General features: G+C 54.1%; 50 protein-coding genes, 1 rRNA gene and 1 pseudogene (1 of these 52 running past the window's edge). 28 read left to right on the top strand and 24 right to left on the bottom strand.

Annotation, left to right across the window (positions count from 1 at the left end; all coding sequences use genetic code 11):
* The 10 genes from fliG to HY788_12065 all read right to left on the bottom strand — a co-directional run.
* Positions 1-613 carry the 5' portion of a flagellar motor switch protein FliG gene (gene fliG, locus HY788_12110; GenBank protein MBI4774901.1) on the bottom strand. Its footprint begins 431 nt before the window's first position, so 613 of the gene's 1,044 nt are visible here — the first part of the coding sequence; it begins with the start codon at positions 611-613; the stop codon falls past the left edge of the window.
* Positions 610-2,205 carry a flagellar M-ring protein FliF gene (gene fliF / locus HY788_12105; GenBank protein MBI4774900.1) on the bottom strand — a complete coding sequence of 532 codons (1,596 nt, stop codon included), beginning with the start codon at positions 2,203-2,205 and terminating at the stop codon, positions 610-612. Before fliF ends, fliG begins: the two co-directional genes overlap by 4 nt.
* An 80-nt stretch (positions 2,206-2,285) precedes the next feature.
* The gene (fliE, locus tag HY788_12100; GenBank protein ID MBI4774899.1) at positions 2,286-2,597 is read right to left on the bottom strand and encodes a flagellar hook-basal body complex protein FliE; all 312 of its coding nucleotides are present in this window, start codon (positions 2,595-2,597) and stop codon (positions 2,286-2,288) included.
* A 54-nt stretch (positions 2,598-2,651) separates the two neighbouring features.
* A complete protein-coding gene (gene flgC, locus HY788_12095) occupies positions 2,652-3,089 on the bottom strand; it encodes a flagellar basal body rod protein FlgC (protein ID MBI4774898.1) in 438 nt (145 codons plus the stop codon).
* Position 3,090: 1 nt separating this feature from the next.
* On the bottom strand, positions 3,091-3,498 hold the full coding sequence (flgB, locus tag HY788_12090) for a flagellar basal body rod protein FlgB (GenBank protein ID MBI4774897.1): 408 nt from the start codon (positions 3,496-3,498) through the stop codon (positions 3,091-3,093).
* Positions 3,499-3,645: 147 nt separating this feature from the next.
* Positions 3,646-4,809: a sigma-54-dependent Fis family transcriptional regulator gene (locus HY788_12085; GenBank protein MBI4774896.1), complete on the bottom strand. Its 1,164-nt coding sequence runs from the start codon at positions 4,807-4,809 to the stop codon at positions 3,646-3,648.
* 14 nt (positions 4,810-4,823) lie between these two features.
* Complete coding sequence (locus tag HY788_12080; GenBank protein ID MBI4774895.1) at positions 4,824-6,782, bottom strand: tetratricopeptide repeat protein; 1,959 nt, start codon at positions 6,780-6,782, stop codon at positions 4,824-4,826.
* Between the two features lie 113 nt (positions 6,783-6,895).
* Positions 6,896-7,759, bottom strand: a complete 864-nt coding sequence (locus tag HY788_12075; GenBank protein ID MBI4774894.1) for a hypothetical protein — start codon at positions 7,757-7,759, stop codon at positions 6,896-6,898.
* Positions 7,760-8,071: 312 nt separating this feature from the next.
* A complete protein-coding gene (locus HY788_12070; GenBank protein MBI4774893.1) occupies positions 8,072-9,484 on the bottom strand; it encodes a sigma-54-dependent Fis family transcriptional regulator in 1,413 nt (470 codons plus the stop codon).
* Between the two features lie 412 nt (positions 9,485-9,896).
* Complete coding sequence (locus tag HY788_12065; protein ID MBI4774892.1) at positions 9,897-10,550, bottom strand: response regulator; 654 nt, start codon at positions 10,548-10,550, stop codon at positions 9,897-9,899.
* Between the two features lie 306 nt (positions 10,551-10,856).
* On the opposite strand from HY788_12065, the gene HY788_12060 reads away from it, so the two are divergent.
* Genes HY788_12060 through HY788_12040 form a run of 5 tightly spaced genes read left to right on the top strand, consistent with a single transcriptional unit; the run spans position 10,857 to position 16,004 of the window.
* Positions 10,857-12,509: a hypothetical protein gene (locus HY788_12060; GenBank protein MBI4774891.1), complete on the top strand. Its 1,653-nt coding sequence runs from the start codon at positions 10,857-10,859 to the stop codon at positions 12,507-12,509.
* Positions 12,510-12,521: 12 nt separating this feature from the next.
* A complete protein-coding gene (fliD, locus tag HY788_12055; protein ID MBI4774890.1) occupies positions 12,522-14,915 on the top strand; it encodes a flagellar filament capping protein FliD in 2,394 nt (797 codons plus the stop codon).
* 58 nt (positions 14,916-14,973) lie between these two features.
* Positions 14,974-15,447 (top strand): flagellar export chaperone FliS, encoded by a 474-nt coding sequence (gene fliS, locus HY788_12050; protein MBI4774889.1) that lies wholly within the window; start codon positions 14,974-14,976, stop codon positions 15,445-15,447.
* 29 nt (positions 15,448-15,476) lie between these two features.
* Positions 15,477-15,782, top strand: a complete 306-nt coding sequence (locus tag HY788_12045) for a hypothetical protein (protein MBI4774888.1) — start codon at positions 15,477-15,479, stop codon at positions 15,780-15,782.
* A gap of 9 nt (positions 15,783-15,791) precedes the next feature.
* A complete protein-coding gene (locus HY788_12040) occupies positions 15,792-16,004 on the top strand; it encodes a hypothetical protein (GenBank protein ID MBI4774887.1) in 213 nt (70 codons plus the stop codon).
* Positions 16,005-16,061: 57 nt separating this feature from the next.
* Here the strand turns inward: HY788_12040 and HY788_12035 are convergent, their stop codons facing one another.
* Positions 16,062-16,514 carry a hypothetical protein gene (locus HY788_12035; GenBank protein MBI4774886.1) on the bottom strand — a complete coding sequence of 151 codons (453 nt, stop codon included), beginning with the start codon at positions 16,512-16,514 and terminating at the stop codon, positions 16,062-16,064.
* Entirely contained in the window at positions 16,504-17,142 is a 639-nt protein-coding gene (locus HY788_12030) for a hypothetical protein (protein ID MBI4774885.1), read from the bottom strand. The genes HY788_12035 and HY788_12030 overlap by 11 nt, the downstream gene beginning before the upstream one ends.
* A gap of 1,053 nt (positions 17,143-18,195) precedes the next feature.
* Between HY788_12030 and HY788_12025 the strand changes: the two genes are divergently transcribed.
* The 4 genes from HY788_12025 (at position 18,196) to HY788_12010 (ending at position 23,265) form a co-directional block, all read left to right on the top strand.
* The gene (locus tag HY788_12025) at positions 18,196-19,146 is read left to right on the top strand and encodes a helix-turn-helix domain-containing protein (GenBank protein MBI4774884.1); all 951 of its coding nucleotides are present in this window, start codon (positions 18,196-18,198) and stop codon (positions 19,144-19,146) included.
* Between the two features lie 264 nt (positions 19,147-19,410).
* Positions 19,411-20,586: a hypothetical protein gene (locus HY788_12020; protein MBI4774883.1), complete on the top strand. Its 1,176-nt coding sequence runs from the start codon at positions 19,411-19,413 to the stop codon at positions 20,584-20,586.
* Positions 20,587-20,680: 94 nt separating this feature from the next.
* A complete protein-coding gene (locus tag HY788_12015) occupies positions 20,681-22,351 on the top strand; it encodes a hypothetical protein (GenBank protein ID MBI4774882.1) in 1,671 nt (556 codons plus the stop codon).
* 245 nt (positions 22,352-22,596) lie between these two features.
* Positions 22,597-23,265, top strand: a complete 669-nt coding sequence (locus HY788_12010) for a hypothetical protein (protein MBI4774881.1) — start codon at positions 22,597-22,599, stop codon at positions 23,263-23,265.
* Positions 23,266-23,420: 155 nt separating this feature from the next.
* On the opposite strand, the gene HY788_12005 is transcribed toward HY788_12010, so the two are convergent.
* The 5 genes from HY788_12005 to HY788_11985 all read right to left on the bottom strand — a co-directional run bounded on the left by HY788_12005 (position 23,421) and on the right by HY788_11985 (position 30,836).
* Positions 23,421-24,623 (bottom strand): MFS transporter, encoded by a 1,203-nt coding sequence (locus tag HY788_12005; protein MBI4774880.1) that lies wholly within the window; start codon positions 24,621-24,623, stop codon positions 23,421-23,423.
* Positions 24,620-25,981 carry a radical SAM protein gene (locus HY788_12000; GenBank protein MBI4774879.1) on the bottom strand — a complete coding sequence of 454 codons (1,362 nt, stop codon included), beginning with the start codon at positions 25,979-25,981 and terminating at the stop codon, positions 24,620-24,622. Before HY788_12000 ends, HY788_12005 begins: the two co-directional genes overlap by 4 nt.
* A 325-nt stretch (positions 25,982-26,306) precedes the next feature.
* On the bottom strand, positions 26,307-28,031 hold the full coding sequence (locus HY788_11995) for an ABC transporter substrate-binding protein (GenBank protein MBI4774878.1): 1,725 nt from the start codon (positions 28,029-28,031) through the stop codon (positions 26,307-26,309).
* A gap of 4 nt (positions 28,032-28,035) precedes the next feature.
* Complete coding sequence (locus HY788_11990) at positions 28,036-29,865, bottom strand: sigma-54-dependent Fis family transcriptional regulator (protein ID MBI4774877.1); 1,830 nt, start codon at positions 29,863-29,865, stop codon at positions 28,036-28,038.
* Positions 29,866-30,008: 143 nt separating this feature from the next.
* On the bottom strand, positions 30,009-30,836 hold the full coding sequence (locus tag HY788_11985; protein MBI4774876.1) for an NTP transferase domain-containing protein: 828 nt from the start codon (positions 30,834-30,836) through the stop codon (positions 30,009-30,011).
* A gap of 415 nt (positions 30,837-31,251) precedes the next feature.
* On the opposite strand from HY788_11985, the gene HY788_11980 reads away from it, so the two are divergent.
* Positions 31,252-31,629 carry a hypothetical protein gene (locus HY788_11980; protein MBI4774875.1) on the top strand — a complete coding sequence of 126 codons (378 nt, stop codon included), beginning with the start codon at positions 31,252-31,254 and terminating at the stop codon, positions 31,627-31,629.
* A gap of 14 nt (positions 31,630-31,643) precedes the next feature.
* Positions 31,644-32,486: a hypothetical protein gene (locus HY788_11975; GenBank protein MBI4774874.1), complete on the top strand. Its 843-nt coding sequence runs from the start codon at positions 31,644-31,646 to the stop codon at positions 32,484-32,486.
* A gap of 52 nt (positions 32,487-32,538) precedes the next feature.
* Here the strand turns inward: HY788_11975 and HY788_11970 are convergent, their stop codons facing one another.
* The 7 genes and pseudogenes from HY788_11970 to HY788_11940 form a co-directional block, all read right to left on the bottom strand.
* Positions 32,539-33,345 (bottom strand): carotenoid biosynthesis protein, encoded by an 807-nt coding sequence (locus tag HY788_11970; GenBank protein ID MBI4774873.1) that lies wholly within the window; start codon positions 33,343-33,345, stop codon positions 32,539-32,541.
* On the bottom strand, positions 33,338-34,339 hold the full coding sequence (hpnH, locus tag HY788_11965; protein MBI4774872.1) for an adenosyl-hopene transferase HpnH: 1,002 nt from the start codon (positions 34,337-34,339) through the stop codon (positions 33,338-33,340). Before hpnH ends, HY788_11970 begins: the two co-directional genes overlap by 8 nt.
* 8 nt (positions 34,340-34,347) lie before the next feature.
* Entirely contained in the window at positions 34,348-35,181 is an 834-nt protein-coding gene (locus tag HY788_11960; protein MBI4774871.1) for a DUF116 domain-containing protein, read from the bottom strand.
* The gene (locus HY788_11955; protein MBI4774870.1) at positions 35,168-36,196 is read right to left on the bottom strand and encodes an NAD-dependent epimerase/dehydratase family protein; all 1,029 of its coding nucleotides are present in this window, start codon (positions 36,194-36,196) and stop codon (positions 35,168-35,170) included. Before HY788_11955 ends, HY788_11960 begins: the two co-directional genes overlap by 14 nt.
* Before the next feature lie 4 nt (positions 36,197-36,200).
* Positions 36,201-37,933 (bottom strand): annotated as a pseudogene (shc, locus tag HY788_11950) (squalene--hopene cyclase).
* A gap of 184 nt (positions 37,934-38,117) precedes the next feature.
* Positions 38,118-38,684, bottom strand: coding sequence for an ABC transporter substrate-binding protein (locus tag HY788_11945; GenBank protein ID MBI4774869.1), 567 nt, complete (start codon positions 38,682-38,684; stop codon positions 38,118-38,120).
* Positions 38,685-38,895: 211 nt separating this feature from the next.
* Positions 38,896-40,344, bottom strand: a complete 1,449-nt coding sequence (locus HY788_11940) for a TolC family protein (protein ID MBI4774868.1) — start codon at positions 40,342-40,344, stop codon at positions 38,896-38,898.
* A 394-nt stretch (positions 40,345-40,738) separates the two neighbouring features.
* Here HY788_11940 and HY788_11935 point away from each other — a divergent pair, with 394 nt between their 5' ends.
* The 17 genes from HY788_11935 to HY788_11855 form a co-directional block, all read left to right on the top strand.
* Positions 40,739-41,773, top strand: a complete 1,035-nt coding sequence (locus HY788_11935) for a rod shape-determining protein (GenBank protein ID MBI4774867.1) — start codon at positions 40,739-40,741, stop codon at positions 41,771-41,773.
* A gap of 287 nt (positions 41,774-42,060) precedes the next feature.
* Positions 42,061-42,918: a rod shape-determining protein MreC gene (mreC, locus tag HY788_11930; protein ID MBI4774866.1), complete on the top strand. Its 858-nt coding sequence runs from the start codon at positions 42,061-42,063 to the stop codon at positions 42,916-42,918.
* Entirely contained in the window at positions 42,905-43,414 is a 510-nt protein-coding gene (locus HY788_11925; GenBank protein MBI4774865.1) for a hypothetical protein, read from the top strand. The genes mreC and HY788_11925 overlap by 14 nt, the downstream gene beginning before the upstream one ends.
* Positions 43,411-45,297 (top strand): penicillin-binding protein 2, encoded by a 1,887-nt coding sequence (mrdA, locus tag HY788_11920; protein ID MBI4774864.1) that lies wholly within the window; start codon positions 43,411-43,413, stop codon positions 45,295-45,297. Before HY788_11925 ends, mrdA begins: the two co-directional genes overlap by 4 nt.
* Positions 45,298-45,307: 10 nt before the next feature.
* The gene (gene rodA, locus HY788_11915; protein MBI4774863.1) at positions 45,308-46,402 is read left to right on the top strand and encodes a rod shape-determining protein RodA; all 1,095 of its coding nucleotides are present in this window, start codon (positions 45,308-45,310) and stop codon (positions 46,400-46,402) included.
* Between the two features lie 141 nt (positions 46,403-46,543).
* Positions 46,544-46,972: an ATP synthase F0 subunit B gene (locus HY788_11910; protein ID MBI4774862.1), complete on the top strand. Its 429-nt coding sequence runs from the start codon at positions 46,544-46,546 to the stop codon at positions 46,970-46,972.
* Complete coding sequence (gene atpF, locus HY788_11905) at positions 46,969-47,595, top strand: F0F1 ATP synthase subunit B (protein MBI4774861.1); 627 nt, start codon at positions 46,969-46,971, stop codon at positions 47,593-47,595. The genes HY788_11910 and atpF overlap by 4 nt, the downstream gene beginning before the upstream one ends.
* Complete coding sequence (gene atpH, locus HY788_11900) at positions 47,592-48,137, top strand: ATP synthase F1 subunit delta (GenBank protein MBI4774860.1); 546 nt, start codon at positions 47,592-47,594, stop codon at positions 48,135-48,137. The genes atpF and atpH overlap by 4 nt, the downstream gene beginning before the upstream one ends.
* Before the next feature lie 5 nt (positions 48,138-48,142).
* Positions 48,143-49,657, top strand: coding sequence for a F0F1 ATP synthase subunit alpha (locus HY788_11895; GenBank protein ID MBI4774859.1), 1,515 nt, complete (start codon positions 48,143-48,145; stop codon positions 49,655-49,657).
* A gap of 12 nt (positions 49,658-49,669) precedes the next feature.
* On the top strand, positions 49,670-50,548 hold the full coding sequence (atpG, locus tag HY788_11890; GenBank protein ID MBI4774858.1) for an ATP synthase F1 subunit gamma: 879 nt from the start codon (positions 49,670-49,672) through the stop codon (positions 50,546-50,548).
* A 23-nt stretch (positions 50,549-50,571) separates the two neighbouring features.
* Entirely contained in the window at positions 50,572-51,981 is a 1,410-nt protein-coding gene (atpD, locus tag HY788_11885; protein MBI4774857.1) for a F0F1 ATP synthase subunit beta, read from the top strand.
* Positions 51,982-51,991: 10 nt separating this feature from the next.
* Entirely contained in the window at positions 51,992-52,408 is a 417-nt protein-coding gene (locus tag HY788_11880) for a F0F1 ATP synthase subunit epsilon (GenBank protein ID MBI4774856.1), read from the top strand.
* 461 nt (positions 52,409-52,869) lie between these two features.
* Positions 52,870-53,103 (top strand): cell division protein ZapB, encoded by a 234-nt coding sequence (gene zapB / locus HY788_11875; GenBank protein ID MBI4774855.1) that lies wholly within the window; start codon positions 52,870-52,872, stop codon positions 53,101-53,103.
* Between the two features lie 18 nt (positions 53,104-53,121).
* Positions 53,122-53,418: a cell division protein ZapA gene (locus tag HY788_11870; GenBank protein MBI4774854.1), complete on the top strand. Its 297-nt coding sequence runs from the start codon at positions 53,122-53,124 to the stop codon at positions 53,416-53,418.
* Positions 53,419-53,854: 436 nt separating this feature from the next.
* Positions 53,855-55,417, top strand: a complete 1,563-nt coding sequence (gene rny, locus HY788_11865; GenBank protein ID MBI4774853.1) for a ribonuclease Y — start codon at positions 53,855-53,857, stop codon at positions 55,415-55,417.
* 8 nt (positions 55,418-55,425) lie between these two features.
* Complete coding sequence (locus tag HY788_11860) at positions 55,426-56,211, top strand: TIGR00282 family metallophosphoesterase (protein ID MBI4774852.1); 786 nt, start codon at positions 55,426-55,428, stop codon at positions 56,209-56,211.
* Positions 56,212-56,782: 571 nt separating this feature from the next.
* Positions 56,783-57,671 (top strand): 16S ribosomal RNA (locus HY788_11855); the annotation flags it as partial.

The raw sequence follows: 57,671 nt of genomic DNA, 5'->3' as shown, positions 1-57,671 counted from the left end.
TCCCGAGACCTGCCGAAATATGCAGCTCATTCGTTATGACATGAGCCACTTCGGAAAGCACGTCGGACGGGACCTGGTCCAGTTCCGCCACGCGCATGATGATCTCGTTTTTCATTTCCTGGCCCAGATGACCAAGAACTACCGCCGCTTTCTCCGGTTGCATATACGCCACGATGATGGCGATGGTCTGGGGATGTTCGCCTTTGATAAAGTCCGCCAAGATGTCGGGATCCACGTTTCGCAGAGCGTCCATGATCGTCAGTTCCATGGAGGGATCGTCCGACGACAGGTTTTCTATAATGTATTCCGCCTGTTCCTTGTCCATGGCCTGAAGAATCAGGCTTTTGGCGTATTCCAATCCTCCGGCCACAATACCGCCTTGGGATTCCGCCAAATCGAGGAACTCCTTGGCGACCCGGCTCAACGTTGCCGCTGAAACGCCCTCCATTTGGCTCATCCGGTAGGAAATGAGGTGCACTTCCCGGGGGCCCAGATTCCTCAAAACACGAGCGGCCACCTCCGGTTCGAGGCTGAGCAGGAGGATCGCGGCCTTCTCCATTCCGGACAAGCCGCCCCCTCCTTCCTTCTGATCCGGTTTTGCGTCCGTCATCATTCTTTCATCCAACTTCGCATCAGCCGAGCCATGTGCTCCGGGTCTTCCGCAGCAAGCTCGCGCACACGTTCGACAGCCGGTTTTTTCTCAGCTTCCTCCGCCTTCGACAGCTCTTTCGTCATTTCCAGTCTCACCCGATCCTCTTCCGTCAGTAACCGCTCCGCCGGCGGAGCTTTTTCAGGTCTGGCGGTCAGAATCGATTTGAGAACCGGTCTTACGACGAAGAAGATCACCACCATGGCCAACGCCAACATGATTCCATACTTCACATATGGCGCCCAGAACAGACGTCGCTCCGCCTCGACGTACATACGTTCGAAATCTTTGTCCACTTCTACTCGTTCGAATGGAAGATTAACGACTTCCACGCTGTCACCGCGAACTTCGTCGTACCCGATGGCGTTTTGTACGATCGTTTTGTACTTGGCCATTTCTTCCGGAGACCTGGGAACGTACGTTGGTTTTTCAGCTCCTGTTTGGTCCGTTTCCTTCGTATAAGCTCCGTCGACCAACACAGCCAGGCTCAACTTCTGTATGTCTCCTCCCGGTTCAAAGCTATCCTGCACGACTTTCGTAATTTCGTAGTTGATGGTCTCACCGCTCTTTCGATGCACGTTCTGCCCGACCGCACCCGACTCATTCACCTGACCTTCCACATTGGGCTTGACTCCGGGAACACCGGCAGGGCTCATCCCTCCGCCCATCGATTCTTCATTCTGTCGTTGTTCGCTTCTAACCGCGGACTGCTCCGGATCATAGATCTCTTTGGTCTGTTTCGTCTCGGTGAAGTTTACATCGGCATCCACTTGCACAACCACTTTATTCTTACCTATGGTCTGCTCGAGTATCTTTGTGACTTTCCTCTGCAGCGCGCTCTCGATCCTGGATTTTAGCTCATGCTGCGTCTGGGAAAGCATCCCGGCGCCGTCGATTTCCACGCCGCCATAGAGCGTATTTCCGGAATTGTCCACAATGGACACATTCTGAGGGGAGAGCCCCTCTATGCTTCTGGATACCAGATTCACGATTCCTTTTATCTGGCCTTGAGTAAGCACTGCGTTCTTGGCCATTGTCAAGACCACGGAGGCCGTCGCGGGCTGTTGCTCGTCCGCGAACAGGGCTCGTTCAGGGATCACCAGATGAACCCTGGCCAACCGGATCTCCTCGATGTGGCTGATCGTTTTCGCCAGCTCCCCTTCGAGGGCCCGCCGAAGATTAACTTTTTGAAGGAACTCGCTCATTCCCAGCTTGGCTTTGTCAAACAACTCGTACCCAAGACTTCCTCCGGACGGCATGCCCTCTCCCGCCAGGAAAAGCCGGGCGTCACCATACTGCTCGACAGGTACGGAAATCGCCGTCCCGTTGGCGTCGAGGCGATACGGGATCTTTTTGCTTTTCAGAGCTTCAACGATAGCATTGGCGTCCTGGGGATTCAAATCCGCGTACAGAGGCCGATAGTCGATTTTGTTTCCCCAGAGGATAATCGCGATCAATCCAGCCACCACGAGGGCCAGGATCAGAAAAAAGCTGAATTTCCTCGCGGGTGACAGGCCGTCAAAGAACTCTTTAATGACTTGCAAGAACCTCGGCAAGAAAACCTCCTCTGCGTTCCCGGCATCCGAATAGACCACCCGGAAGGACGGGATTCATCAACCCGTCGGACAAATATCTCCTACACTTGCATACGCATGACTTCACGATAGGCTTCCACGACTTTGTTCCTCACCTGCATCATGAGTTGAAAGGACAAAGTTGCTTTTTCCAGGGCGATCATCGTCTGATGAATACTCGCGTTCCCTCCCGTGCTGATCTCGGCTACGGATCGGTTGGCCTCGAATTGCAGCTTGTTGACTTTGTTGAACGCGTCTTCCACCATATCGGAAAAGGAAGGACCTCCTGTCCGGCTTTCTGACGGCGTCTTCGGTTTCGTCGTTTCCGCAAGGCCGCGTTCAATCTGTCCAACGACCGGATTGTCTATTTTCATCATATTCCCTCTCTTACCTCGTCTCAACAGCTTCCGTAATCCGGAACCTTCCGGTTATCGTCCGATCTCGAGGGCTTTCATCGCCATGTTCTTAGCCGTGTCTATGGCTGCCAGGTTGGCCTCGTACGCTCTCGACGCATCCATCATGTTCGCCATTTCGGTAACAAGCTCCACGTTGGGCATGGATACGTATCCTTCCGCATCCGCGTGAGGGTGATGAGGGTTGAATACTTTTCGGAAAGGAGCCTGACTTTTTACGACGTCGGTAACTTCGCACTGCCGGATGCTTCCGTTCATGGCATCCTGAAGTTCGTCTCCGAACGACTTCTTTACCGGAACGGCGGAGAATACCACTTCCCGCTTCTGATAAGGACCCCCCTCGGGAGTCTTGGTCGAATGAATGTTCGCCAGGTTTGACGAAATGACATTCATCCGCATTCTCTGAGCGCCCAGAGCGGAGGCGCTCAGGTCCATGGCCGTAAAAAAATCCATATTAACTCCCCGCTTCTCTGATGGTGTATTCCAGCAGCTGCATTTTTTTGGTCATGGCCTGAATCAGCACCTCGTAAAGCAACCGGTTCCTGCTCATTTGAGACAATTCCGACTCCATGTCCACCGAGTTGAGATCGTTGTTGATTGCCGTTCTCGCAGGCACAACGAGGTCGGGAGCAACGGCAACGAGGTTCCGGCCGGCCCCAAGATGACTTTCGCTCGTTCTCGACACGCTCATGGCGTTCATGTCCATAGCGGATCGGAGCTTATCCTCAAAAGTAATGTCATTTCTGCGATAGCCGGGCGTATTCACGTTGGCGAGATTGCTTGCCAAAAGATTTTGTCTCTGCAATCGAAGATCCATAGCCTTTTCCATGAGCGCCGTAATACGGGCGTCGGATATCTCCATATCACTCACCTCCTGAATACCTTTCTAGGCAATAATCATGCCCGCAACTATTCGAAGGGAGCGAACACATCCGCTGGAAGCCGCGGGGAACTTGGAATCCGAATGCTTTTGAGGCGCCTGGGGTTTCAGGGACATCCTGAACAGGGGCTAGACGTCCGAGATTTCTCCCCGCTCTCTGTATTCATTGATCTTGTTTCGGAGGGTGCGGATGCTGATACCCAGCATTTTGGCCGCATGGGTGCGATTTCCGTCTACCTTGCCCAACGTATGGAGAATCATGTTTTTCTCCACTTCACGAATGGTGTGTCCGGCGTGGAACGTCAGGGTTTCGTCCGGCTGAGAGGGTAACGGCGACGGTAGCTGAGCTTCGCCGGGCAGGAGGAGATGCTCACGATCAATGGGGTCATTCATGGAAATAAGCACGGCGCGTTCGATGGTGTTCTCCAATTCGCGCACATTACCTTTCCAATCATGGTTTTGTAACGTCTCCATGGCGCTCACAGTCAAATCCTTGACCGGTTTGCCGTCCCGTTGGCAGGCTTTTTTCACAAAATGCGAGACCAGGAAAGGAATGTCTTCCCTCCGCTCCCTCAGCGGAGGAATCCTTAAAGGGATTACGTTCAGCCGATAAAACAGGTCTTCTCTGAATCGACCTTCCTGAACATCCTTGTCGAGATCGCGATTGGTGGTAGCTACGACTCGCACATTCAATTTGATGGGGTTTTTTCCACCTAAACGGGTAATTTCGTATTCCTGGAGTACTCTTAGCAGTTTGGCTTGTAGCGTAGGCGCCATTTCACTGATCTCATCCAAGAGCAGCGTCCCGGTGTCGGCCAGCTCGAACTTTCCGACGATCAGGTGCTTCATGGTTGCGTTTCGTGTGATGATTTCAGGAGCGGAGCCGTGCTTTTCCGAAGGCTCTTTATACCCGCTTTTCTCCTGCTCGCGCTTGAGCACACCGGAGACCAGGGCCTTCATCTCATTCAGCGGGAACGGCTTTTGAACGAAATCCGAAGCGCCGCACTTCATGGCCTCCACAGCCGCTTCCACGGTGCCATGCCCGGTCATGAAGATAAAAGGGATATCTCCTCCGGCTCTCCGGACTTTTCGAAGGAAAGTCAGTCCCCCTACCACCGGCATGTCAAGGTCTGTGATAACAAGATCAAATCCATCCTTCTTTAGTAGATCGAGCGCTTCTTGGCCATCCAGGGCGGTTTTTACGTCGAAATCGAGTCTAGTGAGCACCTCGGATAGAATTTCGCACAGTTCCGGATCATCATCGACGACGAGAATACGAGCTTGCGTGGACATGGCGCCCTTTTCTTCTACAGAATCCTCTTCAAGTTCTCTTTCAACTCCGAGATCTGCCTCATGGTTCTACCCACTTGGGGCCACGGTTCAACATCCGTGAAGCTTTCGAGCAATTGAGACGACATGTTGAACCCTTTTTCGTCGCCCGCCCTTTTCTGGAGCAAAGCCAAACGATACGCAGCCCAGGCTCTGTCTTCGTTGCCAACTTTGGATTCTATCACTTCTTCATAAAAAGAACGAGCCGTCTCGAATGATTTCTGAGTGTAAAGTTCATCCGCCAGAATGAGATTGCACTGGGATAGAAACGTCGTTGTGAATTCCGTGTCCACTCCCTCGGGCAGCAGTTTTTTGGCCCTGCTCACATAGTGCACGGCGCTTGAGGGAAGGTCCGTCTGCAAGTACAGCTTTCCTAAAGTCAACGCCGCTTCCGCGGCGATCCGATCAACGGCGTCGTCCTTCGTGGGCAGTAAATCCAACAGCAAGGACGCAGCCTGTGTATACTTGAGCTCCTTCAGGAAGATTTGAGCCAGAGCCAGTTGAAATTCGTCCCGAAGTTTTCCGTTGGGATGTCGTTTCAGGTACTGTTCCAGCAGCTCTCTGAGGCCCGTGGTATTTCCCCTCAGCACATCCCACTTATAGCTGCTGGAATAAATGGTTTGCTCCAAATCGTCATTCTCGCACACGCTCAGCGCCTCCCGAGCGCGTGCCGCCGCCTCATCGAGCAAGTCCAGCGTGGCATAGCTTTCACCAATGGTATACAGTACCAAAGCATCCTTCAATGTTGCATCCATGGGCAGAAACAACCGCTCATAATCTTTCACAATCTGATAGTCGTCCCCGTCTCGTTTCAGAATCATGATCAGGCGCTTAAACGTGGGTAAGGTCTCTTCCTTGGCCCGGCCGGCCAAGGCGCTGTCCGGGTACTCCGTAACGAGACCATGGTAACTCATCACGGCTTCCCTGTATAAGCCTTTCCGGGCTTCCCCGTTCGCCAACTCGTAATAAATCCGGTCCCGAATCTCGTCCGGCGCCTCCTGCAGCATCAGCCTCATGGTCTCAATGGGACGCTTATAGGCGGTCGCTTGATCCGCCGGTAATTCCACCCTTAGCGGTGTGTCGTCGATACCCATTTTGGCAAGTCGCAGCCTGGACTGATACGCAACGTTTTCACCGGGGAAAAGCTGCGCCGTAAGAGCATACGTGGTGGCCGCCTTGTCTGTCTCTCCCGTCTCGTCGTAAGACCTGGCCAGTTCCCATAGGGTCCGGTCCGCCACTTCGCTGTCCGGATATACGTTTACGGCCAGTAAAAAAAGCTCGGCCGCAGTCTTTATGCGGCCTTTATTTCGGAAACTTTCCCCCATGGTGAGCAGCGTTTTTGGAGGTAGGAACGTCAGAAGCTCCGGCCACTCCCTTATGACTCTATCGAAGACCTGTTCCGCCTCCTCGTGCCGCTCCTGCAAGGATAAACACTCTCCCAGTCGCACCAGCGCGTTGCGATATCGGTCGCTGTCAGGGTAGGTTTCGATATACTTCCGATAGCCCTTCTCGGCTTCCTGGTATCTTCTTATCTGGAAATCGGATTCCGCAGTCCAATAAAGGCCGGCTTCCCGTTGCTCGCTTTTCGGGAATTTCTCGAACAAGAGTTGAAACTGGCCCAACGCCTCATAATACAAACCGAGCTTGTAGTACCCGATGCCCGAAGCCAGAATCGCCTCGGGCGCCCACTTGGAATTTGGGAACAGAGAGAAAACCTCTTCGTTGGCGCCGACGACTTCATCATAGGATGCTTTTCCCTCCGCCGCGAGCATTCCGAAACATTGAGCCCTCAAGTAATACGCTTCATCAAGATGTATGTCCTCCGGCTGATCGGCTATGAATTTATCCAAAGACGACAGCGCCGCCGGGACCTTGCCGATCTTCATCAGGAGCTTCTCTTTTCCGAAAAACTCCTTGACGTCTCCTGCATTCCTCACTCCGTCCGCCGCAGGAGGCTCCGTCTCGATTGAAATCCTCCTTCGGAGGACATTCGTTTCCTCCGAACTTTCCGGCTTCGCTTTCGGCTTTCCCTCTTGCGCGAGTGCTTCTTTCAGAGACCAGAACTTGCTCCCCGGTTCCTGGGGCGGAATGAGGGCGGCCCCTTCATCCGACGCAACACTAGTCTCATCGGCTTGGCAAGCAACGTTCGGATCCGACGATTGGGGCTCGGCTTCCCGAACTGCGTCAAGCCCGATATCTCGTTCTTGCTCAACGCATCGGTCGTTTCCAACTGCCCGGCCTTACTCGACATGTCCCGAGGTTCTGACGGACGGTCTTCCATGGGAACGGATTCAGCCGATTTCTTGGTTTTTTTCAGAGGCACGGGTACAACGACGGGCGTCTCCTTGGCCGTGGCTTCGAGAGCTTGTTTTGCTATTTCCTTCTGCTCCCTTTTGGGCGCTTCCGCTTTGGACGGCTTCTCGGGCGGCTTCTCGGGTTTTTCCGTATCTTTGGGTGTTTCCTTACCGGTCAATTCTTGGGGGCTGGAAGTCGTATCTTTGGGCGTCCCGAGATCGATGTAGAGACGATAAGGATCCGAAAGCAGCCCCTGTTTCTCTAGAAATAATCCGGCCTTGGCTGTTATCCGGAATACGAAGGTCCCCTCTCCTTTGTCCTTGAGTTCGACGGTCTCGATTCCCGCAGGAAGATCCCATTCCTTTTTCTTCACATCGGACGAAACGTGGTACAGATCCACCCGAACAACCTGCGATCCGTCGAGGGCCAGAAAGTAATCCGGTTTCCCCGTGAAATCTAAAACGGTTCTGACAGAGTTGCCGTGCTCGCCAAACCGGATGTCGTTCAGAACCGCCGGGACCTCCTCCAGAGCATAAGCCGTGTACGTGGCCACGAGCAAACAAATAGCCGCCACCAGTGTCGGCAAAAAGCCTGTAATTCGCTTTTTCCTTTCACTCATATGGAACGGGCCCGCTCTCAGCACACTCCGGAACCCAGTTATTTCCATTTCAGAGTCCCCTAGCTTCATTAGCCTTACGTGAATTCAAAACGGCTTGATACAGCGAGATTACAGCATGGGGAGCAAAACCTGTGCCAGAAGTCGGGAATGCGTGTTCAACCTTTTTGTCGAACGGAACAGGGAGAGGCGAAAGAGAAGGGCATGCACTCAACAGGCTACGAATCGCTTCGGCGAGGTTTACCATTTCATGGGATCTCAGTCCCATCGATCCAATACCCCGAACGTTTATCCGTCAAGAGTTTGACATGTGGTCTAACGGAGCCTTTCTTTCTCGAGGTTGATGCGTTTCATCTTTTCCACCAGGGTGGTGCGCTTCATGTTGAGCATTTTGGCGGCCCTGTTTTTCACCCAGTTGCTCCGATCCAGGGCCTCCAGAATCAGTTGACGCTCGAAATCGGTCACTGCCGTACTGAAATTCACCTCCCCTTCCTGAAAGAAATTTCGGAAGTCGGAGCTGACATCGGTTTGAATCCGATCCTCGGCCACTACCGCTTCGCATACATTGTCGGGCAGGTCTTCCAACTCGATCAGACCTTCGTCCTTCAAGATGATGGCTCTTTCGATCACGTTTTCGAGCTCTCGAACGTTGCCGGGCCAGTTGTAATCCACAATGGCCATCATGGTTTCTTCGGAGACGCCTGAAATCTTATGGTTCCGGATTCTGCGAAAGCGCTCCAAAATGGCCTCCGTCAGCAAAGGAATGTCCGACTTTCGTCTCCGGAGTGGCGGAAGGACAATGGGAAACACGTTCAACCGGTAATACAGGTCTTCGCGAAAAGTCTTCTCACGAATGGCCGCATTCAGATCTCGATGGGTGGCCGCTATGATCCGAACATCCACGCTAACGGATTCCGATGCGCCGATGCGTTCAAATTTCTTTTCCTGCAATACCCTCAGCATCTTAACCTGGAGGGCCAGAGGCATGTCGCCTATCTCGTCCAGAAAGATCGTACCCTTATGGGCCATTTCGAAGCGTCCGATACGTGTCCGGTGCGCACCGGTGAAAGCCCCCTTCTCAAAACCGAAAAGCTCGCTTTCCAGGAGCTCCTGGGGAATAGCGCCACAGTTGATCGTAACCAGGTTCTGATCGGAACGATGGCTGTTGGAATGAATCGCCTTGGCGATCAGTTCCTTGCCTGTTCCGCTTTCACCTAAAATCAACACGGTACTGTCCGTTGGAGCCACGCGCTCGATCATCTTGAAGACGCGTTGCATCGGCTCCGAATCGCCCACGATGTATCCCGCATCGAATTTCGGAATCGGCGCATTGTCCGGCCCGGCCTCTGTTTCCTGATGCTTCTTCTGCACCGCATGGGCCAGGATCGATCGCAGCAAATCGTAATTGATGGGGCTTTCGATAAAGTCGAGCGCTCCCTGTCGCACCACCTCCACAGCGGTACGGATCGAAGGATCCTCTGAAAAAACAATTACAGGGGGCCGGGAATCCAGCCGACGGACAAATCGCAAAACATCTAGCCCCCCTGTCGGGGGGACATTCAAGTTGCAGAGCACCACGTCGCAGGCATTCTGCGCGAGCGCGTTGAACAGTTCCTCGCCACTGCGAACATGCCTGACATTGTACTCGCTCCCATTGAGATTCCGGGCGATCTCCTCCGCCAGCTTCTCATCCTGTTCGGCTATCAAGAGACGGGCTATTTGAGGCATACGAAACTCTACCCAAGTCTGAGCCTGCAACTCATTGTCATCGGAAAGAAGCCGAGCCTCCCCCTTCAGCCACATGGACTCCGAGGCTCCGGCTCTCCCGCTCATTTGCCGGCAGAACAAGACGGCGCAAGAAAAAAATACAGGAATAGCCTGATGGCAGGATTATAAGAGAGGAAAAGGATCGCTTCAAGCGCTATTATTTGGCGCGTCGTCGCGAGGGACGGGGCGACGGCTCCGAACGCCTCCTCTGCCGGTCCGTCAGGGGCGATTCGGAGCAGCAACGGATCGCGCCATGATTGGCCGCCTCGGGAACGGTTTCGACGGAAACGGCCGGTCCGCGAACTGGAAAACTACCTGAAAGGACGGGAAGATGGGGTGCAGGAAGCCGGTTCGGCAGTGGAAAGTAGATGAATCAGACTTTTGTGATCAATTTCTTCTCGCCCTTGGTGGCGGTCGATCCGCTCCCGGTCTTCGATTCCTCCTCTCCGGGCGATCTCAGCTCCCGGGGAGTGGTCGCGCCCACCAGAAAAGGGAATTGGCTGAGCAAAGAACCCAAGTTGCCTTCGTGCTCGAGCATCTTCGCCCGTGTCTCCTCCAACTCGACCCGCAATCGTTCTTTTTCGCGGCTCAGCGTGTCCACTTGCTCTCTTGATCGATCGAGTTCAACGGCAAGCTTTCGGTTGGCTCTCTCTATTTTGATCTTTTCCATCACGTTGCGAAGCAGCAGCCTGAGTTCGTCCAATTTAAAAGGTTTTGTAAGATAATCGTAAGCACCTTCCCTGATCGCTTCTATAAGGGTCTCCATGCTTCCGAACCCCGTGACGATGACCACGAGAATGTCCCCGCTTTTGGACTTGGCCGCCCGCAGGACATCCATCCCGTTCTTGTTGGGCATGACCAGATCCGAAATCACCACGTCGTAATCGTTCTCCTGGATCATTTCTATGGTTTTGGCGCCGTCGCCTGCTACATCAACGTTCATCCCTGCGTTCTGCATGAGTTCGGCAATTATTTCCCGGTGGAGTTCGTCATCCTCGGCCAACAACGCTTTTATTTCAGAGCTCATAGAGCGTATCCACTTGAAATCGCTGAAATTAATATCTTCCGTCCCTTTGAAGACGGAAAGGTCCGCTTCTTGCAAAACATCCACCTTGAAAATGTAGTTTGTAGGGCGCCGACCGGCTTCAATTTCAACAGGCGAGTCTTTTCCGCCTGTCCCAAGGGCAGACCTGCGCCCCGTGCACGGCTCGTACTATACAATCGGTCTTCCATTCAATTTCTTTAGCATAGATTGTAAAGTTTTCAACTCCCAATCCGATAGATAGAATAGCGGCTGGGATGGTTTAGTTCTATCGGGTCCAAGGAGGGACACATGGCGATCAAACTGGGAGGCTTGGCTTCGGGGCTGGATACTCAAAGCATCATCGATACCCTGATGAAGGCCGCCCGACAACCGTTGACCCGGCTGGAACAGAAGCAAGAGACGGTCTCGCTCAAGAAAACCGTACTCCAGGGTGTGGAAGACAAACTTCTCGAGTTCCGTCGTTCGCTTCTCGAACTGCGTCTCGAGTCGACCTTCAAATCCAAGATCGTCTCCTCCTCCGATGAAAGCCATGTCTCCGCCACAGCCAGTGTCGAGGCGCAGCCCGGAACACACGTTCTCGAGATATCCCAGGTCGCAACCCCTGCCGTGGCGCGAAGCCTTTACACACGCGCGTCTTTGGTGGCAACACCTCCCAATACGCTTGGCTTCACCTCCGTAAGCGGACGTCCCACCGACAACCTGGAAGGCACGCACGACATCAGTATTACGGATGAGGGGGATTATTTCCGCGCCCGGTCCGAATTCAGACCCAATGGCGGCGGCCAAATTCGAACCCTGACGAGCACCGCGGAATTCGAGAGCGGAACGATCGAAGGGACCATCGGAACCTCCATCTCGAGTTCCAACAATAAGCTGAGCCTGGTTATCGCCGGCGAGACCATCGAGGTCACTCTCGAGGACGCCGCCGCCGATGTAACGGCCACCTCGCGAGTGGCCGCCGACATCGAGGACAAGATCAACGAGGCATTGAATACGGCCAAGGACACTCGGGATGTCACCTATGTCGCCGTGCGAACGTCCAGAGACGCCGGTGCGAATACGGACAAGCTGACCTTATATGATTTGTCCGGCGCCTCCAGCTCGCCGGCCGTACAGTCGACCACCGACTCCGCCAACGAGGCGCTGGGGTTCGGAACCTTAGCCTCGCCGACCGGTGTCTCTGCAACATCCACCAAAGTGGTCACGGACGTGGTGGCCTCCAGCCTGGAACTTCTGCAGATCGAAATCGACGAGAACTCGACCGGCTTGGTCCGGGGCGTATCATTCGCTTCCGATGACGGCCTGAGTGTCGGAGAAGCCGTCGTTCACACGAACGCGGACTTGAACACCACCGGCCCTGTTCCATCGGTCATTTACGGAGGCTCTGGCGTGTCGACTTCGGCGCCGTTGAACACCTCCGTTTCCGGACTGAACAGCGCCGGATTCGCCGACGAACCGAGCAGCCTCACCAACGGCGCCTTTACGATCAATGGTGTTCAGATCACGATCAGTAACTATCAATCCCTCAGCGTAAACGACGTGATCGGATTGATTAACGGCAGTGACGCCGGGGTCACGGCTGCGTATGATGCGGAGAATGATCGCTTCTTGCTGACCGGCAACGAAAACAACGGGATTGCCATTTCCCTGGGCTCCGCCACCGACACCAGTAATTTTCTGACCATCGCCAACTTGACGGCAAACGAGGGGGCATCCAACAACCCCGGTAGTTACGGCGGCGGAATCAGCACGGGCTCCACTCTGAGCGACGCCGGATTTTCACTCAAACCCACCAGCGGCACGTTCACCATCAACGGCGTGTCACTCTACGTGAATGCCGGCGCCCACACCCTGGAAGATCTGATCCGAATCATTAATAACTCGAGCGCAAAGGTCACCGCGGCCTACGATTCCGCTACCGACAAATTCACCATCAGTTGAAAAACGGGGACGGTGCTCACGAATGGAGACAAGATCCAATTAGGAGCGCAGGGAGACACCAGCAATATTTTGAAGGCGTTGAATCTGGTGGATGACCTTTACGCCGAGAGCGCCGGCTCATCCGCGGTGAGCGGCGCACGCGCCCTGGACACCGTTACCATTACCCCCACAGGTTCCTCCGTTACCACCAACATATACATACCGGAAACGCAAAGTACGGGCGCGTATCAGGAAGCAGCCGGAGCCGTAAACTGGGTGGATGGGATCGCCGGTAATGCGGTCTTTCAGATTCTGGCCGGTGACGCGGGTTCGACCGCCGCCACCTGGACCAACCCCCTGAGCGGCTCCATCACGAATATCGACACCTTCGTTACTCATTGGAACACGTCCGGCAACTGGAGCACCGGATTCGTTGAAGTGGGAGTGGTTAAAGAGGGACCGGACAGCTTGCGATTTTTTAACCGTTCAGACGGCGGAGGAGGCAGTGGAGCCGGCTTCACCATAACGGCCCCGAGCGCCTTCGACCTGTTTGAATTAGGCCTCTCGGATTCCGCTCCACCGTCGGAATTCGAGGCGGACAGCGACACCATCGGGCTCTGGCGCTTTAACGAAGGGGATGGAACGACCTCCGAAGACGCCTTGGGCAACGGGAGCACGGCCACCCGACACGGAGCGTCATGGGAGTCCGGAAGCTTCATGTATAACGGTCTCAGCTTTGATGGAGCCGATGACTATGTATCCATGTCCGCCAGCGGCAGTACTTCCCTTTACGTTGACGGCAACGCTCAGATGACCTTGGAACTCTGGGTCAATCCCAGTACGGTTGGAACCGCTTCAACCATTGTCAACAAAGGCGGCGACGGGTTCGAACTGGCCGTAGACGCTTCGGGACATCTCGAGTTCTCGATCTGGACGACGGACGGCAAACGCACCTTCACTTCCGACGCCGCCCTTTCCGACGACAACTGGTACAAAGTGACGGCCACCTACAACGGCGACACATCCACCATGGGTCTGGTGGTGGGAACCACGGCTTCCGGAAGCACCAGCACCGGCAGTTACAGTGGAGCCGGGTGGGGCACGGGAGTTATCGTGGACAGTGGAGACGATCTCTATGTGGGCAGCGACTCCGGAACAGGTTCTTTCTTCGGAGGACTGCTGGATGAGCTGAGAATCTCCGACACCGAACGCGCGGCCACCGGAACCGGTTCATGGTCACAATCCGTAACGAACAGCGGCAGTTCCGTGGAAGCCGAATACAATGCCCTTACATTCGCCTACGCGCTCAACAGAGGGGGGACGGTTGCCCGCGCCATGACGGATGGAGCGGGAGGCATTACGCTCTACTCGACCCAGCAAGGATATAGCGGAGGATTTACCATTTCCGATGAATCTTCCCAATCCGTCAACACCGTCTCTGATTATTTCGGTTCTTCCTCCGTAAGCGTGGCCGTGGAGGAAAACATAGAAAGCGGGATTCGCGGGCAGGATGCCGTCTTTACCCTGGACGGAATCGGCTATACCCGCTCCACTAATTCGGTGAGCGATGTGCTGGGCGGAGTCACCCTCAACCTGCACTCACCCACCACATCGTCCGTTACGATCAGTATAGCGAATGATACGGACCGCGCGCTGGATAGCATCACTACTTTCATCGTCCAATACAACGAAATGATCGAGAGACTGAATCCTCCTCAACTCGACCGTGAGCAAAGAGAGTACCTGAATCCCTTAAGTGACGATGAAAAAAATGAGATGACCATTTACGAATATGAAGAGTATCAAGCCTACTACCAACTTTACAATGAATACCAATTCATACGAAAAGACGGCTCGCTCCGATTGCTGTATCAGTCGCTCAGGCGTCAGGCGACCAGCGGCGTCGAGGGTTTGAACCCCGTTTTGAACGATCTCGCGGAGATCGGAATCACACCCGGAAGCATCGGCGGTTTCAATGACGCCAAGGAGGGGTATTTGCTGCTCAAACCCACGGGCGAGGACAATTATGAGGACACTGTACGTGAATATCTCTCCCTGAATTCGGATCTCCTGGACGCATTGACGAACGACGCCGACAAGGTCTACGAGCTGTTCGCGGCGGAAGGTTCCACGGATACGAGCAACGACAGTGGCTTGGCGCGTCAAATGGACGAGTTGGTGGGCAGCTATGTGGACGGCGAAGGCATACTGGACGAACAAACAAAAATTCAGGGGAGTTTGGATCAAAGCCTTCTACGATTGAGCGAACAGATCGAAACCGAGCAAACCCGGCTTGATCGCCTCGAGCAGAGGCTATGGGCCCAGTTCACCGCGATGGAGGAACAGATCGCGAGGTTGAACCAACAGACGAGCAGCATCACTGCGCTCTTAAGCAACTCAGGGGGCGGTGGTTCCGGCACTCAATAAGCGTGCCGGCGCCCACGAAATAACGTTCATCATTATCAGAAAAAGAGCGAGGTTTCCTATGCAGCCAAAACAGCATGTTCAGCAGTACCTCAAACAGAGCATCGAAGGAGTCGGCCAGGGTGATCTGATCGTCCTTCTGTACGATGCGGGCATCACCTTCTTGAATACGGGCAAGCTTAAGATCGGAGAAAACGACATTGAGGGCGCGCACAATGCTCTGGTAAAGGCTGTAAATGTAGTTCGAGAATTGACAGCCAGTCTGAACACGGAAAAAGGAGGGGAAATCGCAAAAAACTTGTTAAGCCTTTACGCTTTCATTAACCGAAGGATCGTGGAAGCCAACGCAAAGAAAGACGCTACGGGCATCGATGAGGCGCTTGTTCTGATGACCCAATTGAGAGAAACCTGGAGTAAAGCGGTGAGGATGCACCAGGCAAACGGCAATGGAGTAAAGAATGGAAAACATTCCGCGCCGGTTCAGGCGGGAGAAAAACAGGAACCTTCGGCCAAGAGCATCAGTATACGCGGCTGATCGAAAGACAGCTGAGAGGAGAACATTCAATGGGAGTTAGTGAACTCGGCAACATCATCTATCTAAAAGACTTTGTACAATCCGGGTCCGCCAACAAGAAACCTGTGGAACGAAAAGGATCGGAACAAGGAAAAGACTCTGAACAGCAACTCGAAAAAGCACGCGCCCGAGCCGCCGCAGTGGAAGAGCAAAACAGGTTGGCTTCATCGCCGTCTATCCAGGACATCCGGGAAGCCATGAGGGTCATGAGCCATCTCAGAAAAACGATTATGGATGGAGACGAGTCCGTTCTTTCGGCGCACTCTGCAAAACCCATAGACACGACGGTCATATAGGGACTTCATATGGATATTAATACCCTCTTGATGAGCATGTCCTCTCAGATGACTTCAAGGGCTATGGCGGCGCAAATGAGCGCCTCGGTCGCATCCAAGGCGTTGTCGACCCAGGAACAGACCGGGCAAGCCGTGATTTCCCTGTTGGAATTTTCACGGCCCGACCCTGCCTACGCCGCCAAGGCGACGGGCAAAGGAAGCCGCGTAAATGTAGTGGCTTAAGCGCGTCACATGGTTCGACCGGGTAGAAGCCATTCCAGATGGTAACCATTCGAGGGATTACACCTTTTTCTTAAACAGCTTGGCCGCCGCGGTTCGCCCTTGGCCGCCTCCTTTGTTGTAAACTTTCATCTTCCGCACGGCACGGACTTGACCCAACCGATCCTTGATTTCATCCCTGTAGCCGCTCGCCAAAGCCATGCATTCGGCCTCCATTTCGTGAACGTTTTGGAGCGTCCTCCGATTGTCTTCCAATACAGCGGCGATTTCCTCGGGCAGTGGGACGCCATCATAAGACGAGTCCAGTTTCCCGGATATGAGTTCCCGCAGGTTGGCCGCACTGTCCAGTATTCCCTGACGCAGATCCAGAGCCTCCGCCGAAGCGTTGAGGTCCTGGGCTGACAGGGCGGCCTTCAAACGCTCCGTGAGCGACAGAAGCTCCCTCACAAGACCGTTCATCTTGCCGGCCAGTTCCAGGGTTTCCTGAATGGCGCCCTCGTTCCTACCCTTCATGGGATACGGTCCGCTGTCCCGAAATTTGGAGTATACGTTCCATAAGCTCCCGCCAACGCTCGAAGTAAGGCACGAAGTCGTTCTCGAGTAGCGCCGCCATTTCACCCCAACGCCGATTTTCCTGCAATCCCGCGAGCGTTTCCAGCAACGGCTGAAGATCTTTATAATGTTCTGAAATCGTGCCCTCGCCAAACCGTTCGGCGCCGAAATCCACAGGTACAAAGGTCTCTACGTTTTCGATCATGGAGCTGAACCATTGGATGCCTTCCAAAGCCAGATTGAGCAGCCGGGATCCTTCTTCCAGCTCATTCTCACGATATAGATGGGCAATGGTTCGCAGTCCGATTATCAGGTTCTCGAGATAAGAAAGGCCTTCCTTGATCCCATCGAAAGCCAGTTCGACCGGATTATGAGTACGTATCTCAATCTTGTTCAAACCCCCAACCTTGGTCTCCGCTAACGTTCGATCTTCCTCCCAGGTGAGTGGTCTGCCGTCCAGAACGATTTCAGTCACCGTCTGGCCCGCTGGAGTGAATCGAGTCGCAACCATATCCAGAACCGACCTGAGATCCGCCGTCGTTTGCAAGGGTCCGGTATCCACCTGCCTCCCATTCACCCACAGTTCCATGCGCTCTCCTTTGCACTGAAATTTACCATATATTAAAGGAACGTTTCAAAAATCGCCTTTTCCCAGGGAAGGATACCCACCTCGAGCTTGCGCAACGGCGGCCGCCTGACAAAGAAGGACGCAACGAACTGGGCTTGTTTGGGAAAACGCTTCATTTGCGATCTCATGTTCGGGTCATTATCACAGCCTCATATTCGCTTCCTCATGCTTACAGCGATTCCACTTGATGTTGACCGACTCCACGTTCCGGACAGTCCGGCCGGCTTTTAATGCATCAATAGAAAAACCGGATTTTCTCAGTTTAGACTTGGCAATTCAATCATTCAAGGATCAATTCGAAATATATGGAGAGGCTCCGACGGAAATGCATTAATGACGGGAGGCTATTGTGAAATAGTAAGATTGCTTTTGAGACGGAACCGTGCCCCGCCAGAATGTTTACTTGACGATTTGGAGGATTAAGGCAACATCGATTATCGATGAATCCCGGTTCTTTTGCCCCCACGATCCCAAATTCGCCGTGAGCGCCCTTCATCCTTGGAAAGGAGTCGGACATTCGACCAGTGAATGCACAAAGCGTACAGACTCCATATGATCAGCCGCCAGGCGATGGAGGTATGCATTCACACGGTTACCCCGTTTGTCATGGCTAAGACACAACAAAAGACTACTCTGAGGGAGAGTTCAACCCCTTTCGAACAGTCGATGGGGAATCTCACTCGAGATCAGCCGGGAACGACTAATGCTCTTCCGTCCGCCTCTTAAATAAGTCCCCCCAAGCCCTGAGGTAAATCGGCAAAAAGGGACGAATTCGTTACCTCAGCTTCACGATTCCGACGCAAGATAAAGATTGGTTGACAATTTGCTTAATTGGAGTTATGCTACTTTCTAAGTAAAGAAGGGTGGGCTTTGTCTTTCGGATACACCAGTTGGGCGGACATCCAAGGAAAGCTGGCAGGCAGGTATAATCGGATGAGTGTCGTAGAAGCCTTTTTCAAAGGGGACAGGAGTTTTCCTGGGGATGATTAGAAATGAAAATGAGGATACAAAAGCATGAAGCCTTATCTAACAACAGGGGAAGCGGCGGTGCTCCTGGGGATTTCCAGATCCACGATTTCACGGAAATTTGACCAGGGCATATTGAAAGGAAAGAAAAACCCGATTACGGGGGAACGATTGGTCAGCCGCAAGAGCGTCGAGGCCTTCATGAAGCAGTATGATCTTCCTCTCCACGCGCTGACGGGGGGCAAGAAAATTGTCGTTGTCGGCACTTCCGATGAGCAGCTCCAGAACGCCATCCAACAATCTCTCAAGGGTATCGATTCCATCGAGTTCGATCACGTCCTTTTCGGCACGGATGCTCTGCTACACTGCTCGAAGCGGCGAGCAGACCTGTTGGTAATCGACGACAGGCTGCCTGATATTTCGGGTGAGGAAGTCATCAAGGCCGTTCGCAGAACTAAGGAACATGGCGAGGTGAAGATCGTTTACTGCACCTTCGATTCAGAAGCAGTGACGCTCTCGGACTCTGAAGTGTATGTAGTTCACGTAGGCAAGAAGCTCAACAAATCGCTTCTTAAAGAGCAAATTCTGGCTGCCTTGGAACTGACCCATCATCCGGAAATCCCGGAGCGAGCGCCGGAATTCGAACGTCGGCTTTGGCCAAGGATCTTTGTGAACATACCCGCCGAAATCGAAACCTATCTGGTAAATAGGCGCGAAACCCGTCAATTGGGAACGGCGGTTGTCAGGAACCTGAGCCAAGGCGGGGCATATCTGGACAAAATAAAGCTGGAAGAAGGCATGATACCGGCCGAGCCTTTTCGTATGGTCTTGCGCTTCGAAGGCCAGCCACTCAAAGAGTGGAGTGCGGACTGTAAGGTACTCCGACTCCAGTCAAATGGCTCGTTGGCCGCCGGACTTCAGTTCATGAATATATCCAGAGACGATCAGAAGAGAGTGGAAGCTCTTATTGCATCTTCTGAATCTCCCGCCGCAGAGTAAAATCGGGCTCTGCATCGAACGGGTCCGGGATCGAAAACATTTCAAGTCCCAAAAAGCGAGGACGCCGAGAAGATCGGCGTCCTCGCTTTTTCGGCGAACCTGTTGTGTTCGCTGCCGGACATCGGGTTTTAAACCTTTATTTCAAATTACGGGGCTTTTCGTTGTTCAGAGAAACTGATAGGATCGGGCCGAAAACGGAATCTCTTGCATAGTACCGCCGGCGGCGGGACGCGACAGTTCAAAAAGCAACTCTCGGGTGATCTTATGAAGTGGCTCAAGATCGTTGGCATCATATTGGCCGTATGCATTGCACTGCTCTTGTGCGCCGCGCTGCTCGCGCCAAAATTAGTGCCCATAAAATCCATCCTGGCTGAGAATATCGAAGCCCGCCTGAACCGACCCGTTACCATAGGGGAAGCTTCGTTCGGTTTTTTGGGCGGCTTCAGCCTTTCCGTTACCGACCTGAAAGTGCTGGATCTCCCGGAATTCGGCGAACGGCCACTCATCAAAGCAAGCTCGCTTCGGGCACGCGTTTCGTTGCTTCCCATGTTGGCTTCCGCCCTGGTGGTCGATGAAATCGAAGTCGACGGCGTAGAACTCTCCGTTGTGCAGAGTCACGAGGGGCTTCTCAATCTTCGGTCCCTTCGATCCCTTTCCCGAATCAATAACACAGGATACTCGGAAGTACGGGAGAGCCTGGAGTCAAACGACCCTCCGTCCTTCTGGACTGATCCAAAAGCCAAACTCATTGTCCGCAGCGCCTCTTTTAAGAATGTGATTCTCCATTTCGAAAATCAGAAAACCGGGTTAACCTCGGAGCTTCCTATTGAACTGCTCCGAATGTCCGGCGACGCACAAAGAAGCAGGGTCGAGCTTTCATGCAGCGCCACAATGCCGGGTTTTTCCATGGAAGCGAAAGGCTCTGCAGAGAACCCGTTCAACGAGGTTACCCTGCAGAACGTAATGCTGGCTTTTCGTTTGGACGCGGCCCAAGTGGGACAGAAATTCAGCCCTTTTGTCGAGGGTCTGGAAACCAAAGGAGTCATCGAATTCAATGCAAGCGCCTCGGGGCCTCCCAACGCCCTCCGAGCGGACGCTTCCCTGCGAATCGAGAATTGTTCTCTGAATGCAAAACCCTTCGGGGGCAGACCCATTTCCTTGGACGATCTCCTCTGGCAATTTGGCGCGACAGCTAATGTCATATCCTCCACTGCAACGGTCCATCGCTTCCACCTCTTCTCCCGCTCCGCCGGTATAGACGCATCGTTTAACGGCGACGTGCAGTGGCCCGCCCGTTTGGACCGTATCGTTTTTGAGGCTTCCTCTACCATTGAATTGGACAAACTGAGCGGCGGCGTCCGGGTCCGTCCGGATTCGAGATCTGAAAATAAGTCGTCCGGATTCGACCCAGCCCTACAGCGATCCCGACGTAAACCTTGATTTCGAGGCGCTCATCAATCCCCAAGAGGACAAGATCGAAGTTTCCGCCATCGAAGTCTCCTCCCTACCGCTCGACTTGAGCGCAAGGGGATATTTGTCCCGCAACGATGCTTCTCTAGGAATAAATGCCAAGACACGTTTCGATTATGTTGACAGCATCCTGGAGGGACTCGGCGCCATACCGAAAAGCGTTCAAATGACGGGCGTGGGGGTTCTCACCGGACGCATCGAGGGTACCTTGCACTCGCCCCGTATAGACGCGAAAATCGCGCTGGCGGACGCGGGTATCCTTGTGGGCAGGACAATAAGAAAACCGAGAGGCGTACCCGCTGAGATACGGTTGGCCGGAAAGAAGATCGATGAAGTCCTCCAGTTGGATAATCTTGAGATTCTGTTTGGGCCGGTGCATCTGCGCGCAGAAGGGAAGGCGGAACAGCCATCCGGCAACACGGATTTGCTCGCGGAGTTGGCCCCCCTGGACTTGGCCAGGTTGGCTGAACTTTCTCCCGAACTGGCTGAACGGGGACCTCACGGGAAATTCAGTTTCAAGCTTTCGGGAAAACGAAACAGGAATGAAGCTCAACCCCATGAGTCACGCCGATTTCCGGAAATTTCCGGAGAAGTCAACTTTGAGAAAGTCAGCCTGGCTCCAATGCCGGAAACTCCCCAAGTACGGCCGGTGCTCACCGGTTCCATCGTCGCAGACCCTGAACAAATTCGATTACAGGGAATGTCTCTTGAAGTGGATCGTCACACAATTAGCCTTGAAGGAGAGTTGAACGCATACCGGGATTGGCCGGCCTCAAATGCGAGGCTTCGGGTCGATGCCGAACTGCTCGACCTGAATATGCTTCTGTCGCTTGTTCCCACCGGGGAGGGTCAGCCAAAGAAAGAACCTTCAGGCTCCGGAGGAGCCGAGGCGCCCACGTCACCGGAAGAGCCGGAGCCTTCGGGCCGTAAAGGACACGGGGATGTATGGAAGAATCTCCGGGCTAGTTTGGATGTGCGATCGGAGCGATTAATGTATAAGACGTTCAGCGTGGAGGATTTCCTACTGAAGGCTTTGCTGCACGACAGCCGCCTTCGGATCGAGAACCTTTCCTTCAATCCTCCCGAAGGCGCCTTCTCCGCACAGGGCGGGTTGGACATGACGGATCCCGAGCCGGCTGTCCAATTGACCGCAGCAGGGCGGCACATCAAAGTGGCGCCCGCCGATTTTGTCTGGCTTAAAGATGAAGCACCCCTATTCGCGCTGCCGCTGACCGGACTCGAGGGCACGCTGGACTTCGCATCGGACTTGACGTCACGCGGCTCCGATTTCGAGGCCATTCAAACAAACCTGACCGGCTCGGGCACACTGGGAGCTCGTGATGGCATAGACGTGACTTTCGGCTTTCTTCAGGACCTTTCCGCATACGGCGATATCCTGAAACGGTTAATGCCCAAGAAGTATACGGCGTTTCATTTCTCCAGCCTGGACGGAACCTACCGGATAGAAAACGGAGCCATCCAGTACGACATGAGTTTTTCGACCAAAGAGAAATCGCCGGTTGCGCACCTGGTGGGCTCCACCCAACTGGCGGACAGGACGGTGGAGGCGCGGCTCAGACTCGACGGACGAATACTCGGCCGGGATTTCGGACCTTTCCTTGGAAAAGACGGGACACTTCCCATAAAGATTACCGGCAAAATCGGCTCGCTGAAACCCGTCCTTCAACCGGGCCCGGAATCGGCCGAAAGCGCCCCTCCCGAACCTAAGCCATAGGAGGCAGGGGGATTTTCGGGCGCCCTGGGACTCGAATGGAGTGGCGCCGGCTCGTTTGAGGTCATTTCGAGCGACCAAACAACACGCAGGCATCAGAAACGGATCGTCAAAGGCGCCTTGGCTCTTCGGCGGAGGAACGGCTTGCCGCGAACCCCTAAACCTTTGTTCCACCCCCCTGTCTTTATAGTATAAGTTGATAAGCTCGCGGTGCGGCCTTAAGTCTCGGCCTCAAAGGAGGGTTTAACATGAAGAAAACGATCGTAAGTTCCGTTTTGGTCGCTGCCTTGTGCTTGGCATTTGCGCAGGCAGGATTCCCGTCCGGCGATACCCAGAGCGAACTCTCCACCATCAGACATGAGATCGAAGCTCTTAAGCAAGAGGTGGAGTCTTTGAAACAAGACGTGGACAATCTAAAGAAGACGCTTCCCGGACGGTTTCAAGTGGCCGTATTCCCTTCCAGCCTCGCCGGCGAGGGCATCAATTACGAAGACGTCGTGGTTTCTGCTCTGAAACGAACGTTCGAGAACACGGGATCGTTTATTCCGGTGTATTCCACATACCCCATGGAACAGCGATTCGGCGCGAAACCGTTACCCACTGACATCCGGCAGGATCAAGTGTGGACCCGAAAAAGCCGGTGGGAGCTTTTCAAACCCAATGTCGAGGAAGTGGCAAAGGCCGGTAAGCGCTTGGGCGTTGACGTTGTTCTGATGGTTTCCGTAAGCATTCCCGGTTCAGAGAACGATCAGATGTCTGCCTATCTAATTGATGTCGCATCCGAGAAGCTGTACGAAAAAACCATCGACACCCGGCTAAAAAACATCCTCTCAGGGGTGCTCCTTATTAAAGGAAACGAATTGAGCACCATTATAGAGAGAGTGTTTTGGGAATATAGGATGGATAAGAAAATGTAGCTCGCAGGCCATTCGCGAATCCGATTCAAACAAGGGGGTTCCGCCGGGAACGCCGAGCCCCAGCTCGGCCCAACACCCGGCCATTCGCGAATCCGATTCAAACAAGGAGGTTCGGCCCTGCAACGAGGCAGCGGGACTTCCTCCTCCCGAAGTGGTTATGGTGAAGGAGCGTTGGATGCGGATTCGCCGGCGTATGGAAGATCAGTGGCCCCAGTACCGATCCTGAACGATATCAGTGCAAACGCCGCCGCGGCAAGCAAGAGCGAAGAAGTCATGCCGAACTGGTGAACCACGAGAGCCCCCAGCATTGCTCCGATCAGTGCCCCAAAGCAACGAAGTCCCGCGCCCAGAGACATGAGTCTTGCCAGGAGATGAGGAGGACAACCGGCCTGAAGGCCGCTTTCCAACATGACCTGCTGGATAGCCGAAGCGGCCCCGATCAGCAGGAGAAGACCGCCTTCAAACGCGACCCCTTGGGAGATCAGCGCCAAACTCAAAATGCACGATGCCTCGACCAGTAGACTTTGACGCAGCACACTTTTGAATCGATCGTTCCCGAGTCTGAATACGACCACGGCGCCTCCGAAGGCGCCCAGATTGAACATGGAGAATGCGACTCCCATCCCAAACGCGTTCGCCGAGGGCTTTTCATTGAACCACAGCGGAAACCCGTATTGAAAGAGACCGGAGGCCGCCATCCAGAACAACATGATCCGGAGTAGCTCTTTGATCTGAGGAGAAGATCGAAAGAATTCCCTGAACCTGTGAAGCGTTCCTTCCCTGAGCCGGACGTTCTGTCGATGCTTCATACTTTCCAGAGGCAGCCATCCGGCGCCCAACGCGGCCACGCCGAAGAGCAGTGCGCTCGCTGCTATGCCCGGTCGGGACCCGAATTCAGTAATCACCAAGCCCATGACGGCCGGTCCCAGGATGTTGGCGCAAACCGACATTTTCTGCCGAACGGCATTGGCTTTCACCAGATCGATCCGGCGCACCAGCAGCGGCAAAGCGGAGGATCTTCCGGAGATTTGAAACAGGTCCAGGCCCATCGCTAAGGCGTATAGGGGGTAGACGGACGAACCGTTCTCCGAAGCCACCGAAAGAATTCCCAGCAGCGCGGCTTTGCCGATCCCGCTATACACGAGGACGTTCACCGGCCCCACTCGTTCCAGGAGAGGCCCTGCTATCGGAACCATCAAGAGCGCGGTCACTTGCACACTGACGAATAGCGCGAGCAGGTTCTGGGCGCTTGTTTCGACGCCCAATACCAGCATGCAGTAAATGGCCAGGCTGAGCAGCTGGTTACCCAAGACAGCCATAAACTCGAGCGAAACGAGCAGCCACAGTCCGCGGTTCATGCGGCTCTGGCCTTCCTCCCGGCCTCCGTTCCCCGAAGACTCGAAAGATACCCTTTTACCTTGTCTTCCATGTACTTACGGACCAACGCCTCGAGATATTCCCGGGTGCAGTGAAGACCGTCGAAATCGCCGTTTTTCACCAGGCTCTGCTGGCGGCATCCGCCGTCGCACAATCCGGCCACGTTGCACTCGAAACAGGAATCCGCCAAAGGTCTCGCTATGACCTGGGATTCTTTCACGAAATCGATGCCCCGGCACACGTTCCCATAGGTCAGTCCGGGGTGCTGCGAGTGGGAGATCGTGGGACAACTGACCAAGTTGCCATCCACGTCTATTACCAGGCAACTCCGGTAGTTGGCCATGCACCCGCTGGACGGCAGCTCGACCGGCGGTTTGAGACCGTACTTCCTGGCTTCATCCTCTAAATAGGCGTATATCTCCGGTTTGGAAACGTTGCTGCAAAGCGTGGATCCCAACCGGCCGAAATCATACTCTCGGGGAAGCAAAGGGCCCATCTCCACATCTTCCACCGCCTCATCGAGTCCCAACTCCTTCAGCCGCTGAAACAGCTTGGGATATTTGAGATAGTCCTCATTCTGTTCGTCGTATTGCATGAGTATTCGAAACCGGACGAACGGGGCGGCCTCAAGCAGGTTTTGTTCGATCAACCGGTAAGAACCGCTGCCGTTTTTGAAAGTGCGTCTCCGATCATGGGTTTCCCGCGTCCCGAAAATGGACACTCGAACCGTTCGAACGCCCAGCCAGTGCAGCTCGCGGACCATCTTCCTGGTAAGCAGGGTCCCATTGGTCGTAAGCGACAGATCGCAGGGTATACCCTTTCCGTTGCAGAACTGGAGCAGCATCCCGAAGCTCCGGATGGCCGTCTGGTTCATCAGGGGCTCTCCCCCCGTTAACATCACACGAACCGCTTCCGGCTTTTCTTTTGCGATGCGATCCCGAAGGAAGGTCACGCACTGTTCGGCAATTTCTCTGGACATGCTGACCGGACGTTTCATGCCCTCCTGTATGCAAAAATCACAAGCGAGATTGCAGTCTTCCGTGACTTTCACCTTCACGGCCAGCTCTTTGTTGGCGTAGTATTGGCTGTTACGCCAGTTTTTCAGCACCTTGACCTCGTCGACGCCTTCGGGCGCCAGAATATCCGACCGGCACAGGTCCTCGAACAGAGGACCGTACGCTTTCGTTATCCGGCCTGTCTTGATCGCGTTCCACGGCTCCTGTTCCAGGAGCTTCAAGCTCCGGTTGACGGTGTGCAGGAGCACGCACCATTGGTTGCCTTCCCATGAAATCCCGTGTTCGACCAGAAAACGGGATGGACGGTGGTTCGGGCTTGTCATACCTTCCCCTTTGGGCAGCGTGGGGGCCTCACGGCCCCCCGCCTACCGGATCATACGGCACGTCGTCGACGTATACTCTCCTCGGGTAAAATCGGATTTACATTGCCGCCATGGGCCCAACCCAACAGCAATAGGGACGAGCCGACTCGAAATGGTACCCGGCTTCCGTAATGGTCATGCACATCATAGGTGTCCGCCTCCTTTCCTGAAATTGCGCGCGTCAATTCAGAAGGGGTTGCAAGGCGTGCCAAAAAGAGGGGCGCCCGGGTTTTCCGGGCAAATAAGAGGAATAGCAATGAAATATCGGTGAGTTGGTCTGTCGGGCCTACTGGGAATCCTTGCGATAGGCGTCCACGGCCTCCAGAAACGTCGGTTTGCCCCAGAACAGGCCCAGTTCCGGAGCACGCTGATGGTTGAGGAGCTGAAACCCTCCCGGTTCGGCGCCCTGCTTCAGGTAGACAAGCTGATACTCCTTGCGGGCGGAGGGCCTGACAGTTACGCTCTCGAGTCCTCCGAAGTAATCGGACATGGTGGACACGATGCGTTTTTGGGCAAGAAATATGACGGGGAGATCGTCCGAAAACCGTCTTCCCAGCTCGCGGTACAGCTCCATCCTCCGATCCCGGTCCGGTTCGTGAAGCACTCCTGCCAGCAGCGCATCCGCATCGGGATTGCCGTATCCGCCGAAGTTCCAACCCCCTGTGCTGTGAAAGAGATTGTGCATGTGTTCCGGCTGATCGATGTGCAGCCTTACGATGTTCAATGCGGCGTCGAATCGACCCGGTTTCAGGCGGCCTTCCTCCATGGCGCGGTACTCCATGATTTCGACGTGCAGGTCGATGCCGAATCGCAGGAGCTGGCCCTGCAAGCGTTCGGCCGCGTCGATCTCCCAGGTGAACTCGGCCGGCACGAGAAGATTCACCTCGAAAGGCTCGGAATCTTTGTTAACGTACAGCCCGTCATCCCCCAGTTTCCAGCCGGCGGACGCCAGGAGGTCCTCGGCTTTCCGAAAATCGAACGGGAGCGGTTTTGCAAACGGCGCCGCTTCTTCCCAAGGCTGCCCTGCATGAACAGGGGCTTCCCCTCCTCCGACAAAATTCTCGCTCAACCGGGACGCGTCGATGGCGTACGCAACAGCGGCCCTAGCCCGGGAATCGTCAAAAGGGGGGCGCCGGTGGTTGATCATGATGACGTAGTAGTACGGAATGGTGGTCAAATAGGCCCGCTGGAAGTATGGGACGCCGTTCAAAAACAGCAGATATCGCGGTTCCGCTTCCAGCACCGCATCCGATCTCTCCTTGAGAAACCGCCACAAGACGCTCTCTTCAGGATCCGGAAACGTGAACTCCAGGTGGTCCAGGCGCGGCCGTCCTTCGTAGTAGCCCGGGAAGGCGTCGAGCACGATGCTCCTGTCGCCGTCCCGGGATCCGAACCGGAACGGGCCCGTGCCCACGGGAGATTCGTACCAGTCGGTTCCGTTTTGCAGTGAGTCCTTCGGAATGATCGGTATCTGGGAAACATACTCCAGGAAATCCGGAAAGGAAACCGACAGCCGGATGCCAACGTGTGCTTCATTCAAGATCTCAATCCCATGGACGCTCTCCTTCATTGAAGGAAACCATTGTCGAAACGCTTCCTGAATGGAATATTTCACGTCCGCGGCAGTCACTTTCCGGCCGTTGTGAAAGGAAACGCCTTGGCGAAGATGGAAGCGCCAGATCCTCGACGTCTCGTCCGAGGTCCACGAGTCGGCCAGATCGGGCGACAACTTCCCTTCCCCAGCCTTGGCGCACAGGAAATTGTACATGGCCTGCATGGCGTACGTGGCCCCGTGATGTCCTCCGCCGTAAGGATTCAGATCTCCCAGGGGAGCGCCCACGTCGATCCGCAGCGTTCCTCCGTACACGGGACTTTCCTCGATGGGGTAAGGCGGCTTTTCGGGCGGGAAAAGGGCCGGAATCAGCATTACGAACATCACCGCCAGGGCGAAAACAGAATAGAACCAGAAGCCCGCCTCCACCAGCAGGAATTTGAGCCTTCCCTTGTCCATCGGCCTATTGCACCCGGTCGGCCGGCTTTTTATACAGTTGAGGCGCCACTCCCCGATGCTGCAACCGGTACAGGAGGGCGTGGGCCTGTCGGATGGAAATCCTCGCGAGATCCGCCAGTGTTTCCGCCGTCAAACCGGCCTCCCGGCACTCCATCAGTACGTCATAGAGCTGAAACGCCTTGCGCCTGGTCAAATGAAATTCGTCGGCGGCCCGGTTGATTTCATCGGCCGCCCCTCTGAACGGTTGATCCAGGAGGGAGCTGCGCACCCGATACCGCACGGCTCGCGCCCTCGATCCATTGTCCTCGATGATCTCATCCTTGATCGGCTCGAGCATACGCCGGGCCATGCGCATGCGGCTTTCGTCCGCGACGTTCCCGCGCCCGGCCGGCAGCGGATGTTTGGACGCCAGATCCGCCGTGCTGAAGCTGGTTCCACGTGAAAGGACCAGGAATTCTTCCAAAAAGCGGTCTTCAACCCCCTGACTCCGCAGACGCGCTCGCAGCAGATACCCGCCGGCATCCGAGGGCTTCCTCGTCTTCGGCCCCAAGCCCGCGATCTCGTCCGGAAGATGCCTGGGTTCAATGTCTCCCGGACGGGACAGCGCCATGGCCCGTTGCAGCACGTTCTCCAACTCGCGCACGTTGCCCGGCCAGGCATACCTTTTCAACAGTTCCATGGTGGCGCTGCTGATGCCGGCCGGTTTCACGCCCTCCCGTTCGCTGATCCTCTCCATGATCCGTTGGGCCAGTCGAGGCAGAACCTCGATGCGATCCCTCAAGGGCGGTAAACCGATCTCAGCTCCTTTAATGCGGTAATACAAGTCCTGTCGGAAACAGCCTTCTTGTACCGCTTTCTCCAGGGGACGATTCGTGCCGGACATGAACCGAACGTCGATGGAAACTTCCTGAAGGCTCCCCAGAGGAAAAAACGATTGTGTTTCCAACACCTGCAATAGCTTTACCTGGTCTTCCGGCGCCAGTTCTCCTATTTCGTCCAAAAAGATGGTACCGCGATCGGCCGCTTTGAACAATCCCATTTTGTCCTGGACCGCGCCGGTGAAAGCCCCCTTTCTGTATCCGAACAGCTCGCTTTGAAACAAAAGAGACGGTATGGAAGCGCAATTGACGATCAGGCAGCGGTATCGCGACCGGCGACTCAATTGGTGAATATGGCGGGCCAAGAAGGTCTTCCCGGTTCCGGTTTCGCCGGTAACAAGGATCGGGATCTCGGACCTGGCCAACCGTTCGAGTTCATCCAGTTTTCGATCCAGGTCATCTAGGTTGCCCCAGATGAGGGCCAAGTCTTCCTTTCCGGACAAATCGGAGGCAATCCGGACATCGCCGGACATGATGTGTCCGGATATGTGATAATAATTAAGAGTGATCCGAGTCAATTCATCCTGGAGGAGATTCAGATCTTCCTTTCTGATCTCCGATGTGGGGAGGTAATAGGCTTTAACGAGCTGATCCAATTTCTCCGAGAATTCTTTCTTTATGGTTTCGAAATCACCGTTGCGCAGCGTCTTCAGATAATCCAGAAACATGCCCGACACAATGAACTGATACAGTTTTCCTCGGACCGCAGGAACGGCGTCGTATGCGGCGGCCAACTCGGCGCTCTGAAACGATCCCGACTCCCTTGGGCGAAAGTATCGGGGGATCCCATCATCCTCGCCGGATTCCGGGCTGCCCATCCCTTCCAACCATTCCGAAAAATGGGCTTCAAACGCAGGCAATTCAGTGGGCGCCAGCAGGTCTAGAAACTTGACGGACAGATGCTTTACGTATTCGAGACGTATTTCGTTCAGAAGCCCTACAGACTTCGAATCCACGGGGTGTTCCTTAGCCATGCGGTTTCACACTCACGTTCGTCATGACCCATTACTGTTCGATGGGGAACCGGCTTGCCCTGAACCAGGATACCGGCACGTTCCGGCATCGACAAAGCCCATGCGCCGGGCCCTGAGCAAAACTCTCAGTTCCCCTGCAACCGGCGCCTGGAATACTCACGCTGGACCATCTCCAATGCGTCCGGATCGTCGACCCCCATGACTTCCGTTTCATCCTCACAGATATGACAACCAACGGCCACGCCCGCGCTGGTCATCAATTCCACCAGATCCGTGATGAAATATTCCTTCACCGACACCGTTCTTCCGCCTCGACGTTTTTCAACGAGATGGGGACGCGCCTCCAAGTCTTCCAGAAATCTCAGAATGGCGGCTCGATCTCCGGCATATATCCCCGCGTTGAAAACACGTAACTGTGCTCTGCGTTCCGGCGCATACTCCTTCCAATATCTCCATTCGGTGATCCTGACCACGCGGTCCGACTCCATCTCGAGAACCCCGTATTGAGCCTTGTCCCGCGGTTTGAAGCCAAGCACCGCAAAGGCCTGCCGGTTTGCGCATTCCAACAGAGAACGAAACGTCTCTCTCCGAATCAGCGGAACGTCTCCCATGGTCACAATCACCTTGTCTTCCGGAACCTGCCTCAGAAACCATCTTGCGGCCAGCAAAGCCCCTCCGGTTCCATCGGTGACCGGCTGCTCGACGTACGCCGGATCATAGCTCCGGGTGGCGGACACCACGTCTTCCTTCCTGTAGTTCACCACGACCGCCTTGGACCCTTCAGGCAAGTTATCCAGAATCTCGTGCAAAAACGGACGGCTGCCCACGTAGGATGAAGCCTCCGCTTTCAGAGGTAAGAGCGTTTTATTCCCTTCATATCCGGTCATTCGGCTTCCCCGACCGGCGGCGAAGATGACGGCGGCGGCCCGCACTCCGTTGGGTGACACGTTCATTCTTCTCAGAACCTCTTAAAAAGTTGCAGCGACTCCAGGACCTTTATCGGGCGGTTGCACGTAACATAAAGAAATCACCCGCAATGATCAAGATGTTTGCCGAAACGAAACTAAACATCCCGCTTGAGACCCGGTATGAGACCGCCCTTCCGTCCGGTTATGCCGCCGCCTCGAGAAGTCCGAATGGATGTTTTCGGCGTCCCACGTGCTTGTTCCGGAGCGGTTGCCGTCGTTGCCTTTACAAATCTTCGTCCGCTCATGCCCGAGCAGTTGCGCCGGCCGGTTGGGTTGCTTTTGCATCACGCTCAGGATATGCTTGTATTCTCCGGAAGATGGGCGGGCGTCCGTTGTTCTAAAAGAGCCGCCCCGCGAATTGCGGCAGTGCGCCGCGACGATATGCAAGGAGGTCCGTAAAATGAACAGGATACGCATAGGCGTGGTGATGATGGCTGCTTGCCTGTTTTGCAGTCCCTTGGCTCATGCGAGCACCGCCGGACAGATCCGCGCCATGGAACAGCGCGCCGCAGACCTTCAAATGGCTCGAAACCGTTTTTTGGTGCAAGTGCTGCAGGCATACCGTATCCCGTACCGGGTGACGCCGGAGACAGGCCTGGTTCGGGAAATCGAGGTGGCGAACACCTGGTACATCATCAGAGAGATCACCATTGTGCCGGAAACCGAAGTGCAAGACGGGCAGGTCATCTTGCGAGGACACAACATCTACTTCCAGCCCGAAGGATCATCCAACGCCCTGCATCTGTTTTCGGACATCGGCATCATAGTACCCCACTGAATCAGGGACGAATCGTGACCCGCTCGAACGTGCATTCTGTCGGACTGGTCGCGGCTCTCCGAGCGGAATTGGCGCCATTGCTCCGGTCGCTATCCTGCCGCCGGGTAATTAATAAGGAACACGGATTCTCGTTGTATCGGTGCGTGACCGCGCACAAAGGCGCCCTTCTGCTGGTGGAAACCGGTATGGGCGCCGAGAGAGCAGTGGCGGGCGTCAGGTGGCTTCTAAAGCACTTCGAACCGGGTTTGCTAATCTCCATGGGTTTCTCGGGGGGGCTGACGGAAAACCTCGAGCCCGGCGACACCATTTACGGGATCAGATCGGTGCCTTATGACGTGGGTTCAAACTCCTTGGGCCGTGTTTGCGACTTGACCGCCGGGTCCCTGGGAAGTTCTCCGCCGTCATGGCTTCATCCCGGAACCATCATCACATCGAGCACTCCCGCCGGCAAACGCAAGCTTATGCAGATCCTGCCCAACGAGTGGAATCCGGCCGTGGTGGACATGGAAACCGCACATCTGGCGTCGGTCGCCAAAGCATCGGCAACGCCCTTTATCGCGGTCCGGTCCGTTTGCGATGAACTCGGCATGGAACCCAACTTGAACCTCGAAAAACTGACGGATGAAAGGGGCCGGGTACGACTTCAGAAGGTATTTCGTTACGCCTTGTCCGAGCCGGCCATTATCATCCGGATGGCTCGCCTGGCCCGCCGATCCCGCGCTGCAGCCAGGGCGCTCGAACGCACGGTGACGGCCATTCTGAAAGACTATCTGCCGGGTTTTCCGGCGGCTTCGGGCCTCGCTCCCACGGCGCACGCCGAGGCTGACTCCGGCAAGCCTGACGTTGCCAAAGGCTGAATCGCGGAGATTCATTTACGGTCATTTCCGCGAAAAACCGATTCTATACAATTCAGCCGGGCAGGTGCTGTTTGCGACGTCGGACTTTCCGAATCACGAAAAACAATAAGATCGCGGACATCCCGGATCCTGCGAGCCCGAGCATCGCTTCACCGATCCAGAAAGTCACACTCAGGTTTCCCAGCACAATCAGACCATATAGGACGGGGCCCAAAAGCCGGCTCCATTTCGCCCGCCCCGGCTCGAGTCCTCGGGCAGCGCGAAACAGATCGCTTCCCAACAGCAACTGAAACGTCTTTATGAGCGCGAATCCCACGAATAACCAGCCCAAGAAATTGGATAACGGAATTCCGAAATAGAACCCTTCCTCCCGGTAGCCATAGATTTTTCCCAAAAACCAGCGGTCGCCGCGAAACGCGACAGGATCTATGATGACGTCTAGAAAGACGAAAAGAACCGCCCCGAGGACCAGTGTGCGCCATGAAGTTTCCACCTTACGGACGCAGGACCAGTACTCCTGATTCTCAACGTCGCCCGATGGAGTCCGTAAAAAGAGAGCCATGCCATAGCCGGCGTAGGACATGAACACATACGATATGGAGTCCATGAAAGGAACGCCGGCGATCCACAGCTCCCGGTGCGTAGTAGTGGGAATATAATAATAATGACCGTAGGGAAAACCGTTGTGTATGGACGAAAACTCGGATGCAAAAGCAATCAGGTAGCCCAGCACAAGAAATGACAGCGATGTGCGCAGGCCGTACGCGGTCGCACAGCTTAAGACGTAGATGCCCAGAAATACGAACACGTAGGGGCGAAAAAGGAAGGTTCCCAGGAGAAGTTGGGGGATTTCAGGCATCCAGGTTCCAACGGATCATCTTTATCAGATCGCCGGGGTGGGAACCGACGGTGCGGACGACGGACGGTTCAAAGCCGCAGTGGACCATACAGTTACGACAGCGAAGGTCCATTCCCGATTCGTACCGATCCCAGTCCGTCTTCTCCATCAATTCTTCGAAGCTCGCGTAATGGGTATCCGTAATGAGATAGCAGGGGGATTTCCAACCCTTTGGATTTCGAGTCGGATTACCCCAGGGAGTGCAGCGAAGATCACGTTTGCCGGAAAGAAACTCGAGGTATATGGGGGAGCTGATCATGCGGCGGCCATCGAACACATGGGACAGCGAATTGAACTTACGGACGATTTCCTCCCGGTCGAGAAACAGGTCCTCGTGCACACTTTCGTAGTCAAACGCAGGCGAAACGAGCATGCCGTCCACGTCCAGTCGGTGCAACATGTCCAGCAGGCGCGCCAGATTGGACGGGTCGCTGTCTTTGTATACCGTTGTATTGGTGCTGACCCTAAACCCTTTTTCTTTGGCCGATCGAATGGCCTCCACTGCGGACTCGAACACGCCGCGCCGGCCGAGGATCCGGTCGTGCGCCTCTCCGAATCCATCCAGATGAATGTTAAACGTCAGACGCACGTCGGGCGTGAACTCAGCCAACTTCTCTTTCAGCAACGTACCGTTGGTGCACAGGAAGACGTGCTTTCCACGATCCACGATTCCTCGAATGATGCGGCCTATGTTGGATAATATGAGGGGCTCGCCCCCGGTGACGGTGACCACCGGCGCCCCCGCTTCGTCCACGGAGGCCAGGCATTCTTCTAGTGAAAGGGAGCGGTGCAACGAGTCGGCATACTCTCGAATGCGCCCGCAACCTGAACAGTTCAGGTTGCATTGATGCGTCGGCTCCAACATAAGGACCAACGGGAATCGCTTGACTCCGTGTAACCCATTGGACAGCAAATACCTCATCATGGACAGATGAAGCTGAATAGGAAATCGCACGCTGAAGTCTACTTTCGATTGTTTTTGGAGAAAATACAGTCGAGGGCTGCTCTGAACTCTTCGACAGGGATCAGAGTGTTTTTGCAGGGTCCTTCCGGTCGTTGGTTCGGTATACCGATTACTGGAACGGAAAGCGCCACGTCTTTTATGCCCGTAATCAAATCCCGTTCGCACGCCATGGCAATGATGAAGTCGGGACGCTGTTTTTGGATTTCTTTTCGAGCCTCCTCCCCTCCCCTAACCGTGGTCATCCGACACGGGTATTCTTGCGCCATCTGTTTGATCTCTTTGCGCACCGAAACCTGAAGGCAACGGGGCAGCAAGATCAGCAACGTCGGCTCTCCGACCTGAGACCCTTGGAGCCGAGTCACTGCATTGTTGACCTTGATGAACGAATGCCCCACCTTGTCCCGGGATTGGCCGAGCCGTCTTCCCAGCCAGACCGCCTTGGGAAGAAGAAAAAACAGGAAGCGTTCACTGAAACGGTATGGAAGGATCCGAATGTCGAACACAACTTGAATGAACAGCAACACGTACATCAAACCCGGAAAAACCAAACCGAACACCAGCAAGCTGTGAACCGCCCATCGCCAAGCCGGCGCCAGTTGTTGAAGGCGCGGCTCCGCAAGATACCACAATAAGAGGCATCCGGCCGTCATCAGCAGTACTGTCACGAGGCCGAGGGCCATGAATTTGAGCTTGGATTCCGTAATGGCCGGCTCCAAGGCGTCAAGATCACCGCTCCAGTCGGACCATTCATCGCCCAGCTTACGGTCCTGCTTCCGCGAATTGACGCCGATCGTGCTCTCTGTTTCCGTCTGATCTTGGCTAACAACCGGCATGCTTCAAACCTTCCGGCAAAGTCGTCCGATGAACATAGTCATGATTCCTGAACCAGGTGACAGCCTCTTCCAGGGCCCGCTCAACCGGCGTTTGGGAAATACCCAGTTCCCGGACCGCCTTGGTATTATCGAAAAACATTTTTCGTTTGGCCATCCTCACCGCATTAAGACAAATCAGAGGTTCCCGGTGGGTGATACTTCTCGATACGGCCTCAGTCACATACGCTGCCGCGAGCACCGGGGCATAGGGCAGTCGGATTTTCGGCGCGGGCAATCCCGAGGCCTCAGCCAGTAATCGAAAAATCTCAGCCAATGTGAGATTTCGACAACCTAAAATGTATTTCTCGCCCGGTTTGCCCCTCTGATGCGCTAAAATATGACCTTCGGCAACGTCTTCAACGTGGACGAGATTCAATCCAGTGTCCAAAAAAGCGGGTATCTTCCCGTTCAGAAAATCCACGATCATCTTACCCGTGGGCGTAGGCTTTCTATCTCCGGGACCCACCGGCGTACTCGGATTTACTATTACTACAGGAAGTCCTTTTCCGTTATAAGCCAGGGCTTTCTGTTCGGCAAGGTATTTGGAGCGCTTGTACGGTCCGCAGAGGTCTCGCTCTTTCACAGGGGTGGTCTCGTCTCCCGGCGACCCGTTTTTCGGAATTCCCAAAGCGCCGACCGTGCTTGTGTACACGACTCGATGGACATTCACGGCCAAGGCCGCCTCGAGCACGTTCACCGTACCTTGCACGTTGGTTTCGTACATATCCGAAGGATTGGGAACCCAGAGCCGGTAATCCGCAGCAACATGAAACACCGTGTCGCAGCCTTTGGCGGCCCTCACAACGGACTCGCAATCCCGCACATCACCGAAAACGGTTTCCGCCTCAAGAGATGAGAGCATCTCTCTATCGGACGCCGGCCGCACCAAGGCCCGGACGTGGTCTCCCCGTTCAACCAGCAAGCGGGTTAGATGGCCTCCGATGAACCCGGTGGCGCCCGTAACCAGGACTTTCAATCGCTCAGTCCCCGCTCCCAATATGTCCGTTTTTCAGAAACTGACTGTACCTGCCCAGAGCCAATAAAGGGAAGCAATTCCGGTAATTTTGGTAACGAATCATGAAATATTTGGGAAAGCCCGTTCCGGTAAACGCTTTTTCTTCCCATGATCCGTCTTCTTTCTGGCGATCCAGTAAGAATCGGATCCCTCTGCTCACTTCCGGCGACTCCGCCTCTCCCGCCGCCATCAGAGCCAGAAGAGCCCAGGCTGTCTGGGAAGGCGTGCTGGAGCACTCGCTGTAAGAGCACTTATGGTAACTATCGCACGTTTCCCCCCATCCGCCGTCTTCATTTTGTCGCTCCTTGAGCCAAGCCACCGCACGCCTGACATACGGTCGACTCATGTTTTCCCCGATACCCTTCAAACCGCTCAGTACGGACCACGTGCCATAGATGTAATTCACACCCCATCTGCCCCACCATGCACCGCTCTCTTCCTGCTTTTCACGAACGAACCGGATGGCGGCTTTCGCAAGAGGATGATCCCCTTTATACCCAAAGCACCCCATCATTTCCAGCACTCGACCTGTCAGGTCCGCCGTGCTGGGATCGATCATGGCTTTCAAATCGCCGAACGGTATCTTATTCAAATATTGATTGCTGTTGTCTTTGTCAAAGGCTCCCCAGCCGCCATCACGGCTTCTCATCGCCAGCACCCATTCCATTCCGGCCTTCAGACGATCCGGGACGTCGCCATTTCCACCGTTCAGAACCCTCTTCAGAACCATGAGTACAACAGCCGAGTCGTCCACGTCCGGGTAGTGGCTGTTAGAAAATTCGAACGCCCATCCCCCGGCCTTTCCGGAAGGAACCCGGACTTGCCAGTCGCCACCCGAAAAAATCTGCTTATTCAGTAACCACTGGGCGCCTTTCTGAACCGAAGGATGCTCCGGCGGCACCCCCGACGCCAGCAGGGCCAGGCAGGTAAGGCCGGTGTCCCACACCGGGGACACACACGCCTGCAGCTCGAGTGAATGCTCACGTCGAATGCAGAATCGTTCCAGGGCTTCCAAACCCTTCTGGATTATCGGATGATCTACCGGGTAACCCAGTGTGTGGAGGGCAAGAAGCGAGTTGACCATTGGGGGCTGGATTCCCGCCCAGTCACCCGTCCCAACTCGTTCACGGGCTTTGTGGGGAGCAGGATTGTGAGCGGAATCAGGGTAGCCCGTGCCCAACTGGAAAATCGGTATACGGAAAGAATGAAGTTCGGCGGGAGCAACATAATCTCAACGGGCAGTGAAGGGACGTCTTTCCACGGAAAACAACCGAACAGGGCCAGGAAGATCTTGGTGAATATCCTAGCCTGGTAAATCCCCCCTTCGTCCAGGATAAATTCCTTCGCCCGCCGCATTTCGGGCATGTCAGTGGGAACGGCCGCCAACTTGAGCGCGAAATACGCTTCTATCGTCGTGCTGATATCTCCAGGCCCTCCATGATAAATGCTCCAAGTTCCGTCCGCCCTCTGGGTTTCAAGTATATGATTTCTGATCAGCCTCGTTTTTTCGGGTTCGTTCAAACCCAAAAAAGCCAACAACATCAAGTACTCGGCGGTTATGGTCTCATTGGATTCGAGAGGATACCACCAGTACCCTTCGGAGTCCTGGTCGCGGAAGAAATGATCCTGAGTCCGGGCGACGGCATTCTCTATCCGTTCGTGCAACCGAAGTTCCGGCTCATGTTGCGTGATTGGCATTCTCTTCTCCCAGCGATAAATCCTGAAATAGACTTGACGCACCGGTTCACATGACACGGCAGGCTCGATCCCTTATGTACTCCTCGGGTAAAGACCCGCCGCCGGGCAAAGTACCACTCTGTTATAGGGATCGAAAACAACCAGTCATTCTCTCGAACAGGCCTGTCCTCGGCGCCGTTTTCGATCAGTCCGACTCAGAGCCCTTTTTCAGGGCGCGTTCTTGAATTCGCATTCTCTCAATAAGATCGTCGAACGACGCTTTGCGAATTACGTTGCCAAAGGACCTGTTATAGTTGCGAACAATTCCCACACCGTCAATGTCGACTTCTACGATCAGCCATCGTTCGTCTTCTTTTTGAAGGTAGTAAGAAACCGGAATGACATCGTCCCTTCTGCGAATCCTGGTGAGAACCATCTTACGGCCGTCGACCTCGGATTCGCCTGTGATTTCCAGTTCCTCACGCCTTAGGAAATTCAAAACCAATTTTGTGTAGGATTCAAGAAATAACGCTTTGAACAAACTCAGGAACTCGTCACGTTTCTGATCCGTAAGCTCATCCCACTTCGCCCCCAGCGCGCCCCGAGCCATCTCGACCTGGTCAAAATTCGCCACTATGAGATTCTTTATGGCTCCGGCCTTTCCGCTCTGGCCCTCTTCCTTAGGATCCACCCGGTCTTCGAGAACGTCCGAAATGCTTTCCAGGAGATTCCTCACATGGTCCGTCGGTCCCTTCTCAACAGGGTATGCCATGACCGCCAAGGACCCGAGCGAACAAAGGCAGATAGCCTGTAACAGAAGATGCCTATTTTTGCGAAGTACTTCACGCATTCCACCACGCGCTCGTATCAATCGTGTGTTGCGGTAACGTTCGTAGAATGAGAACATAAACTTCAATGCGTTCCTGTATAATTATTTCCGTCCCGGCCGCTGCTTGGCAACAAAATTCGACAAGAATACTTGTCTAGTTCCCGTTGAGTTCGATCGGCTTACCTCTCCCGATGCTCGCCGAGTCCTGATCTGCCTCCAAGATCCCGGAAGCATACAACAGATTCACTTTGGCCACATGGAAATCGTACAGATTCAATAAATAGTCTCCACGATTCTTTCCATACTGATCGAGCGCTTCCAGGGCATCTCGAAGATCTCCTACTCCCATATCAAAGTCTGCAATAGCGGTAACGACCCACTTTCGGGAAACCCTGGCCGACCTCTGATACGCGGACGCCGCATCCCTTGCTCGAATCACATCCTGGTAGTAGTTAGCAGCCTGGAGGGCGACTCCGTTTTCAGCCACATCCCTCTCGCGCTCGAGAGCCAACTGTTCGATTTTGGCGCGGTCGATGTCAGCCTGGCTCAGCCCGAAGTCCAAGTGCCATTCACCTCCGAGCACCAATCCAATGTATTCCTCGTTAAACTCGTCGCTGATATAGGCGTCGTTGAATCTTTCACGCCCGGGAGCCCTGGCGACCGCACCCCGAAGCGCAGCAAAGAAGTCCGGATACCGATCCGACTGGAGAGCCTCGTACTGATACTCTTTTGCCAAAATGGCCTTTTCCAGCCGGAGGATTTCCGGCCGGGAGACCACCGCCGTTTCGCTATAGAACGACTCTTGCTTCAGATCAGTCTCCAAGTCCGGTAATTGGCGGTCCTCGATCTCGAAATCCTGATCGTCCGGGTATTCCATTAAAGATTTAAGCGCACGGTGCGCTTTGTTTCTAGCCGATCTCACCCGCGCTTTGCTTTGCTCCAAGGCTCCCCACTGGGATTCCACGCGATAGCGGTCCGTCAACTCCACGTTGGCGGCGCCGAGTTCGATCAGTCTATCGACCTTCTCGCGAAGGTCTCTCAGGTACCGATCTCCCTCCTCGACGGCCGCTTGCCCCATGAGGGCCAACGCCAGTCCGTAGTAACGTATCCGGACATCCCGAAGGATCTCTCTCCTGAGCTGTTCTAAATGCAGCTCCTCCGCACGTACAGACTGCTCGGCCGCTTTTCTGCTATTAGAAAGTTTTCCAAATGTGTACAATGGTTGCGTTACGGCGAGTTCTATGCGTGCGAACACGTTTATGGATGAGTAGTCGGTACGCGACGTACGTGAGACAATCTCTCCGTCTTGCACAAAGGGCTTCTCGGCATCGGATGCGGGACCTGTGAGCATCAGCAGATCGACTTGAGGAAAGAAAGCCGCCTGGGACTTGGCAAGATCTTGTTCGGCCGCTTCGATCAGCAGCCGGGCCTTGGCCAGATCGGAACATCGTTTCAAGGCCAGCGCCTCGATTTCCGCCAGGTTCAGAACCTCCTTTGTCTCGTCATTCTCGGCGCCAACGATGGCATCGAAGAAACCACACTGAAACGGCCCCAACGTCAGAAACACAATAAGAACGTATTTCACAGGAGCAGCCCAATTCACGGCAAAGTCCTCCTCTCGGCAGGGCAGAACGTTCGAGTCCAGAAGATAGAGGAGAGTATCACCTGGATGATGAAAGTTTCAGGCTTCTGTTCTTACGTTATGACCTTCACTAAGTACTGTATTTTCTTACGAGAGCCACTGCTGCGTCAATCATTTTCTGTAAGTGCTTCCATGGGGACTTGGTCCGTTTGGAACATTTTAAAACGGGCGCCCGGTTCAAACTCCGAGAAGACAAAAGCCGGAAGAGAATGAAAGACAAAGATTTTTGGGTTGAAATCCGAAGAGATTGCACTATATCTTGCAACCGGTTACCCCGTTCACGCCCGGCGGAAATGAGTGCCCCCGTTTCCTGACGTTAGGTGGCTCCAAGCCGGGAGATCGGAAAGGAGTGTACATGATTCTAGACCTCGTTTTGGGCTTTTTTTCGAACGATCTTGCCATCGACTTGGGAACGGCGAATACACTGGTATACGCCAAAGGCAAAGGGATCGTCCTTAGGGAACCGTCGGTGGTTGCAGTGCGGAAAGACGCGCGGGGTTATGGGAAGGTGCTGGCCGTTGGAACCGAAGCGAAAAAGATGCTGGGAAGGACTCCGGCAAACATCGTCGCCGTTCGTCCGATGAAGGATGGTGTAATCGCCGATTTTGAAGTGACCGAGGCGATGCTGCGGCATTTCATACGCAAAGTTCATAATCGTCGAACTCTGATCCGGCCTCGTATAATAATAGCCGTTCCTTCGGGCATTACTCAGGTGGAAAAAAGGGCTGTGCGAGAATCCGCCGAATCCGCCGGTGCTCGGGAGGTGTATTTGATCGAGGAACCCATGGCGGCCGCCATCGGCGCAGGTCTTCCGGTCACGGAACCCACGGCCAATATGGTCGTGGACATCGGCGGCGGGACCACCGAGGTGGCGGTCATCAGCCTCGCCGGTATCGTGTACTCGAAATCGGTTCGTGTTGGGGGAGACAAGATGGACGAGGCCATCCTCCAGTACATCAAGAGAAACTATAATCTGCTCATCGGTGAACGATCGGCCGAGGCCATCAAGATCACCATCGGTAACTCGTATCCGGATGAAAAAGTAGAAACAATGGAAATAAAGGGTCGCGATCTCGTTTCGGGAATTCCGAAGACTCTGACCATTGATTCGGACGAGGTACGTAAGGCCATATCCGAACAAATACAAACCATCGTAGATACGCTCAAGATCGCCCTCGAGCAGACACCTCCCGAGTTGGCGGCCGACATTGTGGATGGAGGCATTACACTCACCGGTGGAGGAGCTCTGTTGAAAAACCTCGAAAAGCTGCTGCGAGAGGAAACGAAGCTTCCGATTAACGTGACGGAGGATCCGCTTTCCACTGTGGTGCTTGGTTCAGGCAAGGCTCTGGACGAAATAAAGACATTGAAAGAAGTCCTCATCGAATAGCAGACCGCTCAGATTTATTTAAATGAAGGATTCTTCACCAAGCTGTTTTTTTCTAGCAGCATACCCCTAACAGCCGTTCCCTCCGGAATACTCTTCGATCGCCCTGGTGATGGCCGGCCGAGGGTTAGAGTGGCGCCGTTTCGCGGACCTCATGATGTTCGGCGCGACACTGAACGATTCGGTAGTGATTTACTTGAATTATCTCGTTTTGCATGCCATCATTTCAAGCGTGAAGCCTGTTAAAAAAACCGGCCTCTCTTTGTTATCCACTTACAGCCCCGAGCTGGATGGTGAAACGCGCGCTGTTAATTACATCCATTTTGTTCCTGGTCATGATTGTCTTGGGAAGCTTCATCTCGTCCGAGAGAGGAGGAGCCAACTTCGGCTTCGTCCAGTCCGCGACCCTGGAAGCGATCGCACCCTTGGCGAAAGGATTTGACGCCGCCACCGCCTTTTTGATGTCCATCTGGGAATCTTATGTTGATCTAGTGCACACCAAACACCAGAGCGGGATTTTGAGGAAACAATTGGAGGAACTTCGCTGGGAACTGAACCAGTACAAGGAAGAGCGCCTGGAAAATCAGAGGCTGCGAAGTCTCCTGGAATTCAAGACGGACGTGCCCACGCCGATGATCCCGGCGCAAGTCGTGGCCCGAGACCCGTCCGAATGGTTTGAAACCGTCATCATCGACAAAGGCTCCAATCAGGGAGTAAGGAAAGACATGGCGGTCGTTGCGTCCAGCGGGGTCGTGGGCCGGATTACAGGCGCCTCGGCTCACTACTCAAAAGTGCTGCTGATTTTGGATCGAAATAGTGCAGTGAGCGCTATTCTACAGAACAGCCGCGCCAGAGGAATTCTGTCGGGAAGAGGCGACGAGCTCTGCAGCTTGAGATACGTTTCGCCATCCATTCAAACCGGAAAAGGAGAATCCGTGATAGCTTCCGGTTTGAGCGGTGTCTTTCCCAAGGGCCTGCTGCTCGGAACCGTAGTGAGTGTGGAACACAGACCCGGAGACCTGTTTCAGCGCATTACGGTAAAGCCTGCCGTGAACTTTTCCACACTCGAACAGGTGATGGTAATACTGCAACGGAATCAGCCTTTGGTTCCGGAGGGACCGGAAGAAGATCAAGATGCGGACAGCTAATGCCATTCTTTTTCTTGTCTGGGCGGTCGTTCTTTTCGTAATCCAGTCTTCCGGTCTGGGAATCTCGACGGCTTTCAGAACGTGCGACGCCGGCGTCATCCTTTTAATATACCTCGGGTTGTGCCATTCCCTGCTGGTAGCGGCGCCAACGGTTCTATTCTCGGCGATGTTAATGGATTCGTTCTCCGGAGCGGCCCCTGGTGCTTTTCTATTACTTTATTGCGCTCTTTTCGCATTGGCCTATTTCGGAGGGAAAAAAATGGACCTCCGATTTTGGTTGTACCGCATAGTAGCTGTTTTTATTCTGGATATTTCCTTCAGGGTGCTTATTCCCGGATTGGTCTCGTTTCCCTACGATCCCGTTTTCGTTCCTGAAGCGCGCACGTTCAGGAACAGTGTCTTGACGGCCGCCGCAAGCCCTTTACTTTTCTTGCTTTTTGACCGTTCCGAGACCTGGGTGGAATCGCTTATCAGTGATCAGCGTGGTCAAGGATGAATCGTTCTATCGGTCCATTGGATTTACCCGATGTTACGGATTTTGAGGGCCGGTTCAAGAACCTCGCCGTAGTGGCCTTCATACTCGTCATCATTCTTGTGCTACGGTTGTTCTACCTTCAGATCCTTGAAGGCGAGACCTATTACGACCTGTCCATACATAACCGGATCCGATTGCGATATCTGATGCCGCTACGTGGCCTGATCCTGGATCGCCATGGTCGCATACTGGTTAGCAACCGTCCGTCGTTCAGTGTGTATGTAGACATGGACTATGTGAGGGATCAGGTAAAACTGGCCAACGAGTTGGCGGAAATCTTGGGTTTTACTCAAGAAGAAATCATGGCTCAGATGAAACTTGGGAAGCGGGAAGCGTATTCGAACAGAATCCTCCTCAAGTCCGACGTTTCCTGGGCGGAACTCTCCTTGGCGGAAACGCGTCGTTATGAGATCCCGGGCCTCGTGATTCAGGCGGAGCCCAAACGCGACTATGTATATCCCGGATTAGCGTCACATGTGCTGGGGTATCTGGGTGAAATCAACAAAGACGAACTGGATCAGGACGGCTTTTCGGGCACTTTCGTGGGCGAGTACATCGGTAAGAGCGGCATCGAGAAAGCAGCGGAGACTTACTTGCGCGGCCGTAAAGGAGGCCGGCATATCGAAGTGGACGCAGCGGGCAGGGAGACGACTGCACTCACTCAAGTCGATGCGTTACCGGGCGACAATGTGTACCTGTCCCTCGACATGGATCGTCATCGCGCCATCGAAGAGCAACTGCAAGACAAAGTCGGCGCCGTCGTAGCGATGGACCCTGTGACGGGAGAGGTATTGGGGATGGCTTCCAGTCCCGGTTTCGATCAGAACATATTTGTTCAGGGTATCTCGACCGAGACATGGAAGGCCATCAGGGACAATAGATTCAATCCGCTCCAGAACCGCGCGATGCAAGGGCAATATTCACCCGGATCCATCTATAAGATTGTGACCGCATTGGCAGCCCTGTCTGAGGGAGTCATTACACCCAACACCTTGCTGGATTGTCACGGCTCCTACAAGCTGGGAAACCGCGAGTACCACTGCTGGAAGACTTGGGGGCACGGCCGTGTGGATCTTAAAAGGGCGATCACCGAATCGTGCGACATCTTTTTCTACCAAGTCGGCCAACGCCTCGGAGTCGACGTCATCGCCCGCTACGCAAAGGAGTTCGGTCTTTCGGAAAAAACGGGGATCGTCATCGAACCTGAACGCGAAGGATTGATTCCGACCAGCGGATGGAAATTGAAACGATTCGGCATACCCTGGCAAAAAGGGGAAACACTGTCCGCAGCCATAGGGCAGAGCTTTAATCTGGTGACACCGCTCCAGTCGGCCATACTCATTTCAACCGTGGCCAATGGGGGAAGCGTTCCGGTCCCTGCCTTGATTCGACGCATTGAAACCGCGCAGGGCCGATTGGTGAGTTCTTTCGAGCCCGCAATCCGCAAGGTCACCTCGGTCAATGCCGCTCACATGGACTTGCTTCGAAAAATCCTGGAGCAAGTGGTCAGCGATCCATCAGGTACGGGGAAGAAAGCATCGGTGGAGAATCTGTCCGTGGCCGGTAAGACCGGGACTGTTCAGATCGTCGCTCTCAAAGATCCCAAACGCCGGATGAAGACCGAGGACGTACCATATGAATTCAGGGATCACGCCTGGTTCGTATGCTTTGCGCCCGTGGAGAACCCCAGGATCGCCCTGTCCGTCCTGGTGGAGCACGGCGGACACGCCGGCGCCGTCGCGGCGCCCATCGCAAAGCATATTTTGGAAACTTGGCTCCGGATATACGGCCCGGAGGACAGACAAGAACATTTCGCCGGAGCGGATACACGCTTTATAGAGTGAGGGATACGTTATGTTCGACCGAAGGCTGGTCAAACATTTCGACTGGGTATTGCTTGTTATGATGGTGGTGCTGTGTGTGGTAGGCCTTGCCAACCTGTATAGTACAACAGTCTTATCCATGGGAAAGACCATATTCTATAAACAACTTATGTGGTTTACTATTGGGTTTGCCATTGTATTTCTAAGTTTATTGTTCAATTATCACACACTTGAACAGTTTGCACTGCCGCTTTACGGGGTCACTTTACTTCTTCTCGCAGCTACCCTGGTCATCGGACCTACGGTATCAGGATCCAAACGCTGGTTGGTCCTGGGTCCCATGACAGTCCAGCCCTCGGAACTGGCCAAACTGACATTGATCATAGTATTGGCTCGTATCTTCTACCGAAAGGACCTGCATGAGAGTCTGGGCTTCCGGGATCTTATCTTGCCGGTTTGTGTGATGGGGGCCCCCGCCCTGCTCATTCTGAAGGAGCCGGATTTGGGTACGGCCATTATGTTTTTTTTCGTAGGAGGCTCCATCGTGTTGTTCATACGCGTTCGCTGGCAAGTGGTTGCCGCATTCGCGGGAATTCTGCTGACCTCCTTACCTTTCGTATGGAAAATGCTCAAGCAGTACCAGAAGAGTAGAATATTGACCTTTTTCAACCCGGACTGGGACCCGCTCGGGGCTGGGTATCACGTAACTCAGTCTAAAATAGCCGTGGGCTCCGGCCGCATGGCGGGCAAGGGATTCCTCTCCAGCACACAGAGTAATCTGAACTTCCTCCCTGAGCATCATACGGACTTTGCGTTTTCCGTATTGGCGGAAGAGTGGGGGTTTCTGGGATCGGTCCTCGTGATCCTGTTGTACCTGGCCCTGATTGCCTGGGGATTGAGGGTTGGGAGACGATCTAAAGACACGTTTGGAGCCTTACTCACCGTGGGGATCGTTGCCATGATATTTTGGCCCATGGTGATCAATATCGGAATGGTGACCGGGATAATGCCGGTGGTCGGAATCCCCCTGCCATTGATCTCCTATGGCGGTTCCAACGCGGTCACCACCCTCTTCGCGTTGGGGCTGCTCATGAATATCAGCATGCGTCGATTTCTCTTTAAATAATGAGCTGTGTTTGTTTCGCTTTTTTGGAAAGCGGGGGCACCGGCGAAAAAAATCTTTGACAATGCCTCCAAAATGAGTTACGAAATCCACATTGTTTGAGAACGTTCTTCTTTTCACATTCTCAAAAGGAGTGGCCTCTAGATGGTTGATATTGATAAGTCGCTGTTGCTCCAGATGGTCAACTTCCTCTTCCTTCTTTGGATTCTGAACATTATTCTCTATCGTCCCATCCGCCGTATCCTCGCGGAGAGGAAACAGCGCGTTGACGGGTTTCTCCTGGACATCAAACGCCTGGGGCAACAGATCGAAGAGCAGAAGAATGAAATCGCCGATCTGACCAATCTCGCCCGAAAGAAGGGATTTGAAGAGAAGGAGGCTCTGAAACAGGAAGGTCACAAGGAACAGGAACGTCTCCTGGATGAAATCAACGCTCAGATGGAAGCCAAAATATCCGACGTCAAAGCTCATATTGCCGCCGATATCACGGCCGCCCGAAAAACGCTCCAATCCCAGATCCATTTTTTCGCGCGGGAGCTCGTCACCAAGATTCTCGGGAGACAAATCGGATGAATGCATTCAGTAGATCCTCTGGTAAATACGCCGCTGCTTTGCTAGCGGTCTTTTTTCTGTGCTCGCTGGCCACCCTGGTTTTAGCGTCCGATCCGGCCGGTGAGCATGCAGTGGGCGAAGCTGCGTCGCACGGCGCTTCCTCTGAGAAGCTATGGGACCTCCTGTACCGCACCGTATGCTTTGGTGTCGTCTTTTTCGTCCTTTTTTTCCTCCTCAGGAAACCGCTTCCCAGGTTTCTCTCTGATCGGCGTGCGACCATAAAGCGCGAGTTGGATGAGTTGGAGAAGAAGAGAACGGAAGGCGAGGCCATGCTGGTCGATTTCAAGAAAAAGGTCCAGGAAATCGAAAAGCAGCGCGAAGTCGTCATCGCTGAATACGTGAAAGAGGGCGAGGCTGAAAAAGCAAAGATCATCGAACAGGCCAAACTGACCGGCCGGCGAATTGAAGAACAAGCGCGTTGGGCCATTCAGCAGGAAATCAAGAAGGCTAAAATGGAACTTCAAGCCGAAGTTGCGGATCTCGCCACGGCCATGGCTGAAGATATTATCCGGAAAAACATGAACAAAGACGATGAGAAACGACTCGTCGACGAATACATTGCAAAGGTGGTGGAAACGGCGTGAGCAGCAAAGCTATAGCAAGACGTTATGCCAGGGCCTTGCTGGCCATCGGCAAGGAAGATGGCCACTATCTCAAGTACGGGGAAGAACTCAACGACTTCGCCACCTTCTTGAAGGAGAACAAGCAGGTTGTTGATTCCCTGACCAATCCTCTTTACAACCTTCATAACCGCAAGAAAGTTCTCGAATTCGTTCTCGAAAAAGCGGGCTATACGCCTATTTCGAGCAACTTTTTGAAACTCTTGTTGGAAAAGAACCGCGTACGCTTTACGGGGGAAATCAACGAATTCTACCGTAAGCTGACCGATGAACTCCAGGGGATCAGCACGGCGACTATCATCTCCGCAACGGATCTATCCGGCGAGGTTGTCAAACAAGTTCAGGACGCCATAGCTAAAATCACCAACAAGCAAATTCGGCTGAAACTGGAAGTGGATCCTTCTCTCATCGGCGGAATTGTTACACGAGTGGGTGATCTGAATTTTGACGGAAGCGTTCGAACTCAGTTACTGAGTATCAAAGAATCTTTGAAGAGGGGTGAATAGGCTCTATGGAAATAAAAGCAGATGAAATCAGTCAGGTAATTAAAGAGCAGATCGAGCGATACACGAAAGCCGTAGATGTATCCGAGACGGGCACTGTGTTGAGCGTCGGGGACGGCGTCGCCAAGGTATACGGCGTCGAGAACTGCATGGCCATGGAGCTTTTGGAATTCCCCGGCGGCATCTTGGGTCTTGCGCTCAACCTCGAGGAAGACAGCGTGGGTGTGGCCATTCTCGGTGAAGTTACCCACATCAAAGAAGGAGATATGGTCAAACGTACGGGTCGAATCGCCGAGGTTCCCGTGGGCGAGCCCGTACTTGGACGGGTGCTGGACGCCGTTGGCGCCCCCATAGACGGCAAAGGTCCCGTAGAAGCCACCGAGTATCGTCGCGTGGAAAAAGTGGCCCCGGGCGTTATTGCACGTCAAAGTGTTAGAGAGCCCATGTTCACCGGTCTCAAGGCCATCGACGCCATGACGCCCATCGGACGGGGACAGCGGGAACTCATTATCGGCGACCGTCAGATCGGAAAGACCGCCATCTGTGTGGATGCCATCCTGAACCAGAAAGGACAGAACGTAAAGTGCATCTACGTTGCGGTCGGGCAAAAGAAGTCCACCGTGGCGCAAGTCGTGGAGGTTTTTCGTCGGAATGGCGCCATGGAATACACGACCGTAGTTTGCGCGACCGCTTCCGATCCGGCCACGATGCAGTACGTCGCCCCTTACGCGGGATGCGCCATGGGCGAATACTATAGAGATAGAGGCGAGCACGCGCTTATCATTTATGACGACCTCAGCAAGCAGGCGGTGGCTTACAGGCAGGTTTCTCTTCTGCTCAGGCGCCCGCCCGGTCGCGAGGCCTTCCCCGGTGACATCTTTTATAACCACTCCCGTCTACTGGAACGTGCGGCCAAATTGAACGACGAGTTAGGAGGCGGATCCCTGACGGCGCTCCCGATCATCGAGACGCAAGCGGGTGACGTTTCGGCTTACATTCCTACGAACGTGATCTCGATCACCGACGGTCAGGTATACCTGGAGCCGAGTCTTTTCTTCTCCGGCGTCCGCCCCGCCATCAACGTCGGCCTGAGTGTCAGCCGGGTGGGCGGCAGCGCCCAGACCAAAGCCATGAAACAGGTCGCTGGTTCTCTCCGTCTCGATCTTGCCCAATTCCGTGAACTCGAAGCGTTCGCCCAGTTCGGAAGCGAGCTCGACAAGGCGACCCAATCCCAGCTGAACCGAGGAATGCGTCTCGTGGAACTGCTTAAACAGCCTCAATATCAGCCCATGCCGGCGGAAAAGCAGGTCCTTATACTGTATGCCGGCACTCGAGGATACTTGGACAAATATCCGCTCAACGCGGTGCAGGCATTTGAGACACAGCTGTTCGAGTTCGTCGAGAGCAAGTACGCGGATGTGTTGACCGAGATTGCTCAAAAGAAAGTCATCAGCGATGACCTGGATAGCAAGCTCAAAAAGGTCATTGGCGAGTTTGACCAAATCTTCCAACCTGCGGCGTAACAGGGAACGCTCATGCCATCACTCAGAGACGTCAAACGAAAAATATCTGCCGTCAAAAAGACGAAGCAGATTACCAAGGCGATGAACATGGTCTCCGCTGCCAAGCTTCGCGGGGCCCAGACCAAAATGGAGCAATTCAAACCGTACGCCGATAAGATGTCCGAGGTCCTCGAAGGCTTGTCCCTGAGGTGCGATCCGGATATTCATCCATTGCTGGTATCCAGAGAAGAGATCAAGAACGTAGAACTCATTCTGGTTACATCCGATCGCGGTCTATGTGGAAGTTACAACACCAACCTGATCAACTTCGCTCAGAAGTGGATGCGGCAACAACAGGCCGACGGGCGAACCCCGCTACTCACGGTCATTGGCCGCAAGGGTCGGGACTTTTTCAGACGACGGAAAGTCGGTTTCCGGGCCACCTACACGGATTATTATGGAAGTTACGACTACACCGTCGCACAAGAGATCGCCCAGAAGAGTATCGACGGGTATCTTGTCGAAGAACTCGACGAAATCTATGTTCTCCATGCCGAGTTCATCAACGTCGGCGTTCAGAGACCAAGGCTCAGAAGGCTGGCCCCAATGGCCCCCCTGGCCTGCGCGCCCGGCGAGGAACCACCCCGGTTAGTGGAATATCTGTGTGAGCCTTCGGCGGAGCAACTCCTCATCGAGCTGCTGCCGAAAAATATGAATGTGCAAATCATGAGCGTGTTGCTGGAGGCGGTTGCCGCCGAACATGCAGCTCGAATGACCGCCATGGACAATGCTCAATCGAACTGCAAAGACATGCTTGACAGATTGACTCTCGTATACAACAAAGCACGCCAAGCATCCATTACTACTGAACTCATGGACATTGTCGGTGGTGCGGAGGCATTGAAAGGTTAATCAGACAGGAGGTTTCAACCGCCATGAATATCGGAACAATCTCCCAGGTTATCGGACCGGTGGTAGACGTTCAATTCGAGGAAGGGAAATTACCCAACATCCTCACGGCTCTGCTCGTTTCCAATCCGGCCATCAACGATGAAGTAGACAACCTGGTTTTAGAAGTAGCGCAGCACCTAGGCGACAACATGGTGCGCACAATAGCCATGGACGTGACCGACGGTCTCGTGCGGGGCATGAAAACAAAAGACACGGAAAACCCGATCCAGATGCCTGTAGGCGAGGAAACCCTGGGACGTGTTTTGAACGTCGTCGGAAGGCCCGTGGACGGCCTTGGGCCTGTGAAGGCCAAGACCTATTACCCCATCCACAGACCAGCGCCTTCCTTCGTGGATCAGGACACATCCGTCAATGTCCTCGAAACAGGCGTCAAAGTCATCGATCTCTTGGTCCCGTTCCCACGCGGCGGCAAGATGGGGATGTTTGGCGGCGCTGGTGTCGGAAAGACCGTGGTCATGATGGAAATGATCCATAACATCGCCATGCAACACGGTGGTATTTCCGTGTTTGCGGGCGTTGGCGAGCGGACCCGTGAAGGCAACGACCTGTACCACGAAATGAAGGACTCCGGAGTTCTCCCCAGAGCGGCCCTGATTTACGGCCAGATGACGGAACCCCCCGGAGCTCGAGCCCGAGTCGCTATTTCGGCCCTTACCGCAGCCGAGTATTTCCGTGACGAGCAGGGACAGGACGTTCTTCTTTTTGTTGACAACATCTTCCGATTCACCCAGGCGGGTTCCGAGGTTTCTGCAACCCTGGGCCGCATGCCTTCCGCTGTGGGGTACCAACCGACCCTGGGAACGGACCTCGGTGAACTTCAAGAACGTATTACCTCCACAACCAAAGGTTCCATCACGTCGGTCCAGTGTGTGTACGTCCCTGCCGACGACCTCACGGACCCGGCGCCGGCTACGACCTTCTCCCATTTGGATGGAACCGTGGTTCTCTCCAGGCAGATCGTCGAGCTGGGAATCTATCCGGCCGTGGATCCGTTGGATTCCACGTCACGAATCCTGGACCCCAACGTACTTGGCGAGGAGCATTACTCGACCGCAAGGCAGGTCCAGCAGATTCTCCAGAAGTACAAAGACCTTCAGGATATCATCGCCATTCTCGGTATGGACGAGCTCTCTGACGAAGACAAACTGACGGTTTCCCGCGCCCGCAAGATCCAACGATTTCTTTCTCAGCCCTTTCACGTGGCGGAGGAATTTACAGGACAAAAGGGCGCATATGTGAAGGTTGCGGACACGGTTCGGGCGTTCAAGGAAATCGTTCAAGGCAAGCACGACGATCTTCCCGAACAAGCTTTTTACATGGTCGGCACGATAGAGCAAGCCATCGAGAAGGCCAAACGTCTCGCTCAAGACTAAAAGGAACGGTATGGCAAACAAGATTCTACTTGAGGTGGTCACTCCGGATAGAGTGGTAGCCAGCCGGGAGGTCGACATTGTGGTTGCACCAGGCTATGATGGTGAATTCGGTGTATTGCCTGGTCATATTCCTTTCCTGACCTCCCTGCGCATCGGAGAGATGTACTATCGTGACGGAAGCGAGACGAATTACTTTGCCATTAGCGGCGGTTATGTCGAGGTCCAATCGGAAAAGGTAACCATCTTGGCCGAAGCGGCCGAGGCGGCCCGGGATATCGATGTGGATCGCGCCAGGCGGGCTCGCGAAAGGGCTGAGGAACGCCTTCGAAAGGCGAAACAGGAAGGTCTCGACTTCCTTCAGGCGGAGGTAGAGTTGAGACGAGCGATAGTTCGCCTCAAGGTTGCGGAGCGCCGACTCAGCGCATAGTTTCCTATCTCCGTCTAAAAGCACAATCAAGCGTTTTCAAGAAGGGCAAGCATAAGCTTGCCTTTCTTTATTATTAGGGGTAGAGTTCGCCATAAAATGAGGTCCCGAAGACATACAGTATCCTTTTCCATCAAAACAGTGAGCTGAAAGCCATACAGAAATGCATATTTCCTGCGCGCATCTTCCAGGACTACACTGTCCGGTCTTTTATTGGGGCGCGTGTTTGTGAATTCTAGTCACACCCCCGTTCGTTGCGAAACGTTTCCCATGCTCCCGGGCATGCGTCGCCTTTTTCTTTCTTTTGCCTGGGGAAGCACTCTTGTTTCCGCCATCCTTCCATCGCTCCAGACGCCTTCCGTTGTCCGGCAGGGATCGCCCGGCCCTGTTCAATCTGTTGATTTCACAAAAAGACTTGACTTTTACCCTGGTGCTATCAATAATTCGAATCGATATGAGAGGTTATGGTAATGGAATTGCAGGAGTTTGACAGACTTGAAGCCAAGATAGATCACTTGTTGACAACATTTGCATCCCTACTTAAGAAAAATGAAGAGTTGCTTCAAATTATTGCCGAGAAGGATGGAAATATCACCAGTCTTGAAACGAGGATTTCCGAATTGACTCAGGAAAAGGAGACCGTGGGTCGTCGGATCGGTGAACTCCTAAACAAGTTTGAATCGCTCAAACAGTTCTAATATACTGAACGCCAAAAGGTGAAGAAAGCATATAACATCGTCGTTTTCGGCATGGAGATATCCGTAAGATCTGAGGCGGATGAATCTCAGGTATCGGCACTGGCTGAATACCTTCAGCGAAAGTACGACGAAGTTAAATCCGTTTCCCAAAACGCCCCTCGTGCCAATTTGATGGCATTGGCGGCTTTAAACGTAGCAAGCGACTATTTCGAGGTCAGAGACTCCGCGCAGGTCATGCAACGCGCTTTGGAGGCGAGGTCCAAGAGGATTATCAGCAAGATCGATCAGCTCGAATTGCCGAAAGAAGAGGATTGAGATACACATCTTTAAGGTTGGTTCGTTAGCTCGCCATGACGTCGGGGTCACTCTCCACTCTCGGGCCCGAGCCGGACATGTGTGGGCAATCCCCACCGGGTACACGAATCACTGCCTGGACCAAGAGAACTTAACGGAACGATTCCGAGTATAAAAATAGATGTTCACTTAGATGATCACTCTTTTCGGATGCTGAGTACCATCGCAAGAGCAGCGTATCTACGCTTATACTAAAAGTAAGTTTCGGTCCCGTTCATCACGCCTTTGTTCTCTATCCGGCGATATCTCCTTCCTTTCGAACATCGCCTTCGTGTATTTCTAGTTCGCCTCTGAAGCCAAGACATGTAGCCTTTTATGGCGTCCTGTCGCCCTCCGGCCTTACAGGCCCGGACGCGATTATTTTCCATCGCGCAGGCCACCTTAGGAGATGAAAAATATGGAATCAACGCTGATTATCGTCGGATTCTTCCTCTTATTCGGCGCGGGCCTGATCGTAGGATTTTTTCTTAGAAAGAAGATGGTTGAATCCAAGATCGAGTCCATCGACAAGCTGTCCCAGCGAATCATCGAGGAGGCAAAGAAAGAAGCCGAAACGGCAAAAAAGGATGCAATGCTTCAGACAAAAGACACCCTCTTTCGCATGAAGCTTGATTTTGAAAAAGAGACCAAAGATCGCCGCGGGGAACTTCAGAAGCTGGAGAAAAGGCTGGTTCAGAAAGAAGAGACCCTGGATAAACGAACCGACCTTCTGGAGAAGAAAGACCAAGAGGTGTCCCGAAAGGACCAATCACTACGCGATCGAGACCGCAATCTCGCCGCCAAGGAAAAAGAAGTTCAATCGCTCATCGAGGAGCAACGGGCCCACCTAGAGAGCCTCGCCGGCATTACCTCGACCGACGCAAAGACCTTTCTTCTGCGGGCCATGGAAAACGAAGCGCGCCACGAAGGCGCCAAGCTGATCAAGCAGATCGAAAACGAGACCCGGGAAACGTCGGACAAGCGATCCAAGGAGATCCTTGCCTTGGCGGTCAAACGTTACGCCGGAGACTACATCATGGAGAAGTCCGTCTCGGTGGTCACCCTCCCCAGCGATGAAATGAAGGGCCGCATCATCGGGCGAGAAGGTCGAAATATACGCGCCCTGGAAGCCGCCACCGGTGTGGATCTCATCATAGATGACACGCCCGAGGCGGTCATCCTGAGCGGGTTCAACCCCATACGAAGGGAAGTGGCCAAAATAACGCTCGAACGGCTCATCAATGACGGCAGGATCCATCCGGCTCGCATCGAGGAAGTAGTGAAGAAAGTAAGCCAGGAGTTGGAAACCTCCATACGAGAAGCCGGGGAACAGGCCACCTTTGATGTGGGAGTTCATGGCATCAGTCCGGAGCTTCAGCGTCTGATCGGCAAGTTGAAATACCGTTCCAGCTACGGCCAAAACGTTCTCCAGCACTCCCTGGAAGTCGCTTTTCTTTGCGGAATCATGGCTTCTGAATTGAACCTCAATGTCAAACAAGCCAAGCGCGCCGGTCTCCTCCACGACATCGGCAAGGCGGTGGATCACGAAATCGAAGGATCCCACGCCGCCATAGGCGCTGATTTGCTCAAGAAGCACGGAGAATCTCCAAAAGTGGTCCAGGCGGTGGCCGCTCATCACGAAGAAGTCCCTGCTTCCTCCATTCTGGATATCCTGGTGCAGGCGTCGGATACGCTTTCCGGAGCGCGACCGGGCGCTCGCCGTGAAATGTTGGAGACGTACGTCAAGCGACTTGCCGATCTGGAACGAATCGCTAATGAATGCCGGGGCGTCGAAAAATCCTACGCCATTCAGGCAGGCCGGGAATTGAGGATCATTGTGGAAAGCGACAAGATCAACGACGAAGACTCCGTCATGCTGAGCCGGGAAATCGCAAAGAAGATCGAAAACGAGCTGGTATATCCCGGCCAGATCAAAGTTACCGTGATTCGAGAAACGCGATCCGTAGAATACGCGAAGTAGGATGAAGCTTGAAGCTGGCCTTTTTTGGCGACATCTGTGGAAGCGCGGGCCGTCAGGCGCTTCGTAAACGCCTGAACGATCTCAAGTCCGAATTTTCCATCGATATTGTGCTCGCCAATGCCGAAAACGCGGCCGGTGGTATGGGTGTCACACCGGAAGTGGCCGATGAGCTGTTCGACATGGGTATCCATGTTCTCACGTCCGGGAACCACATCTGGAAGCAAAGAGAGATTTATCCTTACCTCGACGAGAATCCCAACCTGTTACGCCCTCTCAATTACCCTGACGGCGTACCTGGTCGCGGGTTGAATGTTTACCGCAAAGCTGGGATTCCCGAGGTGGCGGTGATCAACCTCCAGGGGAGGGTCTTTATGCCGCCCGTGGATTGCCCTTTCCTCGCCGCGGAACGAGCATTGGCCGAAATGAACGACGGACCGCGTGTGCGAATCATTGACTTTCACGCCGAGGCTACATCCGAGAAGGTGGCCATGGGCTGGTTTCTCGATGGGCGCGTATCCGCGGTATTGGGAACCCATACCCACATTCAAACCGCCGACGAGCAAGTGCTTCCGGGTGGAACAGGCTACATCACGGATCTGGGCATGACGGGGTCCGTGAATTCCATTTTGGGGATGAAGAAGGGCCCGGTGCTGCATCGTTTTCTCACGGGTCTCCCCGAGCGTTTTAGTCCGGCCCGTAAGAACCCCGTGATTATGGGGGCCCTCCTGCACCTGGATCCCTCGACGGGCGCGTGCAGAAGTATTCAGAGGCTGCGTGTGCCCGTGGAAGAGTAGTCGGCTGTTTTTTTGGTTGACTTTCGCGCGGAGATGGATAATAATCTACTAGATCGGCTGCTGGTCCGATTCCCCAATGAGGGCTCGGCTGGCTCGAAGTTCCTGCAAGATTCTTGTAGACTTTCCCGCCGAAGTGCGCGACGATGGCCCTGTCATCGGTTGATGATTCGGAGGCCCATCAGAGATTCGGTTGAGTCTAAATTCCCTGAAGATTCTTGTTGACTTTCCCGCTGAAATACATATGATGGCGCCTTGCTGTACCGGTTACCTGATGAGGGGCTGGGCGGCGCGGAATCTTCAGGATTCTTCTTGACGGTGGCGCTGAAATGAGTAAGCTGGCGGTTCAGCGGTTGAGGGGCTCAAAGTCAGGTTTTACGAAGCCCATCAAAATAAAGATTGACAAGTCAGCCGCCAAGTAGTATAAAATGGTTTCTCTGCTGCACGACAAACAATCTTGACAAACGCAGCAAGAAAAGATAGACTGAAAATTAAGAAGTACGTAACAAATTGTTCTTTGAAATCTAAATAGTGAGTACATGCCTTGCGGGTCAATCACGGTTTAGTAAGAAATAAACTGGAGAGTTTGATCCTGGCTCAGAACGAACGCTGGCGGCGTGCCTAACACATGCAAGTCGAACGAGAAATCTCAGTTTCGGCTGAGAGAGTAAAGTGGCGCACGGGTGAGTAACGCGTGGGTAATCTACCCTTGAGACGGGGATAACTGTCTGAAAGGACAGCTAATACCCGATAACATCGCCGTGTCCTCGGACGTGGTGATCAAAGGTGACCGCTACATGTAAGTTGCTACTTGAGGATGAGCCCGCGTACCATTAGCTTGTTGGTGAGGTAAAGGCTCACCAAGGCCATGATGGTTAGCTGGTCTGAGAGGATGATCAGCCACACTGGAACTGGAACACGGTCCAGACTCCTACGGGAGGCAGCAGTGAGGAATATTGCGCAATGGGGGAAACCCTGACGCAGCAACGCCGCGTGAGTGAGGAAGGCCTTCGGGTTGTAAAGCTCTGTCAAGTGGGAAGAAGGGTTTAGCGTTAACAGCGTTGAACCTTGACGGTACCACGAGAGGAAGCACCGGCTAACTCCGTGCCAGCAGCCGCGGTAATACGGAGGGTGCAAGCGTTGTTCGGAATTATTGGGCGTAAAGAGCGTGTAGGCGGTCAGTTAAGTCAGATGTGAAAGCCCTGGGCTCAACCCAGGAAGTGCATCTGATACTGTAGGCCTTGAGTCCCGGAGAGGGTTGTGGAATTCCCGGTGTAGAGGTGAAATTCGTAGATATCGAGAGGAACACCTATGGCGAAGGCGGCCATCTGGAAGCTAACTGACGCTGAGACGCGAAAGCGTGGGGAGCAAACAGGATTAGATACCCTGGTAGTCCACGCCGTAAACGATGGGTGCTAGGTGTTGCGGGCTTTGACCCCTGCAGTGCCGTAGCTAACGCATTA

Source organism: Deltaproteobacteria bacterium, assembly GCA_016208165.1.
In the GTDB taxonomy this organism is placed as follows: domain Bacteria; phylum Desulfobacterota; class Desulfarculia; order JACQYL01; family JACQYL01; genus JACQYL01.
This window is presented reverse-complemented; position numbering and strand designations above follow the sequence as displayed.

What these genes read in the sequence shown, in the direction of transcription:
- fliE (MBI4774899.1), bottom strand. Translation starts at nt 2,597, where the DNA reads ATGAAAATAGACAATCCGGTCGTTGGACAGATTGAACGCGGCCTTGCG.
- flgC (MBI4774898.1), bottom strand. Translation starts at nt 3,089, where the DNA reads ATGGATTTTTTTACGGCCATGGACCTGAGCGCCTCCGCTCTGGGCGCT.
- flgB (MBI4774897.1), bottom strand. Translation starts at nt 3,498, where the DNA reads ATGGAGATATCCGACGCCCGTATTACGGCGCTCATGGAAAAGGCTATG.
- HY788_12085 (MBI4774896.1), bottom strand. Translation starts at nt 4,809, where the DNA reads ATGTCCACGCAAGCTCGTATTCTCGTCGTCGATGATGATCCGGAACTG.
- HY788_12075 (MBI4774894.1), bottom strand. Translation starts at nt 7,759, where the DNA reads ATGAGTGAAAGGAAAAAGCGAATTACAGGCTTTTTGCCGACACTGGTG.
- HY788_12070 (MBI4774893.1), bottom strand. Translation starts at nt 9,484, where the DNA reads ATGCCTCAAATAGCCCGTCTCTTGATAGCCGAACAGGATGAGAAGCTG.
- HY788_12065 (MBI4774892.1), bottom strand. Translation starts at nt 10,550, where the DNA reads ATGAGCTCTGAAATAAAAGCGTTGTTGGCCGAGGATGACGAACTCCAC.
- HY788_12060 (MBI4774891.1), top strand. Translation starts at nt 10,857, where the DNA reads ATGGCGATCAAACTGGGAGGCTTGGCTTCGGGGCTGGATACTCAAAGC.
- fliS (MBI4774889.1), top strand. Translation starts at nt 14,974, where the DNA reads ATGCAGCCAAAACAGCATGTTCAGCAGTACCTCAAACAGAGCATCGAA.
- HY788_12045 (MBI4774888.1), top strand. Translation starts at nt 15,477, where the DNA reads ATGGGAGTTAGTGAACTCGGCAACATCATCTATCTAAAAGACTTTGTA.
- HY788_12040 (MBI4774887.1), top strand. Translation starts at nt 15,792, where the DNA reads ATGGATATTAATACCCTCTTGATGAGCATGTCCTCTCAGATGACTTCA.
- HY788_12035 (MBI4774886.1), bottom strand. Translation starts at nt 16,514, where the DNA reads ATGAAGGGTAGGAACGAGGGCGCCATTCAGGAAACCCTGGAACTGGCC.
- HY788_12030 (MBI4774885.1), bottom strand. Translation starts at nt 17,142, where the DNA reads ATGGAACTGTGGGTGAATGGGAGGCAGGTGGATACCGGACCCTTGCAA.
- HY788_12025 (MBI4774884.1), top strand. Translation starts at nt 18,196, where the DNA reads ATGAAGCCTTATCTAACAACAGGGGAAGCGGCGGTGCTCCTGGGGATT.
- HY788_12020 (MBI4774883.1), top strand. Translation starts at nt 19,411, where the DNA reads ATGAAGTGGCTCAAGATCGTTGGCATCATATTGGCCGTATGCATTGCA.
- HY788_12010 (MBI4774881.1), top strand. Translation starts at nt 22,597, where the DNA reads ATGAAGAAAACGATCGTAAGTTCCGTTTTGGTCGCTGCCTTGTGCTTG.
- HY788_12005 (MBI4774880.1), bottom strand. Translation starts at nt 24,623, where the DNA reads ATGAACCGCGGACTGTGGCTGCTCGTTTCGCTCGAGTTTATGGCTGTC.
- HY788_12000 (MBI4774879.1), bottom strand. Translation starts at nt 25,981, where the DNA reads ATGACAAGCCCGAACCACCGTCCATCCCGTTTTCTGGTCGAACACGGG.
- HY788_11995 (MBI4774878.1), bottom strand. Translation starts at nt 28,031, where the DNA reads ATGGACAAGGGAAGGCTCAAATTCCTGCTGGTGGAGGCGGGCTTCTGG.
- HY788_11985 (MBI4774876.1), bottom strand. Translation starts at nt 30,836, where the DNA reads ATGAACGTGTCACCCAACGGAGTGCGGGCCGCCGCCGTCATCTTCGCC.
- HY788_11980 (MBI4774875.1), top strand. Translation starts at nt 31,252, where the DNA reads ATGAACAGGATACGCATAGGCGTGGTGATGATGGCTGCTTGCCTGTTT.
- HY788_11970 (MBI4774873.1), bottom strand. Translation starts at nt 33,345, where the DNA reads ATGCCTGAAATCCCCCAACTTCTCCTGGGAACCTTCCTTTTTCGCCCC.
- HY788_11960 (MBI4774871.1), bottom strand. Translation starts at nt 35,181, where the DNA reads ATGCCGGTTGTTAGCCAAGATCAGACGGAAACAGAGAGCACGATCGGC.
- HY788_11945 (MBI4774869.1), bottom strand. Translation starts at nt 38,684, where the DNA reads ATGGCATACCCTGTTGAGAAGGGACCGACGGACCATGTGAGGAATCTC.
- HY788_11935 (MBI4774867.1), top strand. Translation starts at nt 40,739, where the DNA reads ATGATTCTAGACCTCGTTTTGGGCTTTTTTTCGAACGATCTTGCCATC.
- mreC (MBI4774866.1), top strand. Translation starts at nt 42,061, where the DNA reads ATGGTGAAACGCGCGCTGTTAATTACATCCATTTTGTTCCTGGTCATG.
- HY788_11925 (MBI4774865.1), top strand. Translation starts at nt 42,905, where the DNA reads ATGCGGACAGCTAATGCCATTCTTTTTCTTGTCTGGGCGGTCGTTCTT.
- mrdA (MBI4774864.1), top strand. Translation starts at nt 43,411, where the DNA reads ATGAATCGTTCTATCGGTCCATTGGATTTACCCGATGTTACGGATTTT.
- rodA (MBI4774863.1), top strand. Translation starts at nt 45,308, where the DNA reads ATGTTCGACCGAAGGCTGGTCAAACATTTCGACTGGGTATTGCTTGTT.
- HY788_11910 (MBI4774862.1), top strand. Translation starts at nt 46,544, where the DNA reads ATGGTTGATATTGATAAGTCGCTGTTGCTCCAGATGGTCAACTTCCTC.
- atpF (MBI4774861.1), top strand. Translation starts at nt 46,969, where the DNA reads ATGAATGCATTCAGTAGATCCTCTGGTAAATACGCCGCTGCTTTGCTA.
- HY788_11895 (MBI4774859.1), top strand. Translation starts at nt 48,143, where the DNA reads ATGGAAATAAAAGCAGATGAAATCAGTCAGGTAATTAAAGAGCAGATC.
- atpG (MBI4774858.1), top strand. Translation starts at nt 49,670, where the DNA reads ATGCCATCACTCAGAGACGTCAAACGAAAAATATCTGCCGTCAAAAAG.
- atpD (MBI4774857.1), top strand. Translation starts at nt 50,572, where the DNA reads ATGAATATCGGAACAATCTCCCAGGTTATCGGACCGGTGGTAGACGTT.
- HY788_11880 (MBI4774856.1), top strand. Translation starts at nt 51,992, where the DNA reads ATGGCAAACAAGATTCTACTTGAGGTGGTCACTCCGGATAGAGTGGTA.
- zapB (MBI4774855.1), top strand. Translation starts at nt 52,870, where the DNA reads ATGGTAATGGAATTGCAGGAGTTTGACAGACTTGAAGCCAAGATAGAT.
- rny (MBI4774853.1), top strand. Translation starts at nt 53,855, where the DNA reads ATGGAATCAACGCTGATTATCGTCGGATTCTTCCTCTTATTCGGCGCG.